The following is a 54643-nucleotide window of genomic DNA, read 5'->3' as shown; positions in this document are numbered from 1 at the left end:
GGGTGCTCGGCGAACTGGCCGTCGTGCAGGCAGGGGAGCGACGGCTGGACCGGCGGGAGGCGTTCACGCAGTCGGCGCTCGCGGCGCTCTCCGCCGCGGTCAGCGGTGCCGGGCTGCTCTGGGCGGTGTACTCCGCCCTGTCCGGCCGGCTCACCCTCGGCGACGTGACCGCGTTCGCCGCCTCCGTGGCGGGGACGCAGACCGCGCTGGTCGCCACGGTGGAGAACGCCGCGAACGCCCGCCAGGCGCTGCTTCTCTTCGCCCACCACGAACGGGTGACGTCGCTGCCCGGCGACCTGCCGACGCCCGGCGAGCCGAAGCCGCTGCCCGCGCTGCGCCGCGGCATCGAGCTCCGCGACGTGTGGTTCCGGTACGACGAGAGCCATCCCTGGGTGCTGCGCGGGGTGAACCTGACGATCCCGCACGGCGCGTCCGTCGCGCTGGTGGGGCTCAACGGGGCCGGCAAGAGCACGCTGATCAAGCTGCTGTGCCGCTTCTACGACCCGTCCCGCGGCGCGATCCTCTGGGACGGCATCGACCTCCGCGACGTGCCACCCGCCGAGCTGCGCGCCAGGATGGGCGTGCTCTTCCAGGACTACATGAGCTACGACCTGACCGCGGCGGAGAACATCGGGGTGGGCGAGCTCGAGGCGATGTCCGACCGCGCCAGGATCCGGGCCGCCGCCGAGCTGGCCGGCGCGCACGAAACCGTCCAGGCGCTGCCCCGGGGCTACGACACCATGCTGAGCCGCATCTTCTTCGGCTCCGACGGCGACGACCCGCAGGCAGGCGTGACGCTCTCCGGGGGCCAGTGGCAGCGCCTGGCCCTGGCCCGCGCGCTGGTGCGCGAGGGCCGCGACCTGCTCATCCTCGACGAGCCCAGCTCGGGCCTGGACGCGCAGGCCGAGTACGAGGTGCACCGGCGGCTGCGCGAGCACCGGGCCGGCCGCACCAGCCTGCTGGTCTCGCACCGGCTCGGGGCGCTCCGCGACGCGGACCTGATCGTGGTGCTCGGCGACGGGCGGATCGTCGAGCAGGGGACGCACGACGAGCTCATCACCTTTGGCGGCCGGTACGCCCACCTGTTCGAGACCCAGGCCAGCGGCTACCGGGAGGGCGCCGACATCGGATGATCAGGCTCGGCGTTTGCCCGGCAGCGGGGCGGCCGCCGCGTAGCCGCCCGCCGTACCGGGTGCGTGTCGTCGGCGCGGGCCTGCTCCGACGCGTACCCGCGCATGAGGTCGTGCAGACGCAGGCGACGAGAGGTACGGAGCATTCCGCGGCCAATGGCACTCTTGCCGGATCTGCTCGGAAGTGGCAGGTTTCGATCATGCAGTATGTCGATGTGGCGAGCAGGCTGCTGCTGCTCACGGTGTTCGCGCTCGCGCTCGGGAGCAAGGTCTCCAGCCGCAGCGCCTGGAACGAGTTCGTCAGGTCGATCAGGACGATGGCGGTGATCGACAACGCGAAGGCGCCGGCGGCCGCGGTGGCGACGGCGGTGGCCGAGGCCGGGGTCATCGTGCTGGCCGTGATTCCCCTCCGCTGGGCCGGATCGTTGTCGTTCGTCCTCGCGGCGGGGCTGCTCGGCTGTCTCACCGTCGCCGTCATCATGGTCGTCCGGAGGGGCGCCGCGGTTCCCTGCCGCTGCTTCGGCGCCTCCACGACGCCCCTGGGTGTGGAGCACGTGGTCCGCAACGGCATTCTCATCGCGATCGCCCTGCTCGGGCTGGGGGCCTCCTTGGTGAACGGCTCCTTCGAGCCCGGCTTCGGCATCGTGGCCGGCGTCTTCGGCGCCGTTCTGGGAGTGCTCATGTCCCGCTGGGACGATCTCGTCTCGCTGCTGCGGACGTCCTGAGCTACCTGCCGATGAGGTTCAGCAGCGCGGTGTGCGTCTCCCGGTCGGCCGCCACGACGAGCCCGCCCGCGCCCGTGTGCAGCGGCTGACCGTGGATGCCGGTGACCACGCACCCGGCGGCCCGGCACAGCGCGATCCCACTGGCGAAGTGCACGCTGTCCCGCAGATGGCCGTCGGTGACGTACGCGGCCCGGCGACCGGCGGCCACCCACGCCACGGCCAGGGTGGTGGAGACGACGCGTGGGCGGAAGCGCTCGGTGAACTCGGCCTCGGCCAGCAGCCGGACGGCCCGGAAGCCCGGTTCGTTCGGGAACGGCGGGTCGAGGTTGACCTCCACCAGCCGTGAATCGGGAGACGGCGTCAGGCGCTCGTCCACGCCGTCGCGGCGGACGTACGCATGAGTGCCGTCCGTCCAGAACGCCTCGCCGGCGAACGGGTCCACCGAGGCCGCCGCCGTGATCCCGGAGCCCACGCGCAGGGCGACGTTCACCGCGACCAGCATGGTGCGCACGGCGTAGTTCAGCGTGCCGCAGAGGGGATCGACCAGCCACATGCGCTCCGCGCCTCCCCGGCCCGTGCGCCCGCTCTCCTCGCCCGTCACGGCATCGTCCGGCCGAGCGGTGCGAATGACGTCGAGGATGGCCTGCTCCGCTTCGAGGTCCGCCGCCGTGGCGAAGTCCCCCGCGGACTTCTCGAAGCGGGTCAGCGCCGCGCCGTACATGGCGCGCACGACGTCGGCGCCTGCTTGTGCCGCCGCCAGAGCCAGCTCCTCGTCAGTGATCGACATGGGCGCAGGATAACGGTCTAGCGCGGGTCCGCTCCGTCCAGCAGGTGCAGCCAGGTGCGGTCGGGGCAGAGGCGGTTGATCTCCGACGGCCACAACCAGTCCGCGCTGGTGCTCTCCGAGCCCGCCGGCGGGTGGGTCGGCGGGCCCGGGTGGGGGAGGCGGGCCCTGAACATCGCCATGTACGTCAGCGGCGGGTAGCGGTAGTCGGCCGGGGCGGTGTCCAGCAGCTCGATGCGCTGCCAGGCGAACATGGACAGGGCGGAAGGGGGCAGATGGAGGCCGGTCTCCTCATACAGCTCCCGGGCCGCGGCTTCGAGCGCCGTCTCGCCGGGCTCGAGGTGGCCGCCGGGGATGTCCCAGCCGCGGCCCTCCTTGTCCACACAGGTCATGAGGGTTCTGCCGGTCTGGTCCGAGACGAAGGCGAACGCCGACGTGGTCTTGTCCAGGGGTGGGAGCGTTTCGGAGAGGATCACCTCGAGCCGGTGGCGTACGGGGATCCAGGGGACCGTCAGATGTGTCACCCAGCAAGGGTCTCAGACGCCCTGACGCATGGCGCGATTGCCGAGATACAGGCCGAGCGCGGCCGTCGCGCAGGCGGCGGCGGTGCCGTAGAGGGTCGAGGGGTTCGTCAGGTTCCCGGCGAAGAGGGCTCGCTGGGCGTCCACGATGTACGTGACCGGGTTGACGTACCCGAGCACGCGGAGCCAGGCAGGGGCCGTCTCCAGGGGGAGCAGCACCCCGGACAGGAGCAGCAGCGGGAAGAGGATCGACTGGCTGACGACGTAGAAGAGCGTGCCGCCGGGCGCCGACTTGATGGCCAGGACGAACGAGAACGAGCCCAGGCCGACGCCGAACACGACCAGCTGGGCCAGAGCCGCGAGGACGCCCGCCGCGTGCAGGTCGAAGCCCAGGGGGAGGGCCAGGAGGATGATCAGGACGGCCTGCACCAGCAGGACGACCATGGCCTTCATGGTCCGGCCCACCAGCATCGCCGTCCGGTTCAGCGGGGTGACCAGCATGCGCTCCATAGAGCCGCCGATCAGCTCGACCAGCAGCGTGTAGCCGGCGCCCATGGGACCGGTCAGGCACATCATGACCAGGATCCCCGGCACGAACCACTGCCACGACGACCCGACGGCACCGTCGAGCTGCGACCCGAACAGGAACAGGAACAGCAGCGGCTGACCCATCTCGAAGAGCAGGGTGACGGGCTCGCGCACGGCCGGCTTGACCTCGCGGGAGAAAACGGTGGCGGTGTCACGCAGGAATGTCGTCATCGGTGAGGCTTCTCCCGGTAAGAGCGAGGAACACGTCGTCGAGGGTCGGACGGGCGGTCTCGGCGGCGGTCACCTTGATGCCGGCGCCGTCCAGGGTTCTGAGGTGGTCGGGGAGTGCGGCGGCCGCGTTGGGGACGCGAAGGCACACGGTCGTGCCGTCGGCGGCGCCTCCGCCGAGGTCGGCCGCCCGGCGTGCCTCCTCCTCCGTGCTGGTGGTGATCGTGATGTGGTCGCCGGCGAGGTCGTTCTTGAGCTGCCCGGCGGTGCCGTCCGCGATGATCCGGCCGTTGTCGATGATCACCACGCGTTCGGCCATGCTGTCGGCCTCCTCCAGGTAGTGGGTGGTCAGGAACAACGTCGTCCCGTACGTCTCCCGCAGCCGGAGGATGTGCTGCCAGATGTCCGCGCGGCTCTTCGGGTCGAGACCGGTCGAGGGCTCGTCCAGGAACAGCAGGTCGGGGCGGTGGATGAGGCCGAGCGCGATGTCCAGGCGGCGGCGCTGGCCGCCCGAGAGCGTGCCGGGCCGCCGCCGGGCCAGCGGCGCGAGGTCGAGCAGGTCGAGCAGCTCGTCGGCGCGGGCGGCCGCCTCCCTGGCGCCGAGGCCGTAGCAGCGGCCCTGGGTGACGAGCTCGTCGCGGACGAGGAAGCCCTCTCCCGCGCTGTTGCGCTGGCCCACGTACCCGATGCGGGCGCGCACACCCGCCGGATCCCTGGCCACGTCGCGGCCCGCCACCGTGGCGGTGCCCGAGGTGGGCGGCAGAAGAGTGGTGAGCATGCGCAGCGTGGTGGATTTGCCCGCGCCGTTCGGGCCGAGGAAGGCGACCAGCTGGCCCGCCTCCACGTCCAGGTCGATGCCGCGTACGGCCTCCACCCTCTCCTTCTTGACTTTGAACACTCGGGTCAGTCCCCGGGCATGGATCATGGTCGCCCTCCTGCGGGCATGGCGAAGAAACCCCTGGTCGGGGGCGCGATTGAGGATCGACCCCAGTTTGTGCAGCCCGAATCCGGTTTGGCAAACGCGAACGTGACTTTCATAAACGGCTCTGACCTGCGGAAACGACGGCTCTCCACGTCGCGCTCGACGGCGAGTTTCAGGGGGCTGAAGTGCGGTTTTCCCGTTGCCAGGAAGAATTTCCGCCGGTTCTGGCAGCATGCTGGGTCGTGTGCCGACTGGTGGTGCTGGTGAACGGGTTGCCCGGGGCTGGGAAGACCACGCTCGCGCGGGCGCTGGGACGGGCGCTCGGCCTGCCCGTCTTCAGCAAGGACGATCTCAAGGAGACCCTGGCCGACATGCTCGAACGCCCTCCCGGGATGGAGGAGCGGGAGTGGAGCAGGCGGCTGGGAGCAGCCGCCGCGGAGAGCCTGTGGACGCTGCTGGCGAACGCCGGGCGTGGCGCGGTGCTCGAGAGCCCGTGGCCGGCGCCGCTGCGGCCGTTGGCTCTCGGGCCGGTCTATTGCGTCGATACGTCGAAAGCAGTTGATATTTCGGGACTTGCGGAATTGTGTGAGGCTCCGCAATGATCTGCCGCGTGAAACGTCTGTGGTTATTCGCGGTAATTGCCGTCTTAGGGATGGGCGGGGTCGCCGAAGCGGCCGACGGCGTTCCCGGGGTCGATGTCAGTAACTGGACGGGCGACGTCGACTGGGAAAGCGTGACCTCGGGGGGCGCCAAGTTCGCGTTCGTCCAGGCCACCGAGGGGACGAACTACCGGAACCCACGTTTTGACGCGCAGTACGGCGGTGCCGCGAACGCGGGGCTGATCCGGGGCGCGTATCACTTCGCGCAACCGCACGAGTCCGACGGGACAACCCAGGCCGACTATTTCCTTCAGAACGGCGGCAACTGGAGCAGCGACGGCCAGACGCTCCCGGGAGTGCTCGATATCGAGGACAACCCGTACAAGGACAAGAACGGTAAGAACAACTGCTACGACCTGTCCCCCGAGGACATGGTGACCTGGATCAAGGACTTCACCAAGAAGTACCGCCAGGCGACCGGACGCCACGCGATCATTTACACCACCACGAGCTGGTGGCAGACCTGCACCGGCAACTCCGGCACGTTCAAGTCGAACCCGCTCTGGATCGCCCGCTGGGGCGACGATCCCGGTGAGCTGCCGAAGAGCTGGAAGAGGCACACGTTCTGGCAGTCGGCGGAGAAGGGCACGCTGGCCGGCGGCCAGAACTCGTTCAACGGCTCGGAGTCCCAGCTGCAGGAGCTGGCCAACCCGCCGGCCGAGGTGACGGTCTCGGGGGCGGCCAGGAGCAGGAAGACGTACACGGTGACCGTCTCGAACACGGGCCCGCACCCGGTCAAGGACATCAAGGTGTCGGGGCGGACATTCGGTGGGCAGCGCGTGGTGAAGGCGCCCGGGTGCAAGTTCAGCGGTACGGCGGTGCTGTGCCAGGTCGGGGAGCTGGCCCGGGACAAGAAGGTGACGTTCACGATCACCACCAAGCCGTCCCGGTCGAAGGGCACGGTCGGGCTGAATGTCACGGTGGGGTCGGTGCAGCTCACCCTTAGAGCTGGATAAACGACAGATAAACCCTGATAAAGCGCTATAAAGCGCCATAAGGCAGGATGATTCCTGGGAGCCATGGCGAGCTGTCGGGGGTCGGGATGAGGCGGTGGCGGTCGGCGGCCGTGGCGGCCGCGCTGGTCCTTGCGGCCGTCACGGCCTCCGTGCCGCTCGGGCTGTACGTGTCGCCGAACATCGTCCGGATCGCGTACGAGATCGAGCAGCGCGGGATCGTGTACTCGTGGGGCGGCGGCCACGACGCCGAGCCCGGCCCGTCGAACGGGACCTGCGTGGGCTACCACGGCAAGATCAAGCCCTGCCCGGCCGCGCGGACGCGCGGGCTCGACTGCTCGGGGTTCGCGCGGTGGGTGTACGCCCTGGCGCACGGCTCGGACGTGCTGGGGCCGGGCAACACCAATGACCACGTACGGCGCATGCGCCGGGTGGTGACGGCCATACCGGGAGACCTGGTCTTCTTCGGAAAAATCACCAAAAAGGGCTTTAAGACGCACCACGTAGGCATCTATCTCGGCGGCGGGAAGATGATGGACGCGCCCGAGACCGGCGCCGAGGTGCGCGTGGACGACATCGCGCGAAGGAAGGACTTCGCGGGCTTCTACCGGCTCTGAACCCATTCGGTATGTCTGTAACGCCTGTGGCGTGGCGGAAATTGAGAGACCCGGCGGATACTCTGTGCCGCTATGGACAGGCGATGGGTCGGCCTCGACGGCTACGAGGTCGTGGGCGTGGTGCGTGCCGGTCGGCAGGTGCTGCGGGTGCGCCGGCACGGGCGGATGGTCGCCGACTGCACCTCTGTCGCGGAGGTGGCCAGGCACGTCGACCTGGCGGATCTGTGCGAGGTCATCGAGTTACCCGCGCGGCGGCGGGCGGGGGAGCACGCGGCGGCCCGAACGAGTTCGCATCATCGGTGAGTGCCGTGTATGGTTACACCTGTCCGCAGCGCCGGACAGGCCCCTATAGCTCAGTCGGCAGAGCGTCTCCATGGTAAGGAGAAGGTCAACGGTTCGATTCCGTTTGGGGGCTCGCACACTGACACCCGGTCCGGGATCTATCGGATCGGGTGTTTCCGTGTTGAGGGTCCCGTGATCTCGAACTGAGGCCTGATCGCTGCTACGCTGACCTTCGCCGCGGCTTGAGGTGATCGGGGCCGTTCGGGGGCGGGCGGCGTCGGCGCGGTTAATGGATTTCGGTTGTCGGGGGTTCCTGAGGCATACTGGGAGCACCCCACCCGTTCGGGCGAGTTACGAATGTGCTCGCTGCGTCGGGTATCCTCTACGGGGCTGGGATCCTTACCGGCCCAAAGGCGGAGTAGCTCAGTCAGGCAGAGCAAACGGCTCATAATCGTTGTGTCGCCGGTTCAAGTCCGGCCTCCGCTACTGCCCATCCCCAGGTCGACCGACCTGGGTACGGGCGTGTCCATGTCCCGAACGTAGAAAGGCACTCCCAAGTGGCTGCCACCGACGTTAGGCCGAAGATCACGCTGGCCTGCCAGGAGTGCAAGCACCGCAACTACATCACGCGGAAGAACCGGCGCAACGACCCGGATCGGCTTGAGCTGAAGAAGTACTGCCCCAACTGCCGCTGCCACCGCGCGCACCGCGAGACCCGATAGGTCTCCGAAGAGGGCTTCTTATCCTCCATATCGCACAACCGGCGTCCGACCACAGGGCGCCGGTTTGTCGTGTCTGCACGGGGACAGCCCGCCTGGCAAAAACAAGATAATCAGCGGCGACAGCCGAACCTTGTTCTGTTACCGTCGGCCTCAGCACGTCAGGAGAAGACGCGAGGGAGCATTGATGGCTTTGAACCGTGACTTCGTGGGCAGGACCTATCCGCCCGGCGCGCCGTATGAGGTCAGCCGGGTGAAGATCAGAGAATTCGCGGCCGCCATCGGCGACAACAACCCGCTCTACCGCGACAGTGAGGCCGCCCAGGCCGCGGGCTATCCCGACGTGATCGCGCCGCCGACGTTCCCCATCGTGTTCAGCCTCCAGAGCGGCGGCGAGGCGCTCGTCGACCCCGACCTCGGGCTCAACCTCGCCATGGTGGTCCACGGCGAGCAGCGCTTCGAGTACGTCCGGCCGGTGTGCGCCGGCGACCGGCTCGTCATGACCGCCACGATCACCGACATCCGCACGGCCGGACGTAACGAACTCCTGACGGTGAGGAGCGACGTGACGACCGTCGAGGGCGAGCCGGTCTGCGTGACCTACAACACGATCGTCGAGCGCGGAGGGGCCGGCTGAGATGACCGCCACGGTGAAGTACGACGAGGTCGAGGTAGGGCAGGAGATCCCGGCCGTGGACTACAACGTGCGCCGGCTCGATCTGGTGATGTACGCCGGGGCTTCCGGGGACTTCAACCAGATCCACTGGAACGAGCGGTTCGCCAAGATGGTGGGGCTGCCCGACGTGATCGCGCACGGGATGTACACGATGGCGCAGGCCGGGCGGTTCGTCACGGATTGGGTCGGAGATCCCGGAGCGATCGTGGACTTCGGGGTGCGGTTCTCCTCGATGGTGGTCGTACCCGATGACGATCAGGGGGCGACCGTCAGGGTGAGCGGGGTGGTGGAGGAGAAGCTCGAGGACAAGCGGGTGGTCGTCGGGCTCACCGCCAGGTCGGGCGACGCGCGGGTGCTGTCCAAGGCCCGGGCGGTGGTCCAGCTGTCCTGACCGGGGGTGATATTCCGGGCGGGTCCCGGGTAGCGCGTTTACCTATGAGTGAAGCTGCGCGACAAGTCTGGCCCACGGTTCGATCGATTCCGGTCTCCGCCGTGACCGATGCCAAGCCACCCGCCCACCTGCGGCCCCTCCGGGCCGAGCAGGTGGCGGGGAGCACCGGCACCGGGCGGGACACGGCGGGTGGCACAAGTGCTGAGGCCGAGCCCGGTATGGGCGCCCAAGGGGGCGCGACCGGGGTCGGCACGGCGGGTGTGCGGCCCAGAGGGACGCACGCCCAGGCCAATCCCGCTGCCGAGCTGGGCTTCTCGGGAGATCCCGGCCAGCACGGCGATACGGATGAGGCCATGCTGCACGCCCAGCGCACCTGGGACGGCACGCTGGCCACCAACCGCCTCGACGAGCTCGGCGTCAACCTGGAACGTCAGCGCATGGAGACCAAGGACGTCACCGTCAGCGTGGGCATCCTGGTCGACGGCCGGCCCCTGGACGTCAGGAAGAGCGTGCAGTCGGTCATCGACCACACGAACGCCCGCGTGCTCGCCCTCGACCTGGGCAACATCCAGGGTGCGGGTGACGTGCTGAACGAGCTGGCCGACCGCTATCCGGACCGGGTGGCGGTGTGGCACGTCGCCGAGTCGCCGCACTGGCGAGGGGGCACGGCGACCTGGGGCGAGTGCCGTACCAAGCTGCTGCGGCTCGACGAGGCGGAGGTGCACGTCCTCATGGAGGAGGACGTCGTGCTGCACGGCGACGCGCTGACCCCGCTGGTCGCGGCCGTCGCCGAAGGCGCCGTGGCGGCCGGGCGGCAGGGCGTCGAGCTCGTGGAGGGCGACTGGCGGCAGGCGACGGGGAAGGTGCGGGCGCTCACCGGGGAGCTCATGGCGGTACGCCGGTCCGCGGCGCTGGGAGCGCTGCCCGAGGACGCCAACTACGGCAGGAACGCCGATCTGGAGCTCTCGCTCGCCCTCCACGGGGACCTGGTCGTCCCCGAGGAGCCCCTGCCGGTGGAGCGCGTGGGATCCGCCGACGTCGACCCCGACTACGAGGCGCGGGAGTCCAAGCGGAACTACGACGCCGTGCTTGAAAGACTGGGCACCTCATAAGCTAGTTGCCCATGGAGATGCTCGCGCCGTATACGACGCTGCGCCTTGGTGGCCCCGCCCGCGACTTCGCCGAAGCAACGACGGCGGAGCAGCTCGTGTCCCTCGTGGCCGAGGCGGACATGAACGCGGTCCCCACGCTGGTGCTCGGCGGAGGCAGCAACGTCGTCGTGTCCGACGAAGGGTTCGACGGGCTGGTCATCAAGGTCTCGACCCAGGGTGTGGCCGTCTCGCGCGACGGCGAGCAGGCGGTGATCACGGTCGAGGCGGGAGAGGACTGGGATCCGCTGGTGGCCCGCGCCGTGGCCGAGGGTTGGTCGGGCATCGAGTGCATGTCGGGCATCCCAGGGCTCGTCGGCTCGACGCCCATCCAGAACGTCGGCGCGTACGGGCAGGAGGTGGCCCAGACCATCCGCTGCGTGCGTGCTTACGACCGCCGCACCAGGCAGGTGGTGGATCTGGAGGCCCGGCAGTGCCGGTTCTCCTACCGTGACAGCGCCTTCAAGCGCGACCTGGAGCGGTACGTGGTGCTGGCGGTGACGTACGCGCTGGATATTTCGGAAACGTCAGGCCCGGTGGCGTACGAGGAGCTGGCCCGGCGGCTGCGCACCGAGGTCGGCGGCCGGGTGCCGCTCGCGGAGGCCCGCGAGGCGGTGCTGGCGCTGCGGCGCGGCAAGGGCATGGTGCTCGATCCCGACGACCCTGACACGCGCAGCGCCGGATCGTTCTTCACCAACCCGATCCTCTCGCCCGAGGAGGCGGAGGAGCTGGGGGTCCGCGCTCCCGGGCATCCGCGCTGGGAGCTGGCCGACGGGTCCGTCAAGGTGCCCGCCGCGTGGCTGATCGAGCAGGCGGGCTACCTGAAGGGGTACGAACGCGGGCCCGTACGCATCTCCACCAAGCACACGCTCGCGCTGACCAACCCCGACGGCGTCGCCACCACCCGCGATCTGCTCGCGCTGGCCAGGGAGGTCAGGGACGGGGTGCGGGAGAAGTTCGGGGTCACGCTGGTCAACGAGCCCGTGCTGGTCGGGTGCTCCCTGGCGGAATAGGCCCTCTCCGCGGGCTGTTATGGTTGGTTGGAATTACCCGAAGGGGAGTAGTCCCAAATCGCGTGATCGACACACTGGCGCTTCCCCGCGCCCGGTCACGCGGGCCTTCACGGGCGGACGAGACCTTCGGCCTGGTAGCCATCTGACGAGACGCTGCCGGGCCGAAGCCGTGCCCGAAAACTCCCCGGGTTCCCGCCTCCGGCCCAGGCCGCGCGGAAGAGGATCGTTTGGAAGCCTTCTGGATCAGTCTCGCCGCCATTTTCGTGGCCGAGCTCGGTGACAAGAGCCAGCTCATGGCGATGACGTTCGCGACCCGTTTCAAGATCTGGCCCGTGCTCGCGGGCATCACGATCGCCACGACCGTCGTGCACCTCCTCAGCGTCGCCGTGGGCGGCCTCATCGGGACCGCGCTGCCGACGACGGCCATCTCGGTGGTGGCGGGCGTGGCCTTTCTCGGGTTCGCGGTGTGGACGCTGCGCGGTGACGAGCTGACCGAGGACGAGTCGAAGAAGGCCCAGCGCACCACCAGGAACGCCCTGGTCGCGGTGACCGTGGCGTTCTTCCTGAGCGAGCTGGGCGACAAGACCATGCTGGCCACGATCACGCTGGCGACGCAGCACGGCTGGGTCGGCACGTGGATCGGCTCGACCGTCGGCATGGTGGCGGCGGACGCGCTGGCCATCCTGGTCGGACGGCTGCTGGGCAAGCACCTGCCGGAGAAGTTCATCCGGTACGGCGCCGCGGCGGCGTTCGCCGTGTTCGGCGTCGTGCTGCTGGTCGAGGCCCTCGTATCTATGAGCTAAGAGGACAGCAGGGACAGCCGGTGGGCTGCCGCGGCGGCCTCGCCACGGGTCGTGACGCCGAGCTTGGCCAGGATGTTGGACACGTGCACGCTCACCGTCTTGGCCGAGATGAACAGCTCGGCTGCGATGTCCCGGTTCGTCCTGCCCTGCGTCACCAGCCGCAGCACCTCCAGCTCGCGCGGCGTCAGCAGCTCCGAAGGCTCCTGCGCCGGCTGGACCCCGCCCACCCGCCGCGACAGGGACTCGATCTCCTCGATGAGCGGGGTCGCGCGCAGGGCCTGGGCCAGCGGGAGCGCCACCTTCAGCCGGGCCGCGGCGCCTTCGCGGTCGCCACCACGGGCGGCCAAGGTGGCTGCCCGCAGCAGGGCCTTGGACTGGTTGTGCGGGCGGCTGAGGCGCTCCCAGGCCTCCGCCGCAGCGTCGAAATGGCCGTTGTAGGACAGCTGGTACGCCTGGGCGACCGGGCCGCTGACGGACAGCTCGGCCGCCACCGCGGCGGCGTGCTCGCGTACCGTCGCCGTCCTGACGGGCTCGGTGGCCTCGGCGGCGTCGCAGACCACGCGGAGCAGGGCGAGCAGCCGCCAGCTCAGCATGGCCTTGCTCGACTGCCGGGGTTGGGCCAGCACCCGCTCGGCCACGGCCAGCGCGGACGCCGGCTCGCCCCGGAACAGGTGCCAGCCGATGTGCAGGCGGCTGTTGCTGATGATGTCCTGGACGAACTCCTCGGGACGGTCCTTCAGCACGCCGACCTCGGACAGGATGCTCTCGACGAGCTCCACCTCGCCCCTGGCCAGCGCGATGTCGGCGCGCACGCGCAGCATGGCGTATCTGTGGCGCAGGGCGGGCCCGTGGCTGAGCGCGCCTTCGAGGATCTCGATGGCCTCGTCCCAGCGGCCGATCGACTCCAGCACCTCGGCCCAGTTGTTCTTGATGAACAGGCCGCTGCCGCGCAGCCGGCCGTATTTCTTGGACAGCTTCCAGCCGTGCTTGGCCAGGCGCAGCGCGTCCTCGTGGCGGCCCACGTCCACCAGCGAGTCGACGTTGTTGCCGATCGCCCTCGTGATCAGGCGGCCCGAGCCCTGCGCCGTGCCGATCTCCAGCGCCTGTTCGTTGAGGGCGATCGTGGCCTCGGTCTCGCCGTTGAGCGAATGACCGAGCGCCTGGTTCATCAGCAGGTCGGCTTCGAGGCAGGGGTCGCCGTGCTCCCTGACCAGGCGCAGGCCCTCGGCGATCAGCTCGCTCGCCTCGGCGACCTCGCCTCTCAGCATGAGGTGGCGGCTCAGCACCGTGACGACGTCGGCCCGATCGAGGCCGTTCTCGGGCACGAGCTCGAGGGCGTGCCTGAGGTCGGCGATGACGCCCAGCTGGCTCTTGGAGTTCTTGAACGCCACCCCGCGCACGATGAGCTGCGCGACGCGCGCCGGCTGCTCGGTCTCGTCCAGCTCCGCCAGGGCGGCCTTGACGAACTTGGTGCCCTTGTCCGCGTCGCCGCCGGCGTTCGCGGCCTCGGAGGCCCGTTCCAGCACGGCGGTGTGGTCGGCGCCGATGAGCTCGGCCGCGTCGGGCACCCGGTCCCAGAGCATGAGGACGCGTTCGAGCAGCGGGACGGCCTCGGTGTAGGCGAACGCCTTGAACGACTTCTGTGCCGCCTCCCAGGCGGAGATCAGCGCCCAGGTGTCGTTGCGGGCTCCGTACCAGTGGTGGGCGATCTCGACGGCGGCGCGGCCGGGCGGGACGAGCTCGCGGTCCTTGGAGATCTCCTCGGCGAACCTGGCGTGCAGGCGCTGGTGCTCACCGGGCAGCAGCTCGTCGTGCACGGCCTCGCGGATGAGGGAGTGCCTGAAGACGTACGCGCGGTTGTCGGCGATCTGCAGGACGTTGCGCGCGATGGCGGGGCGCAGCGCGGTCTCCAGCTCGACGTCGGACAGGCCGCTCACGGCGGCCAGCAGGTTGTGGCTGACCCGGATGCCGCCGGCGGCGGCCACGCGCAGCACGCGCTGGGTCTCCTCCGGCAACTGCTCGACGGAGCTGAGGATGAGGTCCTGCATGGACTCGGGGAACGCGCAGTCCACCCCGCACTCCAGCAGGGCCTCCACGAACAGCGGGATGCCCTCGCTGCGCTCGTAGACCTTCACGGCCTTGCCGTATTCGGGGACCTCGCCGAGGATACCGGCCATCTGCTGGGCGACCTCGTCCCTCGACAGGCGGGGCAGGTCGAGCCGGTGCACGCCGTTGACCCTGCCCAGCTCGGCCAGCACCGGCCGGAGGGGGTGCTGGCGGTGCAGGTCGTCGGAGCGGTAGGTCATCACGATCAGCACCTGCGGGGCGTGCAGGTTGCGGCTGAGGAAGGCGATGAGGTCGCGGCTGGACCTGTCGGCCCAGTGGATGTCCTCGATGACGAGGACGGTGGGACGGGCGTCGGCGAGGCGTTCGAGGAGGGTGAGGAACTGCTCGAAGAGCCGGGCGCGCCCGGTGTCGGTCTCGCCGTCGCCGCTGGGCTCGCCGAACTCGGGCAACAGCCGGGCGAGATCGCGCTCCGCCCCGCCGGGCAGCAGCGCGGCGACGGCGGCCGGCCCCTGCTCTCTGACGAGCTGCCGGAGCGCGGCGGTGAACGGCGCGTAGGCCAGACCCTCGGTGGACAGCTCGACGCACGCGCCGAACAGCACGTGCGCGCCGTCGGCCTGGCACTGCTCGGCGAAACGCTGGACGAGCCTGGTCTTGCCGACCCCGGCCTCGCCGCCCAGCAGGACGGACGTCACCGTCCCCTTACGTGCCTCGTCAAAGCTGTCGGACAGAGCCGCCAGCTCCTCTGCCCGCCCGACGAAGACGGGACTGACAGAACGTCCCCGCATGTCATCCAGCATGTCATGCCCGTTCGATTGCTTTCGACGCTTTTATGGGTGTGTCTTTGCCGAGGCATCCTCTACGGAGGCATCGAGGCCCGGCCACGAGGGACGTGGTGGCCGGGCTCTCGTGTGGCGGTCATGAGGAACGGCGCTTGCCGAAGACCGAGCGGCGCTCGGACTTGTTGGCACGCTCGGCCTCTCGTACGCGCCGGTGGTCGGCGGCGGCCCTGTGGAGCTCGCTCATGTGGGTCTTCATGAGCTCGAACTCGATCTCGGGATTCATGGTGTTTCTCCTGAAATTTCGTGCTTCTTGCTGACACCTTTAAGACTCGGTCTAAGGCCCCGCCTCCCACATCGGGTGGATGCCTTATCTCCGGTACGCGGACGCGTACGGCATGCCTAAGGCCTGGGCGCAGGCCGCCTAAGGCGGTCCGGTTTGGAGCTCACGGCCCTGGTCGGCGATGCTGTGATGGTGTCAACTGTGACTACCTCGCTCGCGGACGTCGCCTCGTCCGACGCGGCGCTGCGAGCTTTCCTGCACGGCCTGCCCGGGGTTGACCGGGTCGGCGCGGACCAGCGGGCGGCGATGCTGGGCACCCGTTCGATCAAGACCACGGCCAAGGCACAGGCGATCGACCTGGCCATCTCCATGGTCGACCTGACGACTCTTGAAGGGGCGGACACGGCCGGCAAGGTGCGCGCGATGTGCACCAAGGCCGTGCGTCCCGGCGGCGGCGCTCCCCAGGTGGCGGCCGTGTGCGTCTATCCCGACCTGGTGGAGGTGGCCGCCGAGGCGGTGCGCGGTTCGGGGGTGAAGGTGGCCTCGGTGGCCACGGCGTTCCCGAGCGGGCGCTCGTCCCTGGAGGTCAAGGTGAGCGACACCGCGCTGGCGGTGGCCGCGGGCGCCGACGAGATCGACATGGTGATCGACCGCGGCGCGTTCCTGTCCGGCCGGTACATGAAGGTGTTCGAGGAGATCGTCGCGGTCAAGGCCGCGTGCGGCCCGGCGCATCTGAAGGTGATCCTGGAGACCGGTGAGCTGGCCACCTACGACAACGTGCGGCGGGCGTCGTGGCTGGCGATGCTGGCGGGCGCCGACTTCATCAAGACCTCCACGGGCAAGGTGTCACCGGCCGCGACCCTGCCGGTGACGCTGGTCATGCTGGAGGCGGTGCGCGACTTCCGCGAGGCGACCGGCCGCCAGGTGGGCGTGAAGCCCGCGGGCGGCATCCGCACGACCAAGGACGCCATCAAGAACCTCGTCCTGGTCCACGAGACGGCCGGCGATGACTGGCTGAGCTCCGAGTGGTTCCGGCTGGGCGCTTCCTCGCTGCTGAACGACCTGCTCATGCAGCGTCAGAAGCTGGCCACCGGCCGCTATGCCGGCCCCGACTACTTCACCCTGGACTGATGATGGCGATCTTCGAGTACGCACCCGCGCCCGAGTCGCGCGACATCGTCGACATCAAGCCGTCGTACGGACTGTTCATCGACGGCGAGTTCACCGACGGCTCCGGCACCCCGTTCAAGACGATCAACCCGGCGACCGAGGAGACACTGGCCGAGGTCGCCACCGCCTCCACCGACGACGTCGACCGGGCCGTGCAGGCCGCGCGCAAGGCGTTCGGCGTCTGGAGCGCGCTGCCCGGCGCCGAGCGGGCCAAATATCTCTTCCGTATCGCGCGGATCATCCAGGAGCGGGCCCGGGAGCTGGCCGTGCTGGAGTCGCTCGACAACGGCAAGCCGATCCGTGAGTCGCGTGATGTGGACCTGCCGCTGGTGGCGGCCCACTTCTTCTACTACGCGGGCTGGGCGGACAAACTCCAGTACGCGGGGTTCGGGACGAAGCCGCTGGGGGTGGCCGGGCAGGTGATCCCGTGGAACTTCCCGCTGCTCATGCTGGCCTGGAAGATCGCTCCGGCGCTGGCCTGCGGTAACACGGTGGTGCTCAAGCCGGCCGAGACGACCCCGCTGACCGCGCTGCTGTTCGCCGACATCTGCCGGCAGGCCGACCTGCCGCCCGGTGTGGTGAACATCGTCACCGGCGCGGGTGAGACCGGCGCGGCCGTGGTGGGCCATCCCGATGTCGACAAGGTGGCTTTCACCGGCTCGACCGAGGTCGGCCGCCTCATCGCCAGGGCCGTGGCGGGCACCGACAAGAAGCTGACCCTGGAGCTGGGCGGCAAGGCGGCCAACATCGTGTTCGAGGACGCCGCCATCGACCAGGCCGTGGAGGGGATCGTCAACGGGATCTTCTTCAACCAGGGGCATGTGTGCTGCGCCGGGTCGCGGCTGCTGGTTCAGGAGTCCGTCCAGGAGGAGCTGCTGGCCTCGCTCAAGCGCCGGCTGGCCACGCTGCGGGTGGGCGATCCGCTGGACAAGAACACCGACGTCGGCGCGATCAACTCCGCCGAGCAGCTCGCCAAGATCAAGGAGCTGTCGCAGATCGGCGAGGCGGAGGGGGCCGAGCGCTGGTCGCCCGCGTGCGAGCTGCCCGAGCGCGGGTTCTGGTTCCCGCCGACCGTGTTCACCGGGGTCGCGCAGTCGCACACCATCGCCCGGGACGAGATCTTCGGGCCCGTGCTGTCCGTGCTGACCTTCCGCACGCCCGCCGAGGCTGTGGAGAAGGCCAACAACACCCCGTACGGGCTGTCGGCCGGCATCTGGACCGAGAAGGGCTCGCGCATCCTGTGGATGGCCGACAGGCTCCGGGCCGGGGTCGTGTGGGCCAACACGTTCAACAAGTTCGACCCCGCCTCGCCGTTCGGCGGCTACAAGGAATCCGGCTACGGCCGCGAGGGCGGGCTGCACGGCTTGGAGGCGTACCTCGATGTGTGATCATCGCCGTCCCCGTCGCGCCAGGCGGCGGGCGCAGGCCACCAGGGGCCACGCCTTCGCCAGGGCCGGGCGGCCCGTACGCACCGGCTGGTACGCCCACCGCTGCGGCGTGAGCCGGTGTCACCAGGTCTTCGTGCCGGTCCAGATGTCGCAGGAGTCCACGTGGAGAGGGCGGGGCGATGAGTAGGTTGTCCGTCAGAAAGACCTACAAGCTGTACATCGGAGGGGCGTTCCCGCGCTCGGAGAGTGGGAGGTCCTACGCCGTGACCTCGGCCAAGGGCGAGTTCCTCGCCAACGCGTCCCGCGCTTCCCGCAAGGACGCCCGCGACGCCGTGGTGGCCGCGCGCAAGGCCTTCCCCGGCTGGTCGGGTGCGACGCCGTACAACAGGGGACAGATCCTCTACCGCGTCGCCGAGATGCTGGAGGGGCGGCGCGGGCAGTTCGCCGAGGAACTGGCCCCGCTCAAACAGGGCGGTAAGAAGGCGGCTCTTGAGCAGGTGGACGCCGCGGTGGACCGGCTGGTCTGGTACGCGGGATGGTCCGACAAGATCGCCGCGGTGCACGGTGCGGCCAATCCGGTGGCGGGTCCTTACTTCAACCTGTCCTCGCCCGAGCCGACCGGCGTGGTGGCCGTGATCGCGCCCGCCGATCCGCTGCTCGGGCTGGTCTCGGTGGTGGCGCCCGTGATCGTGACGGGCAACACGTGCGTCGTCGTGGCGTCCGAGCCCTCGCCGCTGGCGTCGATCACGCTGGCGGAGGTCCTGGCCACGTCCGACCTGCCGGGTGGCGTCGTGAACATCCTCACCGGGCACCAGGCCGAGCTGGCGCCCTGGCTGGCGGCCCACATGGACGTCAACGCGCTCGACCTGACCGGGGTCGAGGACGCCGACCTGGCGCTGAGCTGCGAGCAGGCGGCGGCCGAGAACCTCAAGCGCGTCCTGCGCCCCTCCCGCGCGGACTGGGCGGCCGATCCGGGGACCGGCCGGATGACCCGGTTCCTGGAGACCAAGACCGTCTGGCATCCGGTCGGGATCTGAGCCGTACGTTCGTCAACCGCTGAGCAGGCCTCGGGTACGCAGGTCGGACAGGATGCCGGAGGGCAGTGCGGGGCATCCCGTCACGGAGATCTCCTTCAGTCCTGGCAGGTCGGCGACCGACCCGAGGTCGCTCAGCGCGGAGCATCTCCAGAGCTTCAGTGTGCGGAGGGCGGGCAGGCCACGGGGGTCGCCGAGGGTCCGCAGGTGATCGCTGTACACCACGCGGAGGGTCTCCAGCTGCAACAGTCCGGAGATCGGAGCGAGGTCGCCGAGGTGGTCCATGCCCTGGAGGGTCAGCTCGCGCAGGGCCGGCATGCGGGCCAGCGCGGAGAGGTCGGTCAGGGTCGTGGCGTAGCACAGGTTGATCTCGCTGATCGACGGGTGCCCTTCGAGCCCGTCGAGCGAGGTGAGCTTCTGCCACTCGTCGATCGTGAGCTTGGTCAGGGCGGGCAGCCGCGACAGCGGGCGCAGGTCCGGGAGCGGCGCGGACGGCAGGCCGAGGTCTTCGAGTCGGGGATGGTGGCCGAGGCCGTCCAGGCTCTTCAGGTTGGTGCAGCCGCTGATCCACAGGCGTTCGAGCGCGGGCATGGCGGCGATGCCGTCGAGGCTCTTGAGCCGGGCGCAGTGCATGCTCACCTCGGTGACCGAGTCGAGGTCGCGCAGCCCCTCGATACTCGTGATCTTGGTATGGCTGACGTCCAGGGAGAGCAGGTTCCGCAGCCCCGACAGCGGACGGATGTCATCGATGAAGCGGCAGTTGCCGAGGTCGAGCGTTTCGAGACGCGGGAAGGCCGCGCCGACCCCTTCGACGCTGGCCACGCCGCTGCTGCGGAGGTTGAGCCGCCGGAGCCGGCGCAGGCCCAGCAGCGGGGTGATGTCGGAGACCAGGCGGCAGCTCGCCAGGCTGACAGATTCCAGCTCAGTGAGCCCGGCCAGCGGCCCGAGATCGGTGACGGCCGCGCAGCCGTCCAGCTCCAGCTTCCTGAGCTCGGTCAGCGCCGACAGCTCGGAGAGGTCCGTCAGGCCCTTGCAGTGGTCCAGGCACAGCTTCCGGAGCATCGTCAGGTGCCGCAGCCCGATGATGGAGTTCTGCTTGCGCAGTGTCAGCTCGGTGCGTCCCTCGGCGGCGAAGGCCGGGGCGAGCAGGTGCTCGGCGAAGCCGTCCGGGTCGAGGGCCTGCGGCCAGAGCTTGAGCAGGTTGTCGACGGTGGGCTCGGCGACCTCGGCGAACTCGGCGGCCAGCTCCAGGGCGTCGCCCCGGCCTTGGAGCGCGAGCTGCCGAACGGTTTTCCAGGCGTTCTTCTGCGACGTGGACGCCAGCTTGGCGCGAAGGCCAGAAAGATCATCTGATTCCATGCCACGGCACCTTAGGCCTTGGCACGGACAAAGAGGCGCACATTAGAAGGAGAAGCCCGGCGGCCGCACCGGCGGGTGGGCGGACTGGAGCTGGGCGGCCAGGCCGAGGAGGTGGGGCTCGCCGCCGGGCGGGGCGACGATCTGGACGGCGATGGGCAGCCCGCTGGAGTGCGTGGCCAGGGGGACGGTGATGGCGGGCCAGCCGCACATGTTCCAGGGGCCCGTGGCGGGGGCGTACCTGACGTTGGCCACCGCGTTGCGGACGAGGCCGCGATCGCCCCAGCGCTCGGCCTTCGGCGGGATGGTCGCCAGGGCGGGCATGAGCAGGGCGTCCGCGTCGCCGAACCACTGGTCGGCCCCGTAGCCGCTCCAGCGTTCGCGGCCGCGTACGCCGTCCAGCTTGAGCGCGGCGAGCACCCGCCCGGTGCGGGCGAGCGCGAGGGTGCGGCGTTCGAGCCGGCGCCGGTCGAGGTCGCCCGGCGCGGCCGCGGCCCTGGTGAGCCAGGTGGCGATCGTGGCCGGGCCGAGCCAGGCAGGCAGCCTGCGGCCGTGCTCGACCACCGTGTGCCCGGCCAGGCGCAGCGTCTCCGCCGCTCCGCGCACCGCGGCCTGGAACTCCCTGTCCATGGGCAGGCCGGTGGGCAGCGGCTGGGGCGCGTACGCCACCCTTAGGTCGAACGGCTCCGGGCTCTCCTGCGGCGGCTGCGGCTCCCAGACCTCGTCGTCGTCCGCCCAGACCGAGCGGAGCATGACCGGCCGGGGCTCGACGCGGCCGCCGCCCCGCCAGGACTCCGCGAGCGACGGGTCCGCGGCCAGCACGGACAGCGCCAGCGCCAGGTCGGACGCGGTCGTCGCGAGAGGGCCGTTCTCCGACAGCCGGTCCCAGTCGTCGGCCGGCGGCGGCACGAGTCCCGCGCCCGGCTTGATGGCCAGCACGCCGCAGCAGGCGGCGGGGATGCGGAGCGAGCCCATGCCGTCGTTGCCGAGCGCGATCGGCACCATGCCCGCCGCCACGGCCGCGGCGCTGCCCGACGACGACCCGCCGGCCGTGCGCGACGGGTTCCAGGGGTTGCGTACGATGCCGTACGCGCTGTCGCCGAACGCCGTCAGGCCCAGCTCCGGCATGTTCGTCACGCCGACCACCACCGCGCCCGCCGCGCGCAGGCGCGCCACCGTCGCGTGGTCGTCCGGCGCGGGCGCGTCCGCCGTCGCCCCGGACCCGGCACGGGTGGCCTCGCCCGCGACCTCGAGGTTGTCCTTCACCGCGACCGGCACGCCGGCGAGCGGCAGCTCCGCCAGGTCGCGCCGCTTCTGCAGGGCCTTCGCCTCCTCCACGGCCTGCTCTCTGACCAGCCGGAACGCCCCTACCTTGGAATCCCGCTCCGAGATGGCGTGAAGGTGCTCCTCGACGACGGTCGTGGCCGTGACATCCCCACGCCGGACAGCCGTCGCGATCTCGATGGCGGACCTGCCTGTCCACAACATGCCTAGAGTCTGCATCCTGCCCGCCCGCGTCGATAGGGCCCCGATAGGGTCCGTACACGTGAACGGACCGTCCCTTGCCCTCCGCCAGCGCTCTCTTGGCGACCCGGCGACCGAGTTCCCGCTGTTCCCGCCGCTGACGCGGGGCTGCCCGAAGACCAGCACCGACGAGATCGCGTATCCGCTCGAGATCACCTACGACTACGCCCGTGTGGACCGCCGCCTGTTCGAGCAGGAGCCGGGCACGGACATCGCGCGGTGGTCGCCGCTGCTGCCGCCGCTGGAGGCGCCCTCGCTGGGAGAGGGCGGGACGCCGTTGGTGGAGTTCGACGGCGTTCACGGTGCGCCGCGTTCAGCGGCGCACCGCAGATTGCAGAACTGCATCTATGTCAAGGACGAGTCCCGCAACCCGACCTGGTCGCACAAGGACCGCCTGAACCGGGTCGCGGTCAGCGCCGCCGTCGCCTCGGGCGCGCCCGGCGTGGTCGTGGCGTCGTCCGGCAACCACGGCGCCTCGGCCGCCGCCTACGCCGCCCGGGCCGGGCTGCCCGCGATCGTGCTGACCTCGGCGGACTCGCCGCCCGCCGTGCAGGCTTTCGTGCGGGCGTACGGCGCCAGGGTCCTGTCCGTGCCCGCCGAGAAGCGGTGGCCGCTGCTGCGGGAGATCGTGGAACGGCTCGGCTACCACCCGGTCAGCAACCAGACCGTGACGCACACCGGTCACCCGTTCGGGCCCGAGGGGTACAAGACCATCGCCTATGAGCTGTTCCTGCAGCTCGGGCGCGTCCCCGCGGCCGTCTTCGCACCGACCGGGTACGCCGAGCTGCTCTACGGCGTGTGGAAGGGGTTCGTGGAGCTGCGGCTGCTCGGGCTGGCCGGCACTCTGCCGCGGATGTTCTCCTGCGAGACGGCCGCCGGCGGGCCGCACGCGCGGGCCCTGGCCACGGGCGCACCCGCGGCCGTCGTCGAGCTCGGGGCCAGCGACGCGTACGGCATCGCCGGGCCGGTCGGCGGGCACCGCGGGGTCGTGGCCGTGCGGGACAGCGGTGGCGCGGCCCTGCTCGTGACCGACGAGGAGCTGCGGTCGGCGCAGCGCGATCTCGCCCGGCAGGGATTGTGGCAGGAGCTGTCGGGAGCGGCCGGCCTGGCCGGATACCGGCAGGCGCGGCTGGACTTCGACGGGCCCGTCGTGTGCCTCGCCACGTCGAGCGGGTTCAAGGACGTGGGGGTGGGGGTCGAGCGGTTCCCCGTACTGGAGGACCCGACCCTTGAGGATCTTGCTCCAGACGCGTAGGGGCAGGCGATCGGCCGGTGCGGACCGCGCCCGCTCCAGGCGCGGCCCGTACCAGGGGACTTTCATGGTCTCGATCATGCACGGTGGTCACTGGTGCCAGTTGTGCGGTGTGCGTTTGAGGGTGTAGACCGCCTCGGGCAGGTCGTCCCGGACGCGGATCATCCAACGGGCTAGATCGGTGGTGAGTGCGGCGCGGAGCTCGGCGAGCGCGGGATCGTCGTACCGGTTGTCCAGCTCCGCAGGGTCGGCGTCCAGGTCGTAGAGCTCGCCGGCGCCGCGCTCGTCCAGGAGGAGTTTCCACTGCTCGCGCCGGAGCATCACCGTCGTGCCGGCCTGGGTGACGGTGTTGAGCTCGTCGAAGGTGCGGCCTTCATAGGGGAAATGCAATGCGGGCCGCTCGTCCACGTCGTAGGACAGCCCGCCGAAGCCGCGTTCGCTGTACCCGCTGGCGAACTCCTCGGCCGGGTACGGAGCCCCGGTGAGCAGCGGCCACAGGCTGCGCCCCTGGACGCCGACCGGGATCTCGACGGCGAGGGCGTCGCAGATCGTCGGGAACAGGTCGGCGAGCGAGATGAAGTCGGTGCGGTTCACCAGCGGCCGTACGCCCGGCCCGGCTACGGCGAACGGGATGCGCATCAGGCTCTCGGACATACCCGCGCCCTTGCGTTGCAGGCCGTAGTCGCCGGTGTAGTCGCCGTGGTCGGCGATGAAGAACACCAGGGTGTCCCGATCGCCCAAGTGCGCGAAGAACCGGCGCAGTTGGTCGTCGATGAGCCGGAGCATCCCGCAGTAGTTGGCGCGGTATCGCCGCCACTCGGCGTCGTAGCCGGGCCGTTTCTCCTCGATCAGCCGGCGCAGCCAGGTGTACGTGCCGCCCTTGCGCTCGGCGCCCTCGGGCCCGACCAGCCGCTCGGGCACCTGGTCCGGCGGGAAGAGGCTGAAGTACGGCTCCGGGACCTGGTAGGGGTTGTGCGGTTCGGGGAACGACAGCCAGGTGAAGAACGGCTGGTCGGCAGGCGTCCGGTCGATCGCGTTGATCGCACCGTCGACGATCCGGTACGGGAACTGGCACTCCAGCGGAAACGGCGTCGGCTCATGGCTGACCGAGTGGTCGAGCGAGCCGAGCCACTGCTCGAAGCGCGCCTGGTCAGGCGTCGCCGTCGGGCCGCGATTGTGCCCGTACGGGGCGGCGAACGTGTCGAAGTCGGCGGGTTTGCGGTAGAAGTGCGTCTTGCCCGCCAGGTGCAGCGCGTACCCGGCGTCACGCAGCACGTCCACCAGGTCGGCGCCGCGCAGCACGTGCTCCGCGGCGCTGTTCTGCCGTACCCGGTGCGCGGACGGGTACCGTCCGGTGAGCAGGCTGATCCGTGCGGGCACGCACAGCGGGGACGTGGTGTACGCGCGCTGGAACTGGACGCCGGTGCTCATCAGCCCGTCCAGGAAGGGCATGGTGTCCAGAGGGAAGCCGCTCGCGGCCGTCCAGCCGGCGCGCTGCTGATCGGTCATGATCAGCACGATGTTCGGTCGGTTCACGGGCTGGGCCTCCGCTGGCGCTTCGCGTACATCGGTTGCCTGGCGGTGTCGCCGGACAGCTGGGTCAGCGCCGCTGCAGCGCGCGGAAGTCGTCGAGCCAGTAGCCGCGCCCTGACAGGGCACCACGGGGCTGCACGGTGTAGGCGGCGTACACGCTGTTGAGCAGCCACGGGGTCTTGTCAGGGCCGAAGTCCTCGACCATCGCATCATCCTGCTTGAAGGCGTACGTGGCGACCGCCAGCCGACCGGTGCTCCGGTACAGCCGCAACTGGTCGCGCAGGAAGCCGGCCTGGCTGGTGAACCACGGGCTGCTGGTCAGGAAGTCGTCCCACTTCCGCTCGCTGAACGGCTTGTCGATGGCGGCCTTGATCACCTGCCAGACCTGGGTGTCCGGGGCGAAGCCGTACTGGTGCGCGAACTTGGTGGAGACGGTGTCACGCAGGTGCTCTTTCCAGTAATGCACCAGGGAGAACTCGGTGACGAGGAACGTCTGCCGCGGGCGCATCCGCGGCAGGATGTAGTCCAGGAACGGCTGGACGGCCTGGGGCGAGGGCACGTGCGGGTGGATGTCGACGCCCTCGATCTCCGGCGTCTCCCGGACGAAGGTCATCCAGCGCTCGGCCGCCGGCGTGCGGCGGTCGGGCAGGTCGAGCCGGTTCAGCGCGCCCATGTAGAGCACGGTGCGGCAGTCCGCGCCGCAGTGCGCGCGCCTGTAGTCGATCACGTGCCGGGCGACGGTCTCGTAGAACTCGTTGAGCCGTGCGTCGCGTTCGGCGGGCAGGCTCTCGATGAACGGCTCGTTGCCGATCGTGATGATGTCCACCTTGTTCAGCACGGTAGGCAGAACCCGGTCCAGGCGGGCCAGCTCAGCGGACATCTTGGCGCTGCCCGGCGCGGGGAAAGAGGCCCGGTCGTAGGGGAACTTCAGGCTCAGGATGGTGTCGTAGCCCCGACCGGCTGCCTCGGTGATCTTGCGAATCGCGAAATGCGCGGCGGGATCGCCCTGGTCGGTGGCGGGCATCGGGAAGAACCCGCGGACCCATTGGGCCTTGGCCTCGCGGAGCTCCCGGTAGTTCAGCGCGTCGAGGTTCTGGTTGAAGTTCGCGCCAAGGGCGCCGTACGCGAGTTTCACAGGCCTGCCTTCGGCGGCGGTGGCGGTGTGCGTGGTGGTCGAGGCGGCCAGGACGGCGGTCAGCGCGATGATCGATAGTCGGCGCAGCAGCATGGGGCCTTGTGCTCCCTGGGCTCAGAAGGAGGGTCGGGGGAGAGGGACAGGGAAACGCGGTCACAGTGTCGTGACACATTTCGTGAAGTCATGTTTGCGCTAACTTGATCGGCCTGTCAATGGCCGCGGGCGGCCGGGGTCAGCGGCGCGGGGGCGCGGTGGACGCCCTGATCACCAGTTCCGGGCGGACGAACCTGCTGGCGGCCTCGGTCGCCTCGATCCCGGCCGGCGCCTCGATCCGCGCGATCAGGTGGTCGAGGCAGCGTCGTCCCACCGCCGCGAGGTCCTGGCGGACGGTCGTCAGCGGCGGGGCGAGGAACGGCGTGAAGTCGAGGTCGTCGAAGCCGACGACGCTCAGGTCGTCCGGCACCCTGCGGCCCAGTTCGGCCGCGGCCCTGAGCACGCCCACGGCCATCTGGTCGTTGGCGGCGAAGACTGCGGTCACGTCGTCGTCGGCCAGCAGGCGGCGGGCGGCGTCGTACCCCGACTGCGGGGACCAGTCGCCGACGGCGGCCGGCGGGACGGCGCGGCCCTTCCGCTTCAGCAGCCGCTGCCACGCGGCCCTGCGCCGCTGCGCCGGATTCGAGCCGGTCGGCCCGGCCACGTGGTGCACGGTGGCGTGGCCGAGCCCGAGCAGGTGCTCCACGACGGCGCGGGCGCCGGCGGCCTCGTCCACGCCGAACGTGGGGTGCCGGTGCGCCGCCCTGCTGTCGGCGATCACGACCGGCACTTCCTCGGGAAGCTGCAGGTGCGGGGTGTCGAGCACCCGGCCCTCGATCACGATCACGCCGTCCACCGCGCGGTCGGTGAGGCCGCGGACGGCGGCGCGGACGTCCTTCTCGGTCGGGCCGTTGACCATCGCGACGCTCACGGAGTAGCCGCGGGCCTGGGCGCCGGTCACGACCGCCTCGACGATGCGGACGTTGAGCACGGCGCTGAGGTTGAACATGACGACGCCGATCGTGCCGAACCGGCCGGTGGCCAGTGCCCGCGCGGCGATGTTGGCGCGGTAACCGAGCTGTCTCATGGCCGTTTCGACCTTGAGCCTCGTGTCGGTGGTCACCCGGTCGTTGCCGTTGACGACCCGGGACACGGTCTGGCCCGAGACGCCGGCGAGCTTGGCGACGTCCGCCATCGACGGGCCGCCTGACGCCCTCGTCCCCGGTAGTCGAGCCACGCCGGGTCGTCTCCCTTCGTCGTCGTCGCCGACAGCGTACATCGGCATCTCCGGAGGTTGAAAGGCGAGGTTGATGTTTCCGCAAACATCAAAAGCCTCCCGCGAACGGCCGGGGATGCGGATTTCTCGATGTGACACGCAACTTCACAGATCTCACAACGGCGGTCTTGACGGTGGCAGGTGCTCGGCTTAAGTTTGCGCAAACATGCGAGCCGCTCGGTGAGGGAATCCTCGATCGGGGGTTGGGCGGCATGGTACGACGATGGAACGGAGTCCCCATGGGACCGTATCGCCGCAGCAGACAAACCTTTCCGAGCACACAGAGCGTCGTGAGCAGACGACGGTTCATCGGCGGCACCGGCGCCGGAGTCCTCGCGGCGATGCTCACCGCCTGCACGGGCGGCGGTCAGCTGAGCCAGGCCGGTGGCGGAGCCGGAGGATCGCTCCAGTGGTGGGACCAGTTCCGGCCGCTGACGAAGATGCTGCAGAACGACCTCTTCGCGCCGTACATGAAGGAGCACACCGGCATCAAGATCGAGCGACGTCAGATGGACGCGCCCGACCTGGGCCAGGCGCTCCAGGTGGCCCGGCGCAGCAACCAGATGCCGGACGTGCACTCGCTGGCGGGCCTGGGCGGGGTCTCCCCGGCCGCCCTGGTCGGCAGCGGGTGGTTCCAGCCGATCGGGAAGCTCGCCGACTTCCAGGGCAGCCCGGTCGGACAGATGCTCTACGACGGCATCCACCGGTTCAACGGCGAGATCTACTCCTTCCCGCCGTTCTCGGGCCGCTGGCACGACGCGGTGCCGTGGTTCAACACCGCGCTGATCAAGGAGGCCGGCCTCGACCCAGAGGAGGAGCCCGGCACCTGGGACAAGCTCCGCGACATCGCGCGCCGGGCCACCAAGGGGACGGCAGGCGACGTGTACGGAATGGTGGTGCCGAGCAAGGACCCGGAATACCTGGCGGCCCTGGTGCACCGGCTGGCCATGACCGCCGGCGCGCCAGGACCCGGCGCCATCGACTGGAAGACGGGGAAGTACATCTTCGACTCCGACGAGTACGTGGCGGCGGTCGAGTTCTTGGTCGCGCTCCACACCGACAAGGTCGTGCACCCCGCGTCCCCGTCGATGGGCCCACGCGACGCCCGCGCCCGCTGGGCGGCCGGGCAGGCGGCCATCTACCTGTGGGGTGCGTGGTTCATCGGCGGCCTCCTCGTGGACGAGCCCGAGGCGGTGAAGCGCGGCGTCGGCGTCTGGCACATCCCCTGCCCAGAGCCGACCAGGAACTTCGTCTACAACCCGCCACAGCCGGGGACGTTCTGGGTGTCGAGCCAGTCGAAGCAGGCCAAGACCGCCGCCGAGGTCCTGCTGCGGATGACGGGCAAGGAGTTCCAGCTCAAGCTGGCCGCCGCCATGGACCAGCCGCCCGCGCTGGCCGACGTGGTGGCGGAGGCCGACGTGCACGCCTCCTACCGGCGCTGCGTCGCGAACTTCCAGGACGACGTGCGGATCGGCCCCGTGCCCGAGGTCGGGACCCCGGGCGTCTGGCAGGTGCTGGCAGAGATGCGCGACGTCCACCCGAACCTCGGCGACATCGTGCAGTCGGTGCTGACCGGCTCGACCAGCGACATCGCCGGCGAGCTGAGGCGCTTCACCGAGAAGATGACCGCCGAGCGCGAACGCGCCATCGAAGTCGTCCGTAAGAAGGGCGTCCAGGTCGGCGTCGACGCCTGGGTGTTCGGCAACTGGGATCCGAAGGCGGACTACGGCCAGCAGGCCTACGCCGAGCGCTGAGCCCGCGGCCGGACAGGAGCACGATGACGATGACAACCCAACGGCGGAGCCGCCCCACCGCGGCGCCGCCGCCACGCCACCGGCAGGGGTGGGCGCGCCGCCTGCGCCAGGACTGGTGGATCTACCTCTTCCTGCTTCCCACCCTGCTCGGGTACGGCGCTTACACCGTGTATCCCCTGCTGGCCTCGTGGTGGTTCGCGTTCCTGGACTGGCCGGGCTTCGCCAGTGCCGGGACGTTCATCGGGATCGAGAACTTCGCCCGGCTGATCGGGGACGACCTCTTCTGGAACGCCTTCAGGAACTCGCTGGTGTTCCTGGTGTTCGCCGTGCCGCTGCGGGTGGGGCTGGCGCTCGCGCTGGCGATCGTGCTCAACCGGCGGAAGACGCCGTTCAAGGGGTTCTTCCGCACGCTGTTCTTCCTGCCCGTCGTCACCACCGGTGCCATCGTCGGCGTGGTCTTCACCCTGCTGCTCGACGCGAGCGGTCCGGTGAGCCTGTCGATGGTCGCGTCGGGGCTGCTCGACTCGCCCGCGAACTTCGCGGCCAACGCCGGCACCTCGCTCTATGCGGGGATCGCGGTCTGGGTGTGGAAGTGGTTGGGCATCACGCTGGTTTACTGGCTGGCCGCGCTGCAGACGATCCCGCAGGGTGTGCACGAGGCCGCGGTGATCGACGGCGCGGGCTCCTGGGCGGAGTTCCGGCACGTGACGATGCCGCTGCTGGTGCCGTTCCTGGTCATCATCACGCTGATCGACACCGTGGCCGCGTTCAACGTCTTCGACCTGATGCAGACGCTCACCGGCGGTGGCCCGTCCTTCTCCTCCGAGGTGATCGAGATTTTCATCTTCCGTACGGCCTTCCAGGCCACCGTCCCGCAGCTCGGCTACGCGTCGGCCGCGGCGGTCCTGTTCGGGCTGCTGACCGTGGTCCTCGCGATCGTCCAGGCGTTGGGGATCCGCTGGGCGCGGCGCCGGATCGGGCCCTCATGACCCGGCTCCGCCGCCCCAGCCCAGGGCAGGTGGTCACCGTCGTGCTGCTGGCGGTGCTCGGCGGGCTGTGGGTCTACCCGTTCGCCTGGCTGGTGTCGGCCTCGCTGAAGTCCTCTCCCGAGATCTTCGGCAAGGGGCTCGACCTCATGCCCGACGAGCCGGCCTGGGAGAACTATGCCAGGGCCTGGACAGAGGTCGGCTTCGCCACGTACTTCGTCAACACCACGATCATCACTCTCGGGACGGTGCTCCTCGTCGTCGTCCGCAGCGCCCTGGCGGGCTACGTGCTAGGCCGGTACGACTTCATCGGCAAAAAGCTGCTCGTCGGGCTCTTCCTGGTCACGTTCTTCCTGCCGGAGGGGTACTCGATCATCCCGGTCACCCAGCTGACCGACCAGCTACGGCTGCTCAACACGCATGCCGGGGTGATTCTCGGGCTGGGCGCGGGCGGGCAGATCGCCTCGACCCTGCTCTACGCGGGCTATTTCCGGCGGCTGCCGAAGGAGCTGGAGGAGACCGCGCGGCTGGACGGCGCCGGGCCCTTCACGGTCTTCTTCCGGGTGATGCTGCCGCTCGCCTGGCCGATCACCGCCACGGTGGTGATCCTCACGTTCCTGTACGCCTGGAACGTCTACCTGCTGCCGCTGGTGTTCACGCTCAGCGACCCCGGCCTGCGGACGCTGGCGGTGGGCATGACCGTCTTCGTGGGCGAGCGGGGCACTGACTGGTCCGGCATGGCGGCGGCCGCGGTGATCTCGCTGGTGCCGGTGATCGCCATCTTCGTCGTACTTCAGCGGAAATTCGTCGACAGCATCGCAGGAGCAGTGAAGCAATGATGGGGAACAGCGGCCGCGAGGCCCTGGTGACCGTGGACACGCGTCGACCGCTCGGCCGGATCGACGACGATATTTACGGGCATTTCCTGGAATCAGCATTCTTCGGGAACATCGAGGGCGGGGTGTTCGACGAGGGATCGCCGCTGTCCGTCGCCGAGCCCGGCCTGCTTCGCGGGGTGCGTGCCGATGTGCTGGAACTGGTACGGGAACTGGGGCCGGGCCCGATCCGCTGGCCCGGGGGCAACTTCACCTCGGCCTACCACTGGGAGGACGGCGTCGGCCCGCGTGATGCCCGGCCCAGCCGGCTGGAGCTGGCCTGGGGTGGGTTGGAGTCCAACCGCTTCGGCACCGACGAGTTCCTGGCCTGGTGCGAGGCGGTGGGCGCGGAGCCGTACCTGGTGCACTCCGCGCGAAACGTCGACGAGGCGGTGCGCTGGATCGAGTACACCAACTCCGCCCGCGACACCACGCTCACCCGCCGCCGCGCGGAGAACGGCCGCGCCGAGCCGTGGCGCGTGCGCTACTGGGGCGTCGGCAACGAGGTCTACGGCCCGTGGCAGATGGGCCACCGGAGCGCTGCGGAGCACGCCGAGGCGGCCCGCGAGCATGCCAGGTTCATGCGCCTGGTCGATCCGGAGATCCGGCTGATCGGGGTCGGCATCCCGTACCGGCAGGAGGAATGGACCCGCCCGCTCCTGGCCCGGGCCGGCGAGCTGCTCGACTACCTGTCGCTGCACCTGTACGGGGCCAGCACCCACCTGTGGACCGGCGATGACTACGACGCGGTCGTGGCCCAGTCCGTGTTCTTCGAACGGGACATCCACGCCTACTCCCAGCTGGTCACAGCGCTTGCCGCCGAGACCGGCATGGAGAGCCCGCCCGCGCTCGCGCTCGACGAGTGGACGATGCGCCACCTCGAACCCGCGACCTGGCCGGACCCGCTCCCGGGCGACGACGGCGGCATCGCCCCGCGCGAGACCCCCGACGCCGGCGAGCCGGACCGGTTCCGGGTGAACCGGTGGAGCCCGCGCACGGTGGGCGACCTCGTCTTCTGCGCAGGGGTGTTCCACGCCGTCCACCGGACCGCGGGCCTGCCCGCGCCGGTGCGCATGGCCAATCCGGTGAACCTGGTGAACGCCAACGGCCTGGTCGTCGCCCGCCCCGGCGGCGCGCTGCGGTCGGCCATCTACCACGTCTGGCACCTGTACCGGCACCACACCGGCCGCACCGTGCTGCCCGCCGAGGTGGACGGCCCGGCCAGGACCACGTCCGTGCGGCTCGGCGACGTGCGCGGCCCGGATGGCCGGCTGCTCACCGCGCCCATGGCCGTTCCGTACGTGGACGTGTCCGCCACCCGAGCCGACGACGGCTCGGTACGGATCGCCGTCGTCAACCGGCACCGTGACGAGACCGTACGCCTGCGGATCGTCCTCGACGGCTCCGCCGCGAACACCCCGGGCAGCGCGCGCGTCCACGCCCTCGGCGCCGACGTCCCCGGCCTTGACGCCGTCAACACCCTGGACGCGCCGGACACGATCGCGACCAGAGACCTCGGCGAGGTGAAGGCGGACGGCGGCACCTGGTCCGTCGCGCCGCACTCGGTGACCGTCCTGGCCTTCGACCCCGGCTGAGGAGAACCATGCCCGACCACCCCCAGGCCCCTGCTCGTACGCCCGCGAGATGTGGAGGACGTGACTGATGACTGATTCCGACAACGGGTTGAACATCGACCGACGGTCCCTGCTGGCGGGCGCCGCCGGCCTGGCAGGAGCGGCGGCACTGCCCACGACCGCCGCGCAGGCGGCCCCGATGACAGAGGCGGCATCGATGCGGCGGTATCCGTCGAACTGGCCTGAGCTCGAGCCCTACGGCCTCGCCGACACCCGGCAGGACCTGTGGCCGCGTGCGGACAACTCCTTCATCCTCCCGCTCGAGCTGCGCCCCCGTGACAAGGAGCTCGGCCGGGTCTGGATGCGGGACACGTACGTCAACTGCTTCGTCGTCGACGGTCGTCCGATCTACGTCGCTACCGGCACCACCCGGGCGGCCGGGATCGCAGGGCCAGCCCCGTGGAACGACGGCCTCTTCGTGTGGGTGTCCCCGTCTCTGCGCGGGCCGTGGAGGCTGGTCGACACCACCGGCATCCGCCCCGGCGCCGAGAAGGGGAAGGTCTGGTCTCCGGAGTTCGTCGGCGAGAACCGGCCAGGACGCATGGTCGTCGCTCCGTGGCAGGAGTACTGGCACGACGACCGGTTCGGCAAGCGGGGCGATGTCTGGGCCCCGGAGGTGCATTACTTCCGCGGCAAGTGGTACATCGTCGCGTGCATGGGTGACCACTCCCGGAAGGTCGGTTCGTTCATGCTCGTGAGCGAGGGCGGCCTCGAGGGTCCGTACCGGCTCGTCCAGGGCAACCACGACAAGCCCTTCGGCGACTCCTTCGTCGGAGGACCCGACTTCATCGAGCCCGGCGCCTACCACCACATCGACGGCAGCCTCTACTCCGAAGGCGACGACGCCTGGCTGGTGCTGCACAACCACCTGTACGCGAAGTTCCGGGACGACATGGAGGACATCGTCCCGACGACCAACCTCCCGCAGTTCCAGCAGACGCCCTACTCGCCCGAGCCGTACCTCGAAGGCGCGTACGTGTTCAAGCACGGAGGCAAGTACTACCTCCTCCAGGCCGCCTGGAACCGGTCCTCGCCCAATGCCGACGGCAGCACCCGATACGCCTACGACCCGCCCGGCCCCGGCCGCGCGCAATACCACTACGACGCGGTCGTCGCCGTCTCGGACACGTTCGAGGGACCGTACTCGAAGCGGTGGACCGTGGGTGTCGGCGCCGGCCACAACAACTTCTTCGTGGATGCCGGCGGCCGGCTGTGGGCGACGTTCTTCCGCAACCCCAGATTCGGCTACTGGGCCGACCCGTCGCGCGTCGGCGACACGGCGGTGGCCGGGGTCGTGCGGGTGGAATGGACGGGGCCGGAGGGCAACCGCCTGTACGTCCGGCGCCGGAACCACGGGCACACGATCAACGACTGACCCGCGTGGCCGCTCCGGTCGGCGACCGGGGCGGCTGGTCGAGCACCCTAGGCGATCTTGCTCCAGACGCGTAGGGGGCCGATCGTGGTGAAGCCGTGCCGGACGGCGTCCGCCGGGTCGATCTCCCAGCCGACCAGGGGACGGCCGGGGTAGAGATCGGCGGCCATGGCCAGGGCGCCCTCCCACGAGGCGTCCCCGAACACGTTGGAGACGCCCACGACCTGCTCACGCGGGGTGAGCACGGAGCCGCCGACGACGGCGCCCCCTCTCCTCCCGCACAGGACCGTGACCTCGTCCTCGTCGAGGAGCGCGGGCAGGAAGAGGTCCCGGACCTCGCCGTCGAAGCAGGCCCGCTCCCAGTCGCGCAGCGTGGCGGCGTCGGCCACCACCTCCCAGGCGATCGCGGGCGCGCGCCGCTCCGGAGGCTCGCGGTGGATCCACTGGCCCTCGAACAGCACCTCGAAGCCCGGCAGGTCGAGCGTGGCGAAGCTGTCCTTGACCGACGCGCCGGGGCGGGCGTCGATGTGGCCGAGCACGTCGGCCGCCGTCGCGTCGGGGGACAGGGTGACGGCGTCCGGGTAGAAGGGCGGGGTCCTGGCAGGGTTGGTCCAGGCCAGGGCCGCGAACGTGCCCGGTGCGCCGTGCGCGCGGCACATCGCGTCGCACCACTCGGCGTTGTCGCGGGCGGCGTCGGCCACGCTCGTCATGGTCTTCTCTCTTTGGTACGGCGGGTGGGAGGCGCGGTGAGCGGGTCCTCCGGCCAGGGGTGCTTCGGGTAGCGGCCGCGGAGCTCCGCGCGTACGGAACGGTAGCCGTCGCGCCAGAACGACGCCAGGTCCGCGGTGACGGCCACCGGGCGGCCCGCGGGGGAGAGCAGGTGCACCAGGACGGGCACGCCGGAGATCTCGGGCGTCTCCTGCAGGCCGAACAGCTCCTGCAGCTTGACCGCCAGCACCGGCTGGTCGCCCGAGTAGTCCACGCGGACGTGGGAGCCGCTGGGCACCTCGATGCGTTCGGGGGCGGCCTGTTCCAGGCGTTCGCTCCAGGGGATCAGGCGTTTCAGCGCGGCGGCGACGTCGATGCGTTCGAGGTCGGCCCGGCGGCGGGCCCTGGACAGCTCCGGCTCCAGCCACTGGTCGGCCAGGTCGATGAGCGCGTCCATCGAGGGCCAGGGGGCGCCGACGGCGCGGTGGCAGAACGCCAGGCGGTCCCGCAGCTCTCTGGCCTGTTTCGTCCAGGTGAGGACGTCGGGTTCCGTGCGGAGGCCGTACAGGATGGCCTCGCGGACGTCGGCGTCCTTGAGCGGGGTGGCGGACAGCTCGATCGCGCCCAGCCGCTCGACGGTCCGGGCGAGCACGTCGCCGTGACGCCCGCCCGGGGGCACGTGCCAGGTGATCTCGTGCTCGGTGGTGGTGGGGTGGGCCAGTCTGGCGGTCTCCTCGTCGATCTCCACGGCCTGTCTGATGCGGGCCGACGCGGACCCCGTCGGTCGGTCGGCGATCGCGATGGCCAGCCACGGGGCGGTGTGCAGCTTGGAGCCCTCCGGGAGCTGGGCCTGGGTGCCGGAGGCCATGAGGTAGCCGCCGCCCCGCCGGCGCGCCACCCGCTCGGGGAACGCCAGCGCCACGGCCAACCCGGCCACCTCGTCGTCCGGCGTCCGGCCGTGCGGGATGTGCTCGGTGTGTGGAGCGGGCGGGGTCGCATCGTGGGCCTGGGCGGCGGTGCGCCGGAGGCGTCCGGCCTCCTGGCGCCAGCGGGCGGCGAAGCCGGTGCCGCCCCTGCGGGCCGCGCGCCAGACCGCAACCAGGTCGTCGCCCGCGTCCCGGGGAAGCTGCTCCGACAGCAGGGCCACCACCTCGGCGGCCCGCGGGCCCAGGTCGAGCAGGGCCCTGGCCAGGCGGGGGTGCACGCCGGCCAGCGCCATCCGGCGGCCCCGGTCCGTCACCCGTGAGGCGCCGTCCACCCGTGAGGCGCCGTCCACCCGTGAGGCGCCGTCCACCCGTGAGGCGCCGTCGAGCGCGCCCAGCGCCTCCAAGGTGCGGGCGGCGGCGGACATCGCGGCGGGCGGCGGCGGGTCCAGCAGCGCCAGCCCTGAAGCGTCGGGGGTGCCCCAGCAGGCCGCCTGCAGCGCGAACCCCGTCAGGTCCGCGAGCGCGATCTCCGGGCGTGCGTGATCGGCCAGGCGCTCGTGGTCGGCCGCCGACCAGCATCGGTACACCGTGCCCGCCGCCTCGCGACCGGCCCGGCCCGCGCGCTGGCCGGCCGAGGCCTTCGAGACCCGGACCGTGGTGAGTGAGCCGAGGCCGCGGGCGTGGTCGGTACGCGGCTCGCGCGCCAGGCCGGAGTCGACCACCACCCGGACGCCCGGGACGGTGAGGCTGGACTCGGCGACCGACGTGGCCAGCACCACCCGCCGGGCCGAGCCGGGCGCGAGCACGGCGTCCTGAACGTGGGCCGGGGCCTGGCCGTGCACCTGGAGGACCTCGACGCCGTCCAGCATCCCCGCGACCTTGGCGATCTCGCCCACGCCCGGGAGGAAGCAGAGCACGTCGCCGTCCCGCTCCGCCAGCGCCCTGCGCACCACCGAGGCGACGTGGGACAGCAGGGCGGGATCGACGCGGAGGCCGTGCGGCGGGGCGACCGGGCGCGCGGGCGGGGCCCACACCGTCTCGACGGGGTGCGTGGCGCCGGTGGCCGCGACGACGGGGCCGCCGATCAGCCGCGACCACGGCTCGGCGTCGGCGGTGGCGGAGGTGGCCAGCAGGCGCAGGTCGGGGCGGAGCGTGTCGCGGACGTCCAGGAGGAACGCCAGCGCCGTGTCCGCGTCCAGGTGGCGCTCATGGCACTCGTCGAGCATGACCGCGTCCACGCCGGCCAGTTCCTGGTCCCGCTGGAGGCGCTGGAGCAGGACGCCTGTCGTGACCACCTCGACCATGGGGTTCGCGCCCACGTGCCGCTCGCCCCTGATGGAGTAGCTCACGCCCATCCGCTGGGCGGCCGCGCGTACGGCCAGGCGTCGCGGCTCGGCCACCAGCACCCGCATGCCCGCCTCGGCCAGGGCGAGTGGCACGACCGTCGTCTTGCCCGTGCCGGGAGGGGCCGTGAGGACCGCGCTGCCGTGCCCGTCGAGGACGGCGAGCAGCTCGGCCAGGACGTGCCGGATGGGCAGCGAGTCGTGGCGCATCAACGCTGGGCGGGGACGCCGGCGCTCAGGCTGGGGGCCGGGACGCCTGAGCTCCGGGTGTGGTCCGGGCCGCCGGCGCTCGGGATCCCGGCGGCGGACAGGACCGCGTCGAGCAGGCCGGGGAAGCGGGAGTCGAGGTCGTCGCGGCGCAGGCTCATGTACTTCAGCCGCCCCTCCTGCTTGGTCATGACCACGCCGGCCTCGCGCAGGGTGCGGTAGTGGTGCGAGGCGGTCGACTTGTGCACGCCGAGGTCGTCGCCCGCGACGCCGCACGTCATCTCGCCCCGCAGAGCGAGACGTACGACGATCTCGAGGCGCACGGGGTCGGAAAGCGCCCGCAGGACCTCCGTGAGCTGGATGTTCTCCGTCGAGGGGTGCGGTAGCAGGCGCATGGGGAAACACTACCTCTGGTTTATTGTTTGACAACAATCCAACTATAAGACAGTTTGATGGGTGTCCAACTCTCATGGCGCTGGAGGATGCATGAGCTCCCGGCTCTACCCGCTTGCTGTCGGAAATTTTGCGATAGGTACGGGCATGTTCGTGACCGCCGGGCTGCTGCCGCCCATCTCGCGGGATCTGGGGATCTCGTCGTCGGCGGCCGGGCAGCTCATGACCGTGTTCGCGCTTGCTTACGCGCTGCTGTCGCCCGTTCTCGCCGCCCTGACCGCCCGCCTGTCGCGCAAGACCCTGCTGGTGGTGGCGCTGAGCGTGTTCGTCGTCGGCAATGTGCTGACCGCGCTGGCTCCGACGTACCCGCTGGTGATGGCCACCCGGGTGATCGCGGCGGCGGGTGCGGCGATGTTCACGCCGACCGCCTCCGGCGTGGCGAACGCGCTGACCGCGCCCGAGCGCCGCGGGCGCGCGCTCGCACTGGTGATGGGCGGGCTGACCGTGTCATCCGCGATCGGCGTGCCGCTGGGCACCTGGCTGGGCGGGGTCTCCGGCTGGCGGGCCACGCTCTGGCTGGTGTCGGGGCTGGGCGTGATCGGGTTCATCGGCGTCGCGGCCGTGGTGCCCTCGGTGCGGATCCCGACGTCGGGACGGCTCAGGGAGCGGTTCGCGCCGCTGGGTGACCGGCGGGTGCTGGCGGTGCTGACGACGCAGCTGCTGTTCTTCGCGGCCGGGTTCACCGCGTACACCTACATCGGGTCGCTGTTCGACCTGCCGCTGCCGGCGGTGCTGTGGGCGTGGGGGCTCGGCGGCATCGTGGGCAACCAGCTCGGCGGGCGCTTCACCGACCTGTACGGGCCGCGCAGGATGGTGCTGGTCGGCCTGGCCGCGAGCACCGCGTTCATGACCCTCATCCCCGTCGCCAACCTCGCCCTGCCCGTCGCCCTGGTGTGGGCGTTCCTGTGGGGTGCGCTCGGCTGGCTGGTGGCCCCGGCCCAGCAGTTCAGGACGGTCGGCGCCGTGCCCGGCAACGTGCCGATCGGCCTGGGGCTGCTGTCGTCCGCGCAGTACGTCGGGCTCTTCGTGGCCGGGCTGGCCGGTGGCGCCGCACTCGACTGGTACGGCCGGGCGGGCGTGGTCGTGCTGGCCACCGCGCTCGGGCTGGTGGCGCTGCTGTTCACGCTGACGACCTACCGTTCGGCGGCGATCTCCCCGAAGGAGAGCGTGGCCGTCGGGTAGCGCGTCGTCGGCATAATGATGATCATGAGTGATCTCCGGAACGAGGACGGCGACGGCGAGCCGCCCACGCGCCCCGAGGAGGACCCGCGGAACGAGCCCGCGCCCTTCGGGGCCGTGGTGCTCCTGACGGCCGCCTCGGCGGTCGCGGTCATGGGCCTCGCCGCTCTCCTGTCCCACCCGCCCGGGCTGAAGTTCCTCCTCCTGGGGCCGATCGCCCTGGTGGTGTTCGAGGTGGTCGTTCACGAGGTGTGGTGGCAGCGCTGGTGGGGCGCGATCCCGGGAGCGGCGGCGGGGCTGGCGCTCTACTTCGAGGGCCGGGCCGCGCTGGCCGACATCGTCGGCGAGCCTTGGGCCCACCCCGTCGCGTACGTCGCCGCCTGGACCCTCTTCGCCGTCGTCTTCGCCCTCTGCAGCCGCTATCCCCGGACCGTCTGAACGCCGCAGCGGCGTGATCTTCTCCGCCGCTCAGGTGACGCCCGGTCGCCCCGCAGGCGGACGACGGCCGGTGGTCCCGGTGCCTACCGTCATCCCCATGTTGAACAACCAGGTGACATTCCGGCGCGTCGCGGCAGGCACGCTGCTCGTCGTGGCCCCGCTGTTCCAGGCCGTCGCCGTCGTCGTCGACCCCGGCACCTGGGGCGACGACAGGGAGGCGGTCAGCTACGGCGTCAACCCCGCGCTCGCGCAGACCGAATCGGCGCTCTTCCACTGGAGCTGGCTGCTGATGGCCGTCGCGGCCGTGGGCCTGGTGCATCTCACCAGGCGCAAGGCCACCAGGCTCGGCCACGTCGCCGGCGCCGCGACGGTGGTCGGCTACATCTCCGCCTCCGGGCTGCTGATGATCGACCCCGTCGAGTGGTGGCTGGGGCAGCACAACCCGCCGGAGCAGGCGCAGAAGATCCTCGACGAGATGCTGAACCTGCCCGGGGTCATCTTCGGCTTCCAGATGCCGTGGATGTTCTGCGCGATCCTCGGCCTGCCGCTGCTGACCGCGGCCGTCTGGCGGACGGGCTTCGTCGGGTGGTGGGTGCCGCTGCTCGTCTTCGTCGGCTACGTCGTCTCGTTCCCCATCCCGTACGGGCCGGTGACCGTGCTGTTCTGGATCCTGCCCGTCATCGCGCTGGGCTGGACCGGGATCAAGGTCCTGCGCATGGGCGACGAGGCGTGGGCGGCCTACTATCCCTCCCGCGAGAGGGCCGCCGTCAGCCCAGTTCCGGAATCCAGCCCGCGGTGACCGCGAGGATCACGAAGAAGCCGAGGATGATCCGGTAGATCACGAAACCGGTGAAGCGGTGGTGGCTGATGTAGCGCAGGAACCAGGCCACGGCCGCGTAGCCGACGATGAACGAGATGATCGTGGCCAGGATCGTGGGCCCCCAGGCGGGTGCGGGGCCCTCGCCGATCTTGGCCACCTCCAGCAGCCCCGACGACAGCACGGCGGGGATGGCCAGCAGGAACGAGTATTTCGCCGCGTCCTCGCGCCGGTAGTCGAGCAGCAGGCCCGCGGTGATCGTGCCGCCGGAGCGGGACACGCCGGGGATGAGGGCGAGCGCTTGGGCGAAGCCGTACACGAGGGCGTGGGTGAAGCTCAGGTGCTTTTCGAGCGTGAGCTTGTTGCGGGCGGTGCGGTCGGCGAACCACAGGATGCAGCCGAACACGATCAGCGTGGTGCCCACCAGGCGCAGGTCGCGGAAGACCGTCTCGATCTGGTCCTTGAACACCAGACCGAGCACGCCGATGGGCAGCGAGCCGACGATGACGTACCAGCCCATGCGCGCGGCCCAGTGGGTGCGCAACTCCTTGACGAACAGCGACCGGAACCAGGTGGAGACGATCTCCCAGATCTCCTGGCGGAAGTAGATCAGCACGGCCGCCTCCGTGCCGAGCTGGATCACCGCTGTGAACGCCGCCCCCGGATCCTGCCAGCCGGCGAAAGCGGAGACCACCCTGATGTGGGCGCTGGAGGAGATCGGCAGGAACTCTGTGAGCCCCTGGACCAACCCCAGAACCACCGCTTCAAGCCAGCCGATCACGACGACACCTTCCGAGGACGCGGCACTGACGAGGTGAGGCTAGCGGATACGGGGGCCGCAGGCGTCCGCTAGGCCTGCCATGCCGCGGCGTTGGCGGCGGCGTATTCGGCGAAGTCGCGAGCCGGGCGGCCGAGGGCCTGGCGCACGCCGTCCACGACGTGGGCGTTGCGGCCGTCCAGGATGCCGGTGAACAGCGCGGCGAAGGCGTCTGCCTCCTCCCGCGGCACTCCCTGTGCGGTCGCCCCGGCCACGTACTCCTCCGGCGTCACCGGTACGAACGAGATCGTCCTGCCGGCGGCCTCCGACAGCTCGCTCGCGACCTCCGCGAACGTGAGCAGCCTGGGCCCGGTCAGCTCGTACAGCTTGCCGGCGTGGCCCTCCTGGCTGAGCGCGGCGGCGGCCACGTCCGCGATGTCCTCCACGTCCACGAACGGTTCGGGCACGTCGGCGGCCGGAAGCGCGATGACGCCCTCCTGCGCCTGCTCGAGGAGGAAGCCCTCGCTGAAGTTCTGCATGAACCAGCTGCAGCGGACCACCGTCCACTCCGCGCCGGACTCCTGGACGGTGCGCTCGCTGGCCTGCGCCTCCGGCTCGCCCCGCCCGGACAGCAGGACCAGCCGCCGCACGCCGGTGCTCACGGCCAGCTCCGTGAACGCCTTGATGTCGTCGTACGCGCCGGGGAAGGCGAGGTCGGGGTAGTAGGAGAGGTAGACGGCCGTCACGCCGTCGAGGGCCGTCGGCCACGTTGAGCGGTCCTGCCAGTCGAAGAGCGGGCGCGACCCGATCCGCACGGGCAGGTCGAGAGCGGTGAGCCGGTCAGCCACACGGCGGCCGGTCTTGCCCGTGCCGCCCAGCACCAAAATCGTCATATGCCTAGTAAGCCGCCATACCCATAAGACTCTCCATGGTTGAGAAGCGCATTCGCATATGCGATCGTCTAGCCCATGGACCACCTCGCGGCGTTGCTCGACGGCCCGCGGGCCCGTGGCGCCTTCCTGCTCCGCTCGATCCTCGACCCGCCGTGGTCGCTGCGGATCCAGGACGAGGCCCCGCTGTCGGTGATCGCGCAGGTGCGCGGGGAGTCGTGGATCGTGTACGACGGCGCCGAGCCCGTACGCCTCGCGCCGGGGGAGGTCGCGATCAGCCGGGGGCCGGAGCCGTACACGGTGGCCTCGGATCCGGACATGGCGCCGCAGATCGTGATCCACCCCGGCCAGCACTGCTCGACGCCCGACGGTCAGTCGCTCCACGACGCGATGGACCTGGGCGTGCGTACGTGGGGCAACGACCCCCATGGGAGCACGGTGCTGCTCACCGGCACGTACAACCTGGAGGGCGAGGTCAGCAGGCGGCTGCTCGAGGCGCTGCCGCCGCTGCTCACGCAGCCGGGTGACCCGGTCATCTCGCTGCTCGGCGCCGAGATCGTCAAGGACGAGCCCGGGCAGGAGGCGGTCCTCGACCGGCTGCTCGACCTGCTGCTCATCGCGGTGCTGCGCTCGTGGTTCGCCGCTCGGTCGGACGAGGCGCCGGGCTGGTACCGCGCGATGGGCGACCCGGTGGTCGGCAGGGCGATGCGTCTGATGCAGCACAATCCGGCACACCCGTGGACGGTCGCCGCCCTGGCCTCCGAGGCGGGCGTCTCCAGGGCGTCCCTGGCCAGGCGCTTCACCGAGCTGGTGGGGGAGCCGCCGATGGCCTTCCTCACGGACTGGCGCCTGGCGCTCGCCGCCGACCTGCTGCGCGAGCCGGACGCGACGATCGGGTCGGTGGCCAGGAAGGTGGGGTACGGGAGCCCGTTCGCGCTCAGCGCGGCCTTCAAGCGCGTACGCGGGATCAGCCCACAGGAGTACCGAACCGGAGCCGGCGGAATGTGATGAAACCTCTGCTGCTGCTCGACGTGGACGGCGTCCTGAACCCCATGGGGCGGCCCACCCCCGACTTCAGGCGCTACCGGTGCACGATCGGCGACGCCACCTACATCGTGAACCTCAACCCGAGACACGGCCGCCGGCTCCTCGACCTGGCCCTGACCACCGGCTCCGAGCTGGTCTGGGCGACGACGTGGGAGCACCACGCCAACGACTGGATCGCCCCCAGGATCGGCCTGCCCTCGCTCCCCGTCATCCCCCTGAACCCGGACGTGCCTTCCGAGCACGGGGAGATGTTCAAGACGCCGCGCGTGGCCGAGTACGTCGGGCGGCGGCCGTTCGTCTGGTTCGACGACCAGGTGTGGGCGGAGGACGAGGAGTATCTCAGGGTGCATCAGGGTCTGGATGATTTCCTCCTCATCCACGTGGAGCCCCGAACGGGACTGACCAGCCGACATCTGGGCATGGCGCATGAGTGGCTGACCCTTACAGGGTTTTCTCAGGGTTCCTGACGGGAGTCCGTGGGACCGGCCGTCCGTTTCACAGGTAGGTCGTCACACACGGAGGAAACATCATGTACCGCTCACGAGAACACAGGATTCTGGCCGGCGTCTGCGGCGGCCTCGCCGACAAGATGGGCCTGCCGCCCACCCTCGTCCGCATCCTCTGGCTGCTGCTGTCGCTCATCCCGGGACCGCTGTGGGTCGTCTACGTCGCCATGTGGATCCTCATCCCGGAGGAGCCGAGGGGCTACCGTACGGCGGCGTAGCGTGCGCGGGCGAGCCGCCGCAGGCGGTGGGAGCGACGGCAGGCCGCCCGCCGCGGATCGGCGGACGGCCTGCGTCGGCTGAGCGCTACTCGTCGGCGGGCGGCTGCCTCGGTGCACCGCCCGCGTCGTTCTTCCAGTTCGGGGGTCGGTTCACGCCCCTGCTTGTTGACCTGCGGTATGAAGTGGAAAGGGTTACAAGGGTGGCAGCAGTTGCCGTGGGATCCCCAGTTCGGGCTGCTCGGGACGCGGTTTATCCTCGAAGGATGAGGGCAAGGCCGCTGACACTCATCCAGGACGATCTCGTCGATTACGACACGGCGATGGAGCGCATGACCGACATGGTCGGCCAGCGCCAGCGGGACGAGCGGCCGGACACGCTGTGGCTGCTCAGCCACCCGTCCGTCTACACGATCGGGCGCCGCACGCCGATGGCCCACCTGCCCGACCCCTCGCGGGGCATCCCCGTCATGGAGACCGGGCGCGGCGGCCAGCTCACCTACCACGGGCCCGGGCAGCTGGTCGGCTATCTCATCGTCAAGCTCGCCGAGGACCAGGGCATCGTCGACTACGTGCGCGAGGTGGAGCTGCGGCTGGTGGAGGCGCTGGGCAAGCTGGGGCTGTCCGCCGAGCGCCGCGACACGCCGCCGGGCTCGGAGCTGCTAACCGGCGTCTGGACGACCGAGACCGGCCGCAAGATCATCTCGATCGGCATGCGGCAGAGCCGGGGCGTCACGAGCCACGGGTTCGCGCTCAACGTGGACGGCGACCTGTCGCCCTGGGACTGGGCGATCGCCTGCGGGATGCCCGACGTGGACATGACCTCGCTCAAGCGCGAGCTCGGCGCGGCCTCGATGGCCGAGGTCCGCACGGCCGTGGCCGCCGCCTTCGAGGCCTCCTGACCACCGCTTGGGCCTTAGCTGCGCGGGAAGACCTGCACCTCGGCGTCATGTCCGCCGCCGTTGAGCTTGCCGTCGCAGGTGTAGAGCGGCGCCTCGAGCGCTTCGGCGAGTGCGAGACAGGCGGCGTCGTAGGCGGTGTAATTGTGACGCAGCTCCCAGATGCGCTCCGCGATGCCCTTGATCTCGTAACGGGAGATCTTAAGTGCGAGGTAGTCGGCTCGTGCCTGCTCGGCTGCAGATGCGGCGAGCTTGCCGCCGAGCACCAGGCCCCGCAGGGTCGAGAGAACCTCGACATCCAGCAGATGAGGGGCGTGGACGCTTGCCTGGAGGGCGTCGAGGAGCTCGACATCCGCCTCGCGTCCCGTCAAAGCCTCGACCATGGCGGACGAGTCGATGATGATCATCGTCTGCCCTCATGGACGGCGTCGAGGATCTCAGCGGTAGAGGGCCCCTGGGAGCGATCTCGGGACTTGAGCCGCTTGACTATTTCGGCATTGGTCGGCCTGGCGGCGATATCTGCCAGCTCTCTTGCGACGTAAGCCGAAAGAGACATGCCGGCTTCGGCCGCGCGCTCCTTCAATGACTCGGCGACGGGTTCCGGGACATCGCGGATGTAGAGCGTTGCCATGGGCTGATGCTAGCAGGTTGCTAGCACGGCACGTGGGTACGGCTCGCGTCAGCCGTACCCACGTCAGGGTCAGGACACCGGGACCTCGTCGACGGTGCGGCGGGGGCCGGTGAACCAGTGCTTGGCCGACAGCGTCCACCACAGGGCGATTCCGATCAGCACGACCCCGACCGCGATCGGGGCGTAGTTGACCGAGGTCCAGGTGAAGGCCTTGTTGCCGGGCACCCCGGCGGGCGAGAACGGCATGACGAAGTAGATCGAGATGATCACGATCTCGACGCACGCGATCCAGCAGAGCGCCTTGTACTTCCGGCCCAGCGTCCACGGGCCGGGGACGAACCTGTCGCCCATGCGCAGCCGCAGCCAGATCGGGATCAGGAACGCCAGATAGAGGCCGATGACCGCGATCGAGACGACGGCGAAGAACGCGACCGGAGTCGTCGAGCCGGGAGGGGCGTAGAGGGCGGGCAGTGTGATCAGCGCGGCCACGGCGCAGCCGGCCAGGATGGCGTTGACAGGGGTGCGGTTGCGGTCCACCTTCGACCACAGCCGCCAGCCGGGCACCGCGCCGTCCCGGGAGAACGCGTACGTCATGCGCGACATCGAGGTCACGCAGCTCATCCCGCAGAAGAACTGACCGATCGTGGAGATCGCGAAGATCGCGGTGGCCAGCGGCGAGGAGAGAGCGGTCGTGAAGATCGCGCCGACGAAGCCCAGCTGCTTGTTGATCTCGTCGACGTTCGTGGCCGCGAACAGGAACGACAGCAGGAGGATCCAGCCGCCGATCGCCGAGTAGAAGATCGACTGCCACAGGCCGCGGGCGGCGGTCCTGGCCGCGCCCTGCGTCTCCTCCGACACGTGGGCGCAGGCGTCGAAGCCGGTGATCGTGTACTGGGTGAGCAGGAAACCGAGCGGCAGGACGTACAGCCAGAAGGGCAGTCCCCGATCGCCCGGCGAGCCGAAGCCGGAGTTGTTGATCATCTCGGTGAACACGAAGCCGAGTGACTGGTGCCGGGTGGGCGCGAAGACCAGGATGGCGACCACGACCGCCGCGCCGGCGACGTGCCACCAGACCGAGATGTTCTGCAGCAGCGAGATGAGCTTGTGGCTGTAGATGTTGATCAGGGCGTGCAGCACCAGGATGATCACGAACAGCAGGAACGCCTGGTGGAGCGTGCCCTCCCAGGCGCCGCCGGTCAGGCGGCTGATCGTGATGTTGAGGAACGTGGCGCAGCCGTAGTCGACCGACGCGGTGACGGCGATGAGGCCGATCAGGTTGAGCCAGCCGGTGAACCAGCCGTGGATCGGCTTGCCCAGCGTGGCGGCCCACCAGTAGATGCCGCCCGCCGTCGGGTACGCCGACACCAGCTCCGACATGCAGAACCCGATGATCAGGATGAACAGGGAGATCAGCGGCCAGCCCCATGAGATGGCGATGGGGCCGCCGTTGTTCCAGGCTTGTCCGAAGGTCGTGAAGCAGCCGGCGAGGATGGAGATGATCGAGAAGGAGATGGCGAAGTTCGAGAAACCGCTCCAGGTGCGGGCCAGCTCCTGCTTGTAGCCGAGCTCGGCGAGTCGCCTGGAATCCTCTTCAGTGGTCATGAGGTCTCCCTGGGGGGCGCGGAGGACGCTCTATTTGGACTACATCTAGACCATTTCCCGGTCGAGGACAAGGCGTGACGGGTGGGTTTCGGGCTAGTCAGGCGTGTGGCCAACCTTCAGGGTGATCTTCCCGGTTGTGGAGCCGTCGAGCTGGGCGGCCTTCGCGCCCTCGAGGTCCTCCCATGGGCCGTGCCGGCCGATTTCGACGGAGAGGTCGCCGGCGGCCACCAGGGCGAGGAGGTGGACCAGGTCCGCCGCGGGGGCCGCCACGTCGCCGAAGGAGTTGAGGGACTTGGCGGGGCCCAAGGAGAACGTCGAGTTGGGGGGGAAGGTGGCGGACTGTCCTGATGCCCAGCCGATGCTCTGGAGGTTGCCGCCGGGCTTCACCAGGGACCAGGTGGTGACGAGCGTCGGGCCGCCCACCGTCTCGATCGCGACGTCGACCGGCTCGACGCCGTCGAGCCCCACGACCACCTCGATACTGCCCGGCCGGCCCTGCTCGACTGGGGCGGCATCGGCCGCGAGCGTGGCGGTCAGGTGGTGGGCGCGTTCCGGCCTGCTGACGGAGGCGATGACGTGCGCGCCCGACCGCCGGGCCAGTTGTACGGCCAGCCGCCCCACCGCCCCCGACGCCCCGGTGACCAGGACGCGCGAGCCCGGCGCCGGTCCGGCGGCCCGCAGCGAGCGCAGCGCCGTGAGGCCGGCCATCGGCAGCGCGGTGGCCCGTACCAGATCCACCTGGTCAGGGACCGGGGCCAGCGAGCCGGTGTCGAACGCCGCCCGCTCGGCCCACGCCCCCGCCCCGAACGCCGCCACCCTCGCGCCCACGCCGGGACCCGTGCCGTCCTCGGCGGCCCGTACGACGACGCCGGCCGCGTCGTAGCCGAGCACCGTGCCCAGCGGCAGGCGCCCCATGTGCCGCAGGTCGCTGAAGTTCACCGACGCGTGATGGACCTCGACGAGCGCCTGACCGAGGCCCGGCACGGGCTCGGGCACCTCCGCGAACCGTCCCTCGCCCCCTGGACCCGACACCAGTGCGCGCATGTACGACCTCCCTGCACCCAAGAACGGACTGTCGGTCCGTTTCGATGGCAGGGATAGTATGAGGACCGATAGTCCGGTTGCAAGCGAAGGAGGATCACGGTGCGGTCAGACGCCACGCGCAACCGGGAGGCGATCCTGCGGGCCACGGAGGACCTGCTGGCCACCCACGGGGCCGAGCACATCTCCCTCGACCGGGTGGCCGCGGCGGCCGGGGTGGGGAAGGGCACGCTGTTCCGGCGCTTCGGCAGCAGGACCGGCCTGTTCCAGGAGCTGCTCGCCGAGCGGGCCGCCGCGCTGGCGCTCGCCATCGAGTCGCCCGGCTCGCCGCTCGGGCCCGGCAACCCGCCCAAGGAGCGGCTGCTGGCCTTCCTGGACGAGCTCGCCGAGCTGGCTCAGCGCAACCTCGCCCTCTTCGCCGCCCACGAGCGGGCCTGCGCCGATGACAAGTATCGGGATCCGACCTATTTGCGCTGGCACGCGCACGTGACCGCGCTGATCGCCGAGGCCGGGCCGGGTGGCGGCGAAGTCCGGCTCGACGCGGAGTTCGCCGCCCACGCGCTGCTCGGCTCCTTCGACGCCGACCTCGCCCGGCACGTCATGGCGGACGGCGGGCCGGCCCGGCTCAAGTCCTCGGTCAGGGGCCTGGCCGAAACCCTTCTTGCCTGAAACTCCTACTGGTCGCCGAACGCGTCGGTCGCCGCCTGGCAGAACGCCTTGAGGTCGTCCGGCTTGCGGCTGGTGACCAGGGTGTTCGGTCCGCCCGTGCACACCATGACCTCCTGGTCCACCCACGTCGCCCCCGCGTTGCGCAGGTCCGTCTGCAGGCTGGGCCACGAGGTGACGGTACGGCCGCGTACGACGTCCGCCTCCACCAGCGTCCAGGGCGCGTGGCAGATGGCGGCCACCGGCTTGCCCGCGTCGAAGAAGGCGCGGGCGAACCGCACCGCCTGCGGCTCCATGCGCAGGAAGTCGGGGTTCGCGACGCCTCCGGGGAGCACGAGGCCGTCGTAGGACGCCGGGTCGGCGTCGTCCACCGTTTCGTCCACGGCGAACCTGTCGGCCTTGTCCAGGTGGTGGAACGCCTGGACCTGACCCGACCGGGTGGAGACCAGCTTGGGAGTGCCACCCGCCTGCTTGACCGCCTTCCACGGCTCGGTGAGCTCCACCTGCTCCACTCCTTCGGGAGCGACCAGGAACGCGATGGTCTTGCCGTCCAACATGTGAACTCCTCCCTTGGCTGCATGTCCTCTCCCCCTTTCCGAGAGGGCCGGGTGTATGCGTCCTGTAGGGGGAGGGGGTATGCCGCTCGCCATCCGCTCCGGTCGGCGGCATAGTGGTGCCGGACTCGCCGGGGGCGCCGCGTCAGGGGGCTGCCACCGTTGGTGAAAATTTACACCGAAAATGGAAACGAGAGTGAAACAATTTTCCGCCACTCGTTGACACGCGGACTCCGTATGGTGTGCCTTTCTCTACACAGGAAAACCCCCGCCTGAAGGTGAGGCACTTATGAGGAAATGGTTCGCGCGCCTGGCAGTGCTGGGTGTCGCGCTATTAGTAGCAGGTCAGGGCGCGACCGCGGCCCAGGCTCAGGAACCTGCGGCGGGGAAGAAGATCGTCCGCATCGGGGCCACGCAGTCCATGGACTCGATGAACCCGTTCCTCGCTGTCCGCCTGGTCTCGACGTCGATCCACCGCTGGATGTACGGCTACCTCACGGTCCCTGACTCCAAGACGCTGCAGCCCAGCCCGGACCTGGCCGAGTCGTGGACCACGTCGCCGGACGGGCTCACCTGGACGTTCAAGATCCGCCAGGCCAAGTGGTCGGACGGCCAGCCGATCACGGCCGACGACGCGGCGTGGACGTTCAACAAGATCATGACGGACGAGGCCGCCAAGACGGCCAACGGCCCGGCAGTGGAGAACTTCGCGAGCGTCACGGCGAGCGGCCAGGACCTGACGATCAAGCTCAAGACCCCGCAGGCGTCCATGCTGGACAACCCGATCCCGATCATGCCCAAGCATGTCTGGGAGTCGGTCACCGATCTGGCCAACTACGACGCCGAGAAGTACCCGAGCGTCAGCAGCGGCCCGTACATCGCGATCGAGCACAAGAAGGACCAGTACGTCAAGCTGCAGGCCAACCCCAACTACTGGCGGGGCAAGCCCAAGGTCGACGAGCTGCAGGTCATCTTCTACGACAACCCCCAGGCCGCGGTCGCAGGCCTGCAGAAGGGTGACATCGACCTGCTCGGCCGGATGACCCCGCCGGAGTTCGAGGCCATCCAGAACAACCCGAACATCGAGGCGTGGAACACCCAGGGCCGCCGCGCGGCGTACCTGCAGATCAACCACGGCGCCACCACCACCGACAACAAGCCCGTCGGTGACGGCCACCCGGCGCTGAAGGACGTCAAGGTGCGCCAGGCGCTGCACTACGCCATCGACAAGCAGAAGCTGGTCGACGAGGTCCAGAACGGCCTGGCCAAGCCCGCCGACGGCTCGATCGTGCCGCCGATGTACAAGGACTTCTTCTGGGAGGCCACCGGCGACGAGAAGGTCACGTACGACCCCGCCAAGGCCAACAAGATCCTCGACGACGCCGGCTACAAGAAGGGCTCCGACGGCGTCCGCACGATGCCCGACGGCAAGAAGAAGCTGGAGTTCCGCTTCACCATCCACACCGAGACCCCGATCGAGGACAAGCTCGCCGAGTACCTGACGGGCTTCCTCAAGGAGGTCGGCATCACGCTGACCACGGTGAAGCTGGAGTCCAGCAAGTTCACCGAGGAGACCGGCGTCACCGGCAACTTCGACATCGCGATCAGCGGCTGGTCGGTCAACCCCGACCCGGAGGAGGTCCTGGCCACCCACCTGTGCAGCCGCAGGCCGGCCCCGAACGGCGAGGGCGGCGGCACCGAGTCGTTCTTCTGCGACGAGACCTTCGAGAAGCTCTACCAGGAGCAGCTGAAGGAGCTCGACCGGCCCAAGCGCGCCGAGATCATCAAGCAGATGCAGGAGCGCCTCTACACCCAGGCCCCGATCATCGCGATCTACTACACGAACGACCTCGAGGGCTACCGCAAGGACCGGATCACCAGCATCACCCCGGTCCCTGAGGACAAGGGCCTCCTGTACGGCGGCAGCGGCTACTGGCCGTTCTACACCGTGGACGTCAAGGCCACGGCGGCGAGCGGCGGCAGCGGCTCCGGCGGCGGCTCCAACACCGGCCTCATCGTCGGCATCGTGGGCGGCGTCGTGGTCATCGGACTGGCGGTCTTCCTCCTGAGCAGGCGGCGCAAGAACGTCGCAGACGAGCGCGAATGACCACTCCGCTGGAAGCAGCAGAGCCCGCCGCCGTCCAGGCGGCGGGCCCTGGTGACGAGCGCTCCACCCGCCGCGGCACGCTGCAGTACGCGCTGTCCAAGTCCGGTGGGGCGCTGTTCAGCATCGCCATGGTGATCGTCGGGACGTTCTTCGTGTTCCGGCTGCTGCCCGGCGACCCGGTGCGGAACCTCGCGCAGGGCCGCAACATGACGCCGGACCAGCTCAACCTCGAACGCCACCGGCTGGGCCTGGACAAGCCGCTGATCGACCAGTTCTTCCAGTTCGTCGGCGACACGCTCAGGCTCGACCTGGGCACCTCGTACGAGTACAAGCGGCCGGTGCTCGACCTGATCGGCGAGCGCATCGGCCCCACCCTCCTGCTGGCGGGGACGGGCCTGGTCATCGCGGTCAGCCTGGGCATCTGGCAGGGCACGCGGGCGGGGTGGCGGCCCGGCAGCAGGTTCGACCGGTTCTCCACCGGCGCGTCGCTGCTGCTCTGGTCGGTGCCGACCTTCTGGCTGGGACTCCTGCTCATGATGGTGTTCGGCGTGGGCATCGGCCCCATTCCCGGCATCTTCCCCTTCAGGGGCATCGAGAGCGTGGACGCGCCCGACGGGTTCGCCTACATCCTGGACGTGGCCTCGCACATGGTGCTGCCGTGCCTGACCCTCGTGGCCGTGGTGTACGCGCAGTACCTCCTGGTCATGCGCTCCTCGCTGCTGGAGGAGGTCAGCCAGGACTACGTGACCGTGGCCCGCGCCAAGGGCCTGCGCGACGACGAGGTACGCCGCCGCCACGCGGTGCCCAACGCGCTGCTGCCCACGGTGACCCTGGTCTTCATGCGCATCGGCTTCGTGGTCGGCGGCGCGGTCACCGTGGAGACGATCTACACCTGGCCCGGACTGGGGCAGCTGTTCTACGAGGCGGTCAGTGTGCCCGACTTCACGCTCATGCAAGGCACGTTCCTGCTGATCACTGTGTCGGTGATCGTCATGAACACGCTGGCCGACGTGGTGTACCACATGCTCGACCCGAGAGTGAGGTCGGCATGACCAGTGTCGCCGCAGATCGCAGGCGGCTGGCGCTGAGCCGCTTCTGGGCCGAGTTCCGCCATCACCGGGCCGGAATGGTCGGCCTGGTGATCCTCGTCGTCGCCGTGCTGCTGGCGCTCGTCGCACCGCTGTTCATCAGCGCGGACGTCACCAGCGTCATCAAGGGCACGGGTGCGAAGTGGGCGGCGCCGAGCCCGGGTGAGCCGTTCGGCACCGACGAGTCGGGCCGCTCCATCCTGCTGATGGTGTGGTGGGGCTCGCGCACGTCGCTGTTCATCGGCTTTCTCGCCGCGTTCCTCAGCATCGTGATCGGCCTGGTGGTCGGCGTCGCCGCCGGGCACTTCCGCGGCTGGCTCGGCGGCGCGCTCATGCGGGTCACCGACTGGTTCCTGGTGCTCCCGTCGCTGGTCACGGCCCTGGTGCTGGCGGCCATCCTGGGCGGCAGCACGTTCACCATCATCATGGCGATCGGGATCACGACCTGGCCGTCGACCGCCCGGCTGATCAGGGCGCAGACGCTCGCCGTGGAGTCCCGGCCGTACATCGAGCGGTCGAAGGCGCTCGGCGGCGGGCACTGGCACATCACCACCAGGCACGTGCTGCCCAACGTGGCGCCGCTGCTGCTGGCCAGCACCACGCTGGAGGTGGCCAGCGCGATCGTCACGGAGTCCACGCTCGCCTTCCTCGGCGCCAGCGCCAACAAGACCTCGTGGGGCACCATGCTGCGCGCCTCCTATGACTTCGGCGCGGCCACGCAGGGCGCGTGGTGGTACATCTTCATCCCCGGCCTCGCCATCCTGGCCGTCGTCATGGCGTTCACCCTGGTCGGGCGGGCGCTGGAGGCCGTGCTCAACCCGCGGCTGAGGAGGGCGGCATGAGTTTGCTCGAACTCGAGGACGTGTCGGTGACGTACCGCATCGCGTCGGGCGAGGTGCCCGCCGTGCGAGGTGTGTCGCTGACGCTCGACTCCGGAGCGGCACTCGGAGTCGCCGGCGAGTCGGGGTCCGGCAAGTCGACGCTGGCCATGGCGCTGCTGCGGCTCCTGCCCCGCGACGCGCACGTCGGCGGCCGGATCCTGCTCGACGGCGAGGACGTGCTCACCATGAAGTGGGGCCGCATGCGTGCCGTGCGGTGGGCCGAGGCCTCGATCGTGTTCCAGGGTGCGCAGCACGGGCTCAACCCGGTGCGCAGGATCGGTGACCAGATCGCCGAGCCCCTGCTCGTCCACGGACTGGCCAAGCCGGACGCCGCCGGCAGGCGCGTGACCGAGCTGCTCGAACAGGTCGGCCTGCCCGCCTGGCGGGCCCGCAGCTACCCGCACGAGCTCTCCGGCGGGCAGCGGCAGCGCGTGATGATCGCGATGGCGCTGGCGTGCTCGCCGCGGCTGATCATCGCCGACGAGCCGACCACGGCGCTCGACGTGATGGTGCAGGCCCAGGTCCTGAGCCTGATCAAGGAACTGGTCGCCGAGCACGACATCTCACTGATCATGATCTCGCACGACCTGTCGGTCCTGGCGGACGTGTGCGACCAGCTCGCGGTCATGTACGCGGGCCGCGTCGTCGAGCACGGCCCGTCCACCGAGGTGTTCCACGACGCCAAGCACCCCTACAGCCGGGCGCTGGCGGCGGCGTTCCCCACGGTGGGCGACCCGGCCTCGCGGCTGGCGCCGAAGGGCCTCGGCGGCGACCCGCCGGACCCCATGCAGCTCCCGAGCGGCTGCGCGTTCCACCCGCGCTGCCCCGTGGCGCTGGACGAATGCCCCACCCTGGACGTGGAGCTGTGGCCCGCGGGCGAGCGCCGTAGCGCCGCGTGCGTGCACGTACGCGAGAAGGAGGGGGCCTCATGACCGAGACGCAGACCACCGCGGAGGCCGTCTCGACGGCCCGGCCGAGCCTGCTGGAGGCCCGCGACCTGCACGTGGAGTTCTCCTCGCGCGGGCGCCGCGCCAAGGCCGTGGACGGCGTGAACCTCGCCGTCGGCGAGGGCGAGATCGTGGCCCTGGTCGGCGAGTCCGGCTGCGGCAAGACCACCCTGGCGCGCACGCTGCTCGGCCTCGAGCGCCCCACCTCGGGCGAGATCCGGTACGGCGGCGCCGCGCTGGACTACGGCTCCAGGGCGCTCAAGGCGTACCGCAGGCAGGTGCAGCTCGTGCTGCAGGACCCGATGGGCTCGCTCAACCCCAGGCAGACCGTGTACGAGGCGGTCGCCGAGGGGCCGCGCATCCACGGCCTGCCGGACGAGCGGGAGGTCGTGGCCGAGGCGCTGTCCAGGGCCGGGCTGCGGCCGCCCGACCGGTTCTTCCTGCGCTACCCGCACGAGCTCTCCGGCGGGCAGCGGCAGCGCGTGGTGATCGCCGGCGCGCTGGCGCTGAACCCCAAGGTGCTGATCGCCGACGAGCCGGTGGCCTCGCTGGACGCCTCCGTACGCGGCGAGATCCTGGCCCTGATGCTCAAGCTCCGCGAGGAGCTGGGGCTGTCGGCGCTGGTCGTCACCCATGACCTGGGCCTGGCCTGGAACATCGCCGACCGGGTGGCGGTCATGTACCTGGGCCGGATCGTCGAGTCCGGCCCGGTGGAGCAGGTCCTGACGGCGCCGCGGCACCCGTACACGCAGGCCCTGATGTCGGTGCTGCCGGAATCTCCAGAACGGGTCGTGCTCACCGGCGAGCCGCCGGACCCGACCAGGATCCCCGGCGGGTGCCGCTTCCACGCCCGCTGCCAGGTGCTCGCCTCCGGGAAGGCGGCCGAGGCGGGGGTGGACGCGAGGTGCCGGTCCGAGCTGCTGGACATCCTGCCCGCCGTCCCGGACGCGCAGGCGGCCTGCTACTACGCGGATGTGACCGGTTAGCCGAGGTCGGCGTCGTGGACGAGGATGGCGGCCTGTACGCGGTTGGCCAGGCCCAGCTTGGCCAGCACGCGGCTGACGTGCGCCTTCACCGTGGCCTCCGTCAGGCGCAGCTCGCGGCCGATCTCCGCGTTGGACAGGCCGCGGGCCAGCGCCCTGATCACGTCCTCCTCCCGGCCGGTGAGCTGGGCGAGCTGCCTGCGGGCGGCCT

General features: G+C 70.3%; 57 protein-coding genes and 2 tRNA genes (2 of these 59 running past the window's edge). 37 read left to right on the top strand and 22 right to left on the bottom strand.

What is annotated here, in order from left to right:
- Positions 1-1133: the 3' portion of an ABC transporter ATP-binding protein gene (locus tag ABD830_RS37530; RefSeq protein ID WP_344998281.1), read on the top strand. It extends 700 nt beyond the left edge of the window; the window shows 1133 of its 1833 coding nt (coding positions 701-1833); the start codon falls outside the window, past its left edge; its stop codon occupies positions 1131-1133.
- Positions 1134-1330: 197 nt separating this feature from the next.
- Positions 1331-1855, top strand: coding sequence for a MauE/DoxX family redox-associated membrane protein (locus ABD830_RS37525; protein WP_344998279.1), 525 nt, complete (start codon positions 1331-1333; stop codon positions 1853-1855).
- 1 nt (position 1856) lies between these two features.
- On the opposite strand, the gene ABD830_RS37520 is transcribed toward ABD830_RS37525, so the two are convergent.
- Genes ABD830_RS37520 through ABD830_RS37505 form a run of 4 tightly spaced genes read right to left on the bottom strand, consistent with a single transcriptional unit; the run spans position 1857 to position 4841 of the window.
- Positions 1857-2642, bottom strand: coding sequence for an inositol monophosphatase family protein (locus tag ABD830_RS37520; RefSeq protein WP_344998277.1), 786 nt, complete (start codon positions 2640-2642; stop codon positions 1857-1859).
- 17 nt (positions 2643-2659) lie between these two features.
- Positions 2660-3163 (bottom strand): NUDIX hydrolase, encoded by a 504-nt coding sequence (locus ABD830_RS37515; RefSeq protein WP_344998275.1) that lies wholly within the window; start codon positions 3161-3163, stop codon positions 2660-2662.
- A 12-nt stretch (positions 3164-3175) separates the two neighbouring features.
- A complete protein-coding gene (locus ABD830_RS37510; protein WP_344998273.1) occupies positions 3176-3919 on the bottom strand; it encodes an ABC transporter permease in 744 nt (247 codons plus the stop codon).
- Positions 3900-4841 carry an ATP-binding cassette domain-containing protein gene (locus ABD830_RS37505; RefSeq protein ID WP_344998271.1) on the bottom strand — a complete coding sequence of 314 codons (942 nt, stop codon included), beginning with the start codon at positions 4839-4841 and terminating at the stop codon, positions 3900-3902. Before ABD830_RS37505 ends, ABD830_RS37510 begins: the two co-directional genes overlap by 20 nt.
- Positions 4842-5080: 239 nt before the next feature.
- Between ABD830_RS37505 and ABD830_RS37500 the strand changes: the two genes are divergently transcribed.
- From ABD830_RS37500 to ABD830_RS37445, 12 genes are all read left to right on the top strand, one after another.
- Positions 5081-5440: a P-loop nucleotide/nucleoside kinase family protein gene (locus ABD830_RS37500; RefSeq protein ID WP_344998269.1), complete on the top strand. Its 360-nt coding sequence runs from the start codon at positions 5081-5083 to the stop codon at positions 5438-5440.
- A 50-nt stretch (positions 5441-5490) separates the two neighbouring features.
- Positions 5491-6453, top strand: a complete 963-nt coding sequence (locus tag ABD830_RS37495; protein ID WP_344998267.1) for a GH25 family lysozyme — start codon at positions 5491-5493, stop codon at positions 6451-6453.
- Positions 6454-6539: 86 nt separating this feature from the next.
- Positions 6540-7067: a C40 family peptidase gene (locus ABD830_RS37490; protein ID WP_344998265.1), complete on the top strand. Its 528-nt coding sequence runs from the start codon at positions 6540-6542 to the stop codon at positions 7065-7067.
- Positions 7068-7139: 72 nt separating this feature from the next.
- Positions 7140-7370 (top strand): transposase, encoded by a 231-nt coding sequence (locus ABD830_RS37485; RefSeq protein ID WP_344998263.1) that lies wholly within the window; start codon positions 7140-7142, stop codon positions 7368-7370.
- Between the two features lie 39 nt (positions 7371-7409).
- A tRNA-Thr gene (locus tag ABD830_RS37480) sits at positions 7410-7482 on the top strand.
- Between the two features lie 279 nt (positions 7483-7761).
- A tRNA-Met gene (locus tag ABD830_RS37475) sits at positions 7762-7835 on the top strand.
- 71 nt (positions 7836-7906) lie between these two features.
- The gene (rpmG, locus tag ABD830_RS37470; protein WP_019632658.1) at positions 7907-8071 is read left to right on the top strand and encodes a 50S ribosomal protein L33; all 165 of its coding nucleotides are present in this window, start codon (positions 7907-7909) and stop codon (positions 8069-8071) included.
- Between the two features lie 184 nt (positions 8072-8255).
- Positions 8256-8705 carry a MaoC family dehydratase N-terminal domain-containing protein gene (locus ABD830_RS37465; protein WP_344998261.1) on the top strand — a complete coding sequence of 150 codons (450 nt, stop codon included), beginning with the start codon at positions 8256-8258 and terminating at the stop codon, positions 8703-8705.
- A gap of 1 nt (position 8706) precedes the next feature.
- On the top strand, positions 8707-9135 hold the full coding sequence (locus tag ABD830_RS37460; RefSeq protein ID WP_344998259.1) for a MaoC family dehydratase: 429 nt from the start codon (positions 8707-8709) through the stop codon (positions 9133-9135).
- A gap of 101 nt (positions 9136-9236) precedes the next feature.
- Complete coding sequence (locus tag ABD830_RS37455; protein WP_344998257.1) at positions 9237-10247, top strand: hypothetical protein; 1011 nt, start codon at positions 9237-9239, stop codon at positions 10245-10247.
- Between the two features lie 11 nt (positions 10248-10258).
- Positions 10259-11296: a UDP-N-acetylmuramate dehydrogenase gene (locus ABD830_RS37450; RefSeq protein WP_344998255.1), complete on the top strand. Its 1038-nt coding sequence runs from the start codon at positions 10259-10261 to the stop codon at positions 11294-11296.
- Between the two features lie 227 nt (positions 11297-11523).
- Complete coding sequence (locus tag ABD830_RS37445) at positions 11524-12099, top strand: TMEM165/GDT1 family protein (protein ID WP_344998253.1); 576 nt, start codon at positions 11524-11526, stop codon at positions 12097-12099.
- Here the strand turns inward: ABD830_RS37445 and ABD830_RS37440 are convergent.
- Together ABD830_RS37440 and ABD830_RS37435 are read right to left on the bottom strand one after the other, a co-directional pair.
- A complete protein-coding gene (locus ABD830_RS37440; RefSeq protein WP_344998251.1) occupies positions 12096-14951 on the bottom strand; it encodes an ATP-binding protein in 2856 nt (951 codons plus the stop codon). The two genes, ABD830_RS37445 and ABD830_RS37440, sit on opposite strands and share 4 nt — an antisense overlap.
- A 130-nt stretch (positions 14952-15081) precedes the next feature.
- Positions 15082-15228: a hypothetical protein gene (locus ABD830_RS37435; protein WP_344998249.1), complete on the bottom strand. Its 147-nt coding sequence runs from the start codon at positions 15226-15228 to the stop codon at positions 15082-15084.
- Between the two features lie 198 nt (positions 15229-15426).
- On the opposite strand from ABD830_RS37435, the gene deoC reads away from it, so the two are divergent.
- From deoC to ABD830_RS37415, 4 genes are read left to right on the top strand one after another with little or no spacing between them, the layout of a single operon-like run.
- Positions 15427-16356, top strand: a complete 930-nt coding sequence (gene deoC, locus ABD830_RS37430) for a deoxyribose-phosphate aldolase (RefSeq protein WP_344998247.1) — start codon at positions 15427-15429, stop codon at positions 16354-16356.
- Positions 16356-17783, top strand: coding sequence for an aldehyde dehydrogenase family protein (locus tag ABD830_RS37425; RefSeq protein WP_425567234.1), 1428 nt, complete (start codon positions 16356-16358; stop codon positions 17781-17783). The genes deoC and ABD830_RS37425 overlap by 1 nt, the downstream gene beginning before the upstream one ends.
- Complete coding sequence (locus ABD830_RS37420) at positions 17776-17970, top strand: hypothetical protein (RefSeq protein WP_344998245.1); 195 nt, start codon at positions 17776-17778, stop codon at positions 17968-17970. The genes ABD830_RS37425 and ABD830_RS37420 overlap by 8 nt, the downstream gene beginning before the upstream one ends.
- Positions 17963-18820, top strand: coding sequence for an aldehyde dehydrogenase family protein (locus tag ABD830_RS37415; RefSeq protein WP_344998243.1), 858 nt, complete (start codon positions 17963-17965; stop codon positions 18818-18820). The genes ABD830_RS37420 and ABD830_RS37415 overlap by 8 nt, the downstream gene beginning before the upstream one ends.
- Positions 18821-18832: 12 nt before the next feature.
- On the opposite strand, the gene ABD830_RS37410 is transcribed toward ABD830_RS37415, so the two are convergent.
- Together ABD830_RS37410 and ABD830_RS37405 are read right to left on the bottom strand one after the other, a co-directional pair.
- Positions 18833-20176 carry a leucine-rich repeat domain-containing protein gene (locus ABD830_RS37410; RefSeq protein WP_344998241.1) on the bottom strand — a complete coding sequence of 448 codons (1344 nt, stop codon included), beginning with the start codon at positions 20174-20176 and terminating at the stop codon, positions 18833-18835.
- Between the two features lie 42 nt (positions 20177-20218).
- Entirely contained in the window at positions 20219-21661 is a 1443-nt protein-coding gene (locus tag ABD830_RS37405; RefSeq protein ID WP_344998239.1) for an amidase, read from the bottom strand.
- A 58-nt stretch (positions 21662-21719) separates the two neighbouring features.
- Between ABD830_RS37405 and ABD830_RS37400 the strand changes: the two genes are divergently transcribed.
- Positions 21720-22952, top strand: coding sequence for a threonine synthase (locus tag ABD830_RS37400; RefSeq protein ID WP_344998237.1), 1233 nt, complete (start codon positions 21720-21722; stop codon positions 22950-22952).
- An 87-nt stretch (positions 22953-23039) separates the two neighbouring features.
- Here the strand turns inward: ABD830_RS37400 and ABD830_RS37395 are convergent, their stop codons facing one another.
- The 3 genes from ABD830_RS37395 to ABD830_RS37385 all read right to left on the bottom strand — a co-directional run bounded on the left by ABD830_RS37395 (position 23040) and on the right by ABD830_RS37385 (position 26887).
- On the bottom strand, positions 23040-24485 hold the full coding sequence (locus tag ABD830_RS37395) for a sulfatase-like hydrolase/transferase (protein ID WP_344998235.1): 1446 nt from the start codon (positions 24483-24485) through the stop codon (positions 23040-23042).
- A gap of 64 nt (positions 24486-24549) precedes the next feature.
- Positions 24550-25710: a hypothetical protein gene (locus tag ABD830_RS37390; protein ID WP_344998233.1), complete on the bottom strand. Its 1161-nt coding sequence runs from the start codon at positions 25708-25710 to the stop codon at positions 24550-24552.
- Positions 25711-25849: 139 nt separating this feature from the next.
- The gene (locus ABD830_RS37385) at positions 25850-26887 is read right to left on the bottom strand and encodes a LacI family DNA-binding transcriptional regulator (protein ID WP_344998231.1); all 1038 of its coding nucleotides are present in this window, start codon (positions 26885-26887) and stop codon (positions 25850-25852) included.
- 329 nt (positions 26888-27216) lie between these two features.
- Between ABD830_RS37385 and ABD830_RS37380 the strand changes: the two genes are divergently transcribed.
- From ABD830_RS37380 to ABD830_RS37360, 5 genes are all read left to right on the top strand, one after another.
- Positions 27217-28680, top strand: coding sequence for an ABC transporter substrate-binding protein (locus ABD830_RS37380; RefSeq protein WP_344998229.1), 1464 nt, complete (start codon positions 27217-27219; stop codon positions 28678-28680).
- Between the two features lie 23 nt (positions 28681-28703).
- Entirely contained in the window at positions 28704-29669 is a 966-nt protein-coding gene (locus ABD830_RS37375) for a carbohydrate ABC transporter permease (protein ID WP_344998227.1), read from the top strand.
- Positions 29666-30505 (top strand): carbohydrate ABC transporter permease, encoded by an 840-nt coding sequence (locus tag ABD830_RS37370; RefSeq protein ID WP_344998225.1) that lies wholly within the window; start codon positions 29666-29668, stop codon positions 30503-30505. Before ABD830_RS37375 ends, ABD830_RS37370 begins: the two co-directional genes overlap by 4 nt.
- Positions 30502-32136, top strand: coding sequence for an alpha-L-arabinofuranosidase C-terminal domain-containing protein (locus ABD830_RS37365; RefSeq protein WP_344998223.1), 1635 nt, complete (start codon positions 30502-30504; stop codon positions 32134-32136). Before ABD830_RS37370 ends, ABD830_RS37365 begins: the two co-directional genes overlap by 4 nt.
- Before the next feature lie 67 nt (positions 32137-32203).
- Positions 32204-33550 carry a family 43 glycosylhydrolase gene (locus ABD830_RS37360; RefSeq protein WP_344998221.1) on the top strand — a complete coding sequence of 449 codons (1347 nt, stop codon included), beginning with the start codon at positions 32204-32206 and terminating at the stop codon, positions 33548-33550.
- A 47-nt stretch (positions 33551-33597) separates the two neighbouring features.
- Here the strand turns inward: ABD830_RS37360 and ABD830_RS37355 are convergent, their stop codons facing one another.
- The 3 genes from ABD830_RS37355 to ABD830_RS37345 are packed head-to-tail and all read right to left on the bottom strand — an operon-like array spanning position 33598 to position 37126.
- Positions 33598-34257, bottom strand: coding sequence for a hypothetical protein (locus tag ABD830_RS37355; protein WP_344998219.1), 660 nt, complete (start codon positions 34255-34257; stop codon positions 33598-33600).
- Complete coding sequence (gene hrpB, locus ABD830_RS37350; protein WP_344998217.1) at positions 34254-36734, bottom strand: ATP-dependent helicase HrpB; 2481 nt, start codon at positions 36732-36734, stop codon at positions 34254-34256. The genes ABD830_RS37355 and hrpB overlap by 4 nt, the downstream gene beginning before the upstream one ends.
- Complete coding sequence (locus ABD830_RS37345) at positions 36734-37126, bottom strand: ArsR/SmtB family transcription factor (RefSeq protein ID WP_344998215.1); 393 nt, start codon at positions 37124-37126, stop codon at positions 36734-36736. The genes hrpB and ABD830_RS37345 overlap by 1 nt, the downstream gene beginning before the upstream one ends.
- Before the next feature lie 91 nt (positions 37127-37217).
- Between ABD830_RS37345 and ABD830_RS37340 the strand changes: the two genes are divergently transcribed.
- The 3 genes from ABD830_RS37340 (at position 37218) to ABD830_RS37330 (ending at position 39600) form a co-directional block, all read left to right on the top strand.
- Positions 37218-38366: an MFS transporter gene (locus ABD830_RS37340; protein WP_344998213.1), complete on the top strand. Its 1149-nt coding sequence runs from the start codon at positions 37218-37220 to the stop codon at positions 38364-38366.
- A 24-nt stretch (positions 38367-38390) separates the two neighbouring features.
- Positions 38391-38801 (top strand): hypothetical protein, encoded by a 411-nt coding sequence (locus ABD830_RS37335; RefSeq protein ID WP_344998211.1) that lies wholly within the window; start codon positions 38391-38393, stop codon positions 38799-38801.
- A 97-nt stretch (positions 38802-38898) separates the two neighbouring features.
- Positions 38899-39600, top strand: coding sequence for a hypothetical protein (locus tag ABD830_RS37330; protein WP_344998209.1), 702 nt, complete (start codon positions 38899-38901; stop codon positions 39598-39600).
- On the opposite strand, the gene ABD830_RS37325 is transcribed toward ABD830_RS37330, so the two are convergent.
- Together ABD830_RS37325 and ABD830_RS37320 are read right to left on the bottom strand one after the other, a co-directional pair.
- Positions 39569-40396 carry an undecaprenyl-diphosphate phosphatase gene (locus ABD830_RS37325; protein WP_486348600.1) on the bottom strand — a complete coding sequence of 276 codons (828 nt, stop codon included), beginning with the start codon at positions 40394-40396 and terminating at the stop codon, positions 39569-39571. The genes ABD830_RS37330 and ABD830_RS37325 overlap by 32 nt on opposite strands.
- Before the next feature lie 71 nt (positions 40397-40467).
- Entirely contained in the window at positions 40468-41268 is an 801-nt protein-coding gene (locus ABD830_RS37320; protein ID WP_344998205.1) for an NmrA family NAD(P)-binding protein, read from the bottom strand.
- A gap of 75 nt (positions 41269-41343) precedes the next feature.
- On the opposite strand from ABD830_RS37320, the gene ABD830_RS37315 reads away from it, so the two are divergent.
- From ABD830_RS37315 to lipB, 4 genes are all read left to right on the top strand, one after another.
- Positions 41344-42273 (top strand): AraC family transcriptional regulator, encoded by a 930-nt coding sequence (locus tag ABD830_RS37315; protein WP_344998203.1) that lies wholly within the window; start codon positions 41344-41346, stop codon positions 42271-42273.
- Positions 42273-42779, top strand: coding sequence for an HAD domain-containing protein (locus tag ABD830_RS37310; RefSeq protein WP_344998201.1), 507 nt, complete (start codon positions 42273-42275; stop codon positions 42777-42779). Before ABD830_RS37315 ends, ABD830_RS37310 begins: the two co-directional genes overlap by 1 nt.
- A 62-nt stretch (positions 42780-42841) precedes the next feature.
- The gene (locus ABD830_RS37305; protein ID WP_344998199.1) at positions 42842-43036 is read left to right on the top strand and encodes a PspC domain-containing protein; all 195 of its coding nucleotides are present in this window, start codon (positions 42842-42844) and stop codon (positions 43034-43036) included.
- Positions 43037-43299: 263 nt separating this feature from the next.
- The gene (lipB, locus tag ABD830_RS37300) at positions 43300-43935 is read left to right on the top strand and encodes a lipoyl(octanoyl) transferase LipB (protein ID WP_344998197.1); all 636 of its coding nucleotides are present in this window, start codon (positions 43300-43302) and stop codon (positions 43933-43935) included.
- Between the two features lie 14 nt (positions 43936-43949).
- Here lipB and ABD830_RS37295 read toward each other — a convergent pair whose 3' ends face one another.
- The 4 genes from ABD830_RS37295 to ABD830_RS37280 all read right to left on the bottom strand — a co-directional run bounded on the left by ABD830_RS37295 (position 43950) and on the right by ABD830_RS37280 (position 47209).
- Positions 43950-44339 (bottom strand): type II toxin-antitoxin system VapC family toxin, encoded by a 390-nt coding sequence (locus ABD830_RS37295; protein WP_344998195.1) that lies wholly within the window; start codon positions 44337-44339, stop codon positions 43950-43952.
- The gene (locus ABD830_RS37290; protein WP_344998193.1) at positions 44336-44563 is read right to left on the bottom strand and encodes a FitA-like ribbon-helix-helix domain-containing protein; all 228 of its coding nucleotides are present in this window, start codon (positions 44561-44563) and stop codon (positions 44336-44338) included. The genes ABD830_RS37295 and ABD830_RS37290 overlap by 4 nt, the downstream gene beginning before the upstream one ends.
- 69 nt (positions 44564-44632) lie before the next feature.
- A complete protein-coding gene (locus ABD830_RS37285) occupies positions 44633-46165 on the bottom strand; it encodes an amino acid permease (protein ID WP_344998191.1) in 1533 nt (510 codons plus the stop codon).
- 93 nt (positions 46166-46258) lie between these two features.
- Positions 46259-47209, bottom strand: coding sequence for a zinc-binding dehydrogenase (locus tag ABD830_RS37280; protein ID WP_344998189.1), 951 nt, complete (start codon positions 47207-47209; stop codon positions 46259-46261).
- Between the two features lie 99 nt (positions 47210-47308).
- Here ABD830_RS37280 and ABD830_RS37275 point away from each other — a divergent pair, with 99 nt between their 5' ends.
- Positions 47309-47875 (top strand): TetR/AcrR family transcriptional regulator, encoded by a 567-nt coding sequence (locus tag ABD830_RS37275; protein WP_344998187.1) that lies wholly within the window; start codon positions 47309-47311, stop codon positions 47873-47875.
- 5 nt (positions 47876-47880) lie between these two features.
- Here the strand turns inward: ABD830_RS37275 and ABD830_RS37270 are convergent, their stop codons facing one another.
- Complete coding sequence (locus ABD830_RS37270; protein WP_344998185.1) at positions 47881-48429, bottom strand: type 1 glutamine amidotransferase domain-containing protein; 549 nt, start codon at positions 48427-48429, stop codon at positions 47881-47883.
- A gap of 286 nt (positions 48430-48715) precedes the next feature.
- Here ABD830_RS37270 and ABD830_RS37265 point away from each other — a divergent pair, with 286 nt between their 5' ends.
- From ABD830_RS37265 to ABD830_RS37245, 5 genes are read left to right on the top strand one after another with little or no spacing between them, the layout of a single operon-like run.
- Positions 48716-50533, top strand: a complete 1818-nt coding sequence (locus ABD830_RS37265; RefSeq protein WP_344998183.1) for an ABC transporter substrate-binding protein — start codon at positions 48716-48718, stop codon at positions 50531-50533.
- Positions 50530-51585 (top strand): ABC transporter permease, encoded by a 1056-nt coding sequence (locus ABD830_RS37260; protein WP_344998181.1) that lies wholly within the window; start codon positions 50530-50532, stop codon positions 51583-51585. The genes ABD830_RS37265 and ABD830_RS37260 overlap by 4 nt, the downstream gene beginning before the upstream one ends.
- Complete coding sequence (locus tag ABD830_RS37255; protein ID WP_344998178.1) at positions 51582-52463, top strand: ABC transporter permease; 882 nt, start codon at positions 51582-51584, stop codon at positions 52461-52463. Before ABD830_RS37260 ends, ABD830_RS37255 begins: the two co-directional genes overlap by 4 nt.
- Positions 52460-53434 (top strand): ABC transporter ATP-binding protein, encoded by a 975-nt coding sequence (locus ABD830_RS37250; RefSeq protein WP_344998176.1) that lies wholly within the window; start codon positions 52460-52462, stop codon positions 53432-53434. The genes ABD830_RS37255 and ABD830_RS37250 overlap by 4 nt, the downstream gene beginning before the upstream one ends.
- Complete coding sequence (locus ABD830_RS37245; protein ID WP_344998174.1) at positions 53431-54435, top strand: ABC transporter ATP-binding protein; 1005 nt, start codon at positions 53431-53433, stop codon at positions 54433-54435. Before ABD830_RS37250 ends, ABD830_RS37245 begins: the two co-directional genes overlap by 4 nt.
- On the opposite strand, the gene ABD830_RS37240 is transcribed toward ABD830_RS37245, so the two are convergent.
- Positions 54432-54643, bottom strand: partial view of a response regulator gene (locus tag ABD830_RS37240; protein WP_344998172.1) — the 3' portion only. Its footprint extends 436 nt past the window's final position; the window shows 212 of its 648 coding nt (coding positions 437-648); its start codon lies off the right edge, out of view; it ends in the stop codon at positions 54432-54434. The two genes, ABD830_RS37245 and ABD830_RS37240, sit on opposite strands and share 4 nt — an antisense overlap.

The sequence above is a fragment of the Nonomuraea helvata genome, assembly GCF_039535785.1.
In the GTDB taxonomy this organism is placed as follows: Bacteria; Actinomycetota; Actinomycetes; order Streptosporangiales; family Streptosporangiaceae; genus Nonomuraea; species Nonomuraea helvata.
Note: the sequence above shows the minus strand (reverse complement) of the source record. Positions and strands in the feature narration are given on the sequence as shown.

What these genes read in the sequence shown, in the direction of transcription:
- ABD830_RS37360 (WP_344998221.1), top strand. Translation starts at nt 32,204, where the DNA reads ATGACTGATTCCGACAACGGGTTGAACATCGACCGACGGTCCCTGCTG.
- ABD830_RS37320 (WP_344998205.1), bottom strand. Translation starts at nt 41,268, where the DNA reads ATGACGATTTTGGTGCTGGGCGGCACGGGCAAGACCGGCCGCCGTGTG.
- ABD830_RS37355 (WP_344998219.1), bottom strand. Translation starts at nt 34,257, where the DNA reads ATGACGAGCGTGGCCGACGCCGCCCGCGACAACGCCGAGTGGTGCGAC.
- ABD830_RS37520 (WP_344998277.1), bottom strand. Translation starts at nt 2,642, where the DNA reads ATGTCGATCACTGACGAGGAGCTGGCTCTGGCGGCGGCACAAGCAGGC.
- lipB (WP_344998197.1), top strand. Translation starts at nt 43,300, where the DNA reads ATGAGGGCAAGGCCGCTGACACTCATCCAGGACGATCTCGTCGATTAC.
- ABD830_RS37495 (WP_344998267.1), top strand. Translation starts at nt 5,491, where the DNA reads ATGGGCGGGGTCGCCGAAGCGGCCGACGGCGTTCCCGGGGTCGATGTC.
- ABD830_RS37370 (WP_344998225.1), top strand. Translation starts at nt 29,666, where the DNA reads ATGACCCGGCTCCGCCGCCCCAGCCCAGGGCAGGTGGTCACCGTCGTG.
- hrpB (WP_344998217.1), bottom strand. Translation starts at nt 36,734, where the DNA reads ATGCGCCACGACTCGCTGCCCATCCGGCACGTCCTGGCCGAGCTGCTC.
- ABD830_RS37365 (WP_344998223.1), top strand. Translation starts at nt 30,502, where the DNA reads ATGATGGGGAACAGCGGCCGCGAGGCCCTGGTGACCGTGGACACGCGT.
- ABD830_RS37305 (WP_344998199.1), top strand. Translation starts at nt 42,842, where the DNA reads ATGTACCGCTCACGAGAACACAGGATTCTGGCCGGCGTCTGCGGCGGC.
- ABD830_RS37525 (WP_344998279.1), top strand. Translation starts at nt 1,331, where the DNA reads ATGCAGTATGTCGATGTGGCGAGCAGGCTGCTGCTGCTCACGGTGTTC.
- ABD830_RS37510 (WP_344998273.1), bottom strand. Translation starts at nt 3,919, where the DNA reads ATGACGACATTCCTGCGTGACACCGCCACCGTTTTCTCCCGCGAGGTC.
- ABD830_RS37335 (WP_344998211.1), top strand. Translation starts at nt 38,391, where the DNA reads ATGAGTGATCTCCGGAACGAGGACGGCGACGGCGAGCCGCCCACGCGC.
- ABD830_RS37270 (WP_344998185.1), bottom strand. Translation starts at nt 48,429, where the DNA reads ATGTTGGACGGCAAGACCATCGCGTTCCTGGTCGCTCCCGAAGGAGTG.
- ABD830_RS37390 (WP_344998233.1), bottom strand. Translation starts at nt 25,710, where the DNA reads ATGCTGCTGCGCCGACTATCGATCATCGCGCTGACCGCCGTCCTGGCC.
- ABD830_RS37310 (WP_344998201.1), top strand. Translation starts at nt 42,273, where the DNA reads ATGAAACCTCTGCTGCTGCTCGACGTGGACGGCGTCCTGAACCCCATG.
- ABD830_RS37465 (WP_344998261.1), top strand. Translation starts at nt 8,256, where the DNA reads ATGGCTTTGAACCGTGACTTCGTGGGCAGGACCTATCCGCCCGGCGCG.
- ABD830_RS37245 (WP_344998174.1), top strand. Translation starts at nt 53,431, where the DNA reads ATGACCGAGACGCAGACCACCGCGGAGGCCGTCTCGACGGCCCGGCCG.
- ABD830_RS37330 (WP_344998209.1), top strand. Translation starts at nt 38,899, where the DNA reads ATGTTGAACAACCAGGTGACATTCCGGCGCGTCGCGGCAGGCACGCTG.
- ABD830_RS37405 (WP_344998239.1), bottom strand. Translation starts at nt 21,661, where the DNA reads ATGTTGTGGACAGGCAGGTCCGCCATCGAGATCGCGACGGCTGTCCGG.
- ABD830_RS37285 (WP_344998191.1), bottom strand. Translation starts at nt 46,165, where the DNA reads ATGACCACTGAAGAGGATTCCAGGCGACTCGCCGAGCTCGGCTACAAG.
- ABD830_RS37450 (WP_344998255.1), top strand. Translation starts at nt 10,259, where the DNA reads ATGGAGATGCTCGCGCCGTATACGACGCTGCGCCTTGGTGGCCCCGCC.
- ABD830_RS37295 (WP_344998195.1), bottom strand. Translation starts at nt 44,339, where the DNA reads ATGATCATCATCGACTCGTCCGCCATGGTCGAGGCTTTGACGGGACGC.
- ABD830_RS37425 (WP_425567234.1), top strand. Translation starts at nt 16,356, where the DNA reads ATGATGGCGATCTTCGAGTACGCACCCGCGCCCGAGTCGCGCGACATC.
- ABD830_RS37410 (WP_344998241.1), bottom strand. Translation starts at nt 20,176, where the DNA reads ATGGAATCAGATGATCTTTCTGGCCTTCGCGCCAAGCTGGCGTCCACG.
- ABD830_RS37340 (WP_344998213.1), top strand. Translation starts at nt 37,218, where the DNA reads ATGAGCTCCCGGCTCTACCCGCTTGCTGTCGGAAATTTTGCGATAGGT.
- ABD830_RS37345 (WP_344998215.1), bottom strand. Translation starts at nt 37,126, where the DNA reads ATGCGCCTGCTACCGCACCCCTCGACGGAGAACATCCAGCTCACGGAG.
- ABD830_RS37505 (WP_344998271.1), bottom strand. Translation starts at nt 4,841, where the DNA reads ATGATCCATGCCCGGGGACTGACCCGAGTGTTCAAAGTCAAGAAGGAG.
- ABD830_RS37260 (WP_344998181.1), top strand. Translation starts at nt 50,530, where the DNA reads ATGACCACTCCGCTGGAAGCAGCAGAGCCCGCCGCCGTCCAGGCGGCG.
- ABD830_RS37435 (WP_344998249.1), bottom strand. Translation starts at nt 15,228, where the DNA reads ATGAATCCCGAGATCGAGTTCGAGCTCATGAAGACCCACATGAGCGAG.
- ABD830_RS37420 (WP_344998245.1), top strand. Translation starts at nt 17,776, where the DNA reads ATGTGTGATCATCGCCGTCCCCGTCGCGCCAGGCGGCGGGCGCAGGCC.
- ABD830_RS37250 (WP_344998176.1), top strand. Translation starts at nt 52,460, where the DNA reads ATGAGTTTGCTCGAACTCGAGGACGTGTCGGTGACGTACCGCATCGCG.
- ABD830_RS37490 (WP_344998265.1), top strand. Translation starts at nt 6,540, where the DNA reads ATGAGGCGGTGGCGGTCGGCGGCCGTGGCGGCCGCGCTGGTCCTTGCG.
- ABD830_RS37415 (WP_344998243.1), top strand. Translation starts at nt 17,963, where the DNA reads ATGAGTAGGTTGTCCGTCAGAAAGACCTACAAGCTGTACATCGGAGGG.
- ABD830_RS37315 (WP_344998203.1), top strand. Translation starts at nt 41,344, where the DNA reads ATGGACCACCTCGCGGCGTTGCTCGACGGCCCGCGGGCCCGTGGCGCC.
- ABD830_RS37255 (WP_344998178.1), top strand. Translation starts at nt 51,582, where the DNA reads ATGACCAGTGTCGCCGCAGATCGCAGGCGGCTGGCGCTGAGCCGCTTC.
- ABD830_RS37460 (WP_344998259.1), top strand. Translation starts at nt 8,707, where the DNA reads ATGACCGCCACGGTGAAGTACGACGAGGTCGAGGTAGGGCAGGAGATC.
- ABD830_RS37290 (WP_344998193.1), bottom strand. Translation starts at nt 44,563, where the DNA reads ATGGCAACGCTCTACATCCGCGATGTCCCGGAACCCGTCGCCGAGTCA.
- ABD830_RS37485 (WP_344998263.1), top strand. Translation starts at nt 7,140, where the DNA reads ATGGACAGGCGATGGGTCGGCCTCGACGGCTACGAGGTCGTGGGCGTG.
- ABD830_RS37265 (WP_344998183.1), top strand. Translation starts at nt 48,716, where the DNA reads ATGAGGAAATGGTTCGCGCGCCTGGCAGTGCTGGGTGTCGCGCTATTA.
- ABD830_RS37440 (WP_344998251.1), bottom strand. Translation starts at nt 14,951, where the DNA reads ATGCGGGGACGTTCTGTCAGTCCCGTCTTCGTCGGGCGGGCAGAGGAG.
- ABD830_RS37375 (WP_344998227.1), top strand. Translation starts at nt 28,704, where the DNA reads ATGACGATGACAACCCAACGGCGGAGCCGCCCCACCGCGGCGCCGCCG.
- ABD830_RS37280 (WP_344998189.1), bottom strand. Translation starts at nt 47,209, where the DNA reads ATGCGCGCACTGGTGTCGGGTCCAGGGGGCGAGGGACGGTTCGCGGAG.